This is a genomic window from Winogradskyella sp. 3972H.M.0a.05, from assembly GCF_040493455.1.
Lineage (GTDB): Bacteria > Bacteroidota > Bacteroidia > Flavobacteriales > Flavobacteriaceae > Microcosmobacter.
Window position 1 is genome coordinate 115344 of sequence record NZ_JANFDA010000002.1, and the last position, 57671, is coordinate 173014.

The 57671-nt window shown below is 35.8% G+C and carries 52 protein-coding genes (2 of these 52 cut by a window edge); 19 read left to right on the forward strand and 33 right to left on the reverse strand.

Translation table 11 applies throughout. From position 1 onward, the window contains the following. The 4 genes in view from NCE97_RS03970 to fabG are tightly spaced (at most 22 nt apart) and all read right to left on the reverse strand, a layout consistent with a single transcriptional unit that may run on beyond the window. On the reverse strand, nt 1-38 hold the 5' end (the start) of the coding sequence (locus NCE97_RS03970) for a prohibitin family protein (protein WP_353777594.1). 778 nt of this gene lie to the left of the window's left edge; the window shows 38 of its 816 coding nt (coding positions 1-38); it begins with the start codon at nt 36-38; the stop codon falls past the left edge of the window. Nucleotides 39-60: 22 nt separating this feature from the next. Continuing rightward, a complete protein-coding gene (locus tag NCE97_RS03975; RefSeq protein ID WP_353777595.1) occupies nt 61-2094 on the reverse strand; it encodes a VWA domain-containing protein in 2034 nt (677 codons plus the stop codon). Nucleotide 2095: 1 nt separating this feature from the next. Then, complete coding sequence (locus tag NCE97_RS03980) at nt 2096-2653, reverse strand: hypothetical protein (RefSeq protein ID WP_353777596.1); 558 nt, start codon at nt 2651-2653, stop codon at nt 2096-2098. 6 nt (nt 2654-2659) lie between these two features. Beyond that, entirely contained in the window at nt 2660-3406 is a 747-nt protein-coding gene (gene fabG / locus NCE97_RS03985; RefSeq protein WP_353777597.1) for a 3-oxoacyl-[acyl-carrier-protein] reductase, read from the reverse strand. Between the two features lie 267 nt (nt 3407-3673). Between fabG and NCE97_RS03990 the strand changes: the two genes are divergently transcribed. The 3 genes from NCE97_RS03990 to NCE97_RS04000 are packed head-to-tail and all read left to right on the forward strand — an operon-like array spanning nt 3674 to nt 6049. Continuing rightward, nucleotides 3674-4300 (forward strand): ABC transporter ATP-binding protein, encoded by a 627-nt coding sequence (locus tag NCE97_RS03990; protein ID WP_353777598.1) that lies wholly within the window; start codon nt 3674-3676, stop codon nt 4298-4300. Continuing rightward, nucleotides 4297-5610 (forward strand): ABC transporter permease, encoded by a 1314-nt coding sequence (locus NCE97_RS03995; protein WP_353777599.1) that lies wholly within the window; start codon nt 4297-4299, stop codon nt 5608-5610. The genes NCE97_RS03990 and NCE97_RS03995 overlap by 4 nt, the downstream gene beginning before the upstream one ends. Further along, nucleotides 5603-6049, forward strand: coding sequence for a hypothetical protein (locus NCE97_RS04000; RefSeq protein WP_353777600.1), 447 nt, complete (start codon nt 5603-5605; stop codon nt 6047-6049). Before NCE97_RS03995 ends, NCE97_RS04000 begins: the two co-directional genes overlap by 8 nt. A gap of 17 nt (nt 6050-6066) precedes the next feature. Here NCE97_RS04000 and sucD read toward each other — a convergent pair whose 3' ends face one another. The 8 genes from sucD to NCE97_RS04040 all read right to left on the reverse strand — a co-directional run bounded on the left by sucD (nt 6067) and on the right by NCE97_RS04040 (nt 13458). Further along, nucleotides 6067-6939 (reverse strand): succinate--CoA ligase subunit alpha, encoded by an 873-nt coding sequence (gene sucD, locus NCE97_RS04005; protein WP_353777601.1) that lies wholly within the window; start codon nt 6937-6939, stop codon nt 6067-6069. A gap of 84 nt (nt 6940-7023) precedes the next feature. Continuing rightward, nucleotides 7024-7431, reverse strand: a complete 408-nt coding sequence (locus tag NCE97_RS04010; protein WP_353777602.1) for a nuclear transport factor 2 family protein — start codon at nt 7429-7431, stop codon at nt 7024-7026. Further along, nucleotides 7432-8373 carry a UDP-3-O-(3-hydroxymyristoyl)glucosamine N-acyltransferase gene (locus NCE97_RS04015; RefSeq protein ID WP_353777603.1) on the reverse strand — a complete coding sequence of 314 codons (942 nt, stop codon included), beginning with the start codon at nt 8371-8373 and terminating at the stop codon, nt 7432-7434. A gap of 24 nt (nt 8374-8397) precedes the next feature. Further along, complete coding sequence (efp, locus tag NCE97_RS04020) at nt 8398-8964, reverse strand: elongation factor P (RefSeq protein WP_353777604.1); 567 nt, start codon at nt 8962-8964, stop codon at nt 8398-8400. Between the two features lie 15 nt (nt 8965-8979). Further along, a complete protein-coding gene (gene lpxA / locus NCE97_RS04025) occupies nt 8980-9765 on the reverse strand; it encodes an acyl-ACP--UDP-N-acetylglucosamine O-acyltransferase (protein WP_353777605.1) in 786 nt (261 codons plus the stop codon). Nucleotides 9766-9767: 2 nt separating this feature from the next. Continuing rightward, nucleotides 9768-11174: a bifunctional UDP-3-O-[3-hydroxymyristoyl] N-acetylglucosamine deacetylase/3-hydroxyacyl-ACP dehydratase gene (locus NCE97_RS04030; RefSeq protein WP_353777606.1), complete on the reverse strand. Its 1407-nt coding sequence runs from the start codon at nt 11172-11174 to the stop codon at nt 9768-9770. Then, on the reverse strand, nt 11161-12189 hold the full coding sequence (gene lpxD, locus NCE97_RS04035; protein ID WP_353777607.1) for a UDP-3-O-(3-hydroxymyristoyl)glucosamine N-acyltransferase: 1029 nt from the start codon (nt 12187-12189) through the stop codon (nt 11161-11163). Before lpxD ends, NCE97_RS04030 begins: the two co-directional genes overlap by 14 nt. A gap of 39 nt (nt 12190-12228) precedes the next feature. Next, nucleotides 12229-13458, reverse strand: coding sequence for an HD domain-containing protein (locus NCE97_RS04040; protein ID WP_353778259.1), 1230 nt, complete (start codon nt 13456-13458; stop codon nt 12229-12231). Between the two features lie 35 nt (nt 13459-13493). Between NCE97_RS04040 and porX the strand changes: the two genes are divergently transcribed. The 3 genes from porX to NCE97_RS04055 all read left to right on the forward strand — a co-directional run bounded on the left by porX (nt 13494) and on the right by NCE97_RS04055 (nt 16403). Next, nucleotides 13494-15047 (forward strand): T9SS response regulator signal transducer PorX, encoded by a 1554-nt coding sequence (gene porX, locus NCE97_RS04045; protein ID WP_353777608.1) that lies wholly within the window; start codon nt 13494-13496, stop codon nt 15045-15047. A gap of 107 nt (nt 15048-15154) precedes the next feature. Further along, nucleotides 15155-15610 carry a tRNA (adenosine(37)-N6)-threonylcarbamoyltransferase complex ATPase subunit type 1 TsaE gene (tsaE, locus tag NCE97_RS04050; RefSeq protein WP_353777609.1) on the forward strand — a complete coding sequence of 152 codons (456 nt, stop codon included), beginning with the start codon at nt 15155-15157 and terminating at the stop codon, nt 15608-15610. Between the two features lie 238 nt (nt 15611-15848). Continuing rightward, nucleotides 15849-16403: a hypothetical protein gene (locus NCE97_RS04055; protein WP_353777610.1), complete on the forward strand. Its 555-nt coding sequence runs from the start codon at nt 15849-15851 to the stop codon at nt 16401-16403. A gap of 80 nt (nt 16404-16483) precedes the next feature. Here NCE97_RS04055 and NCE97_RS04060 read toward each other — a convergent pair whose 3' ends face one another. From NCE97_RS04060 to NCE97_RS04085, 6 genes are all read right to left on the reverse strand, one after another. After that, on the reverse strand, nt 16484-17785 hold the full coding sequence (locus NCE97_RS04060) for an MFS transporter (protein ID WP_353777611.1): 1302 nt from the start codon (nt 17783-17785) through the stop codon (nt 16484-16486). Nucleotides 17786-17848: 63 nt separating this feature from the next. After that, a complete protein-coding gene (locus tag NCE97_RS04065) occupies nt 17849-18673 on the reverse strand; it encodes a M48 family metallopeptidase (protein WP_353777612.1) in 825 nt (274 codons plus the stop codon). Between the two features lie 115 nt (nt 18674-18788). Then, the gene (locus tag NCE97_RS04070) at nt 18789-21194 is read right to left on the reverse strand and encodes a glycoside hydrolase family 31 protein (RefSeq protein ID WP_353777613.1); all 2406 of its coding nucleotides are present in this window, start codon (nt 21192-21194) and stop codon (nt 18789-18791) included. 123 nt (nt 21195-21317) lie between these two features. Then, nucleotides 21318-23228, reverse strand: coding sequence for a 1,4-alpha-glucan branching protein GlgB (gene glgB, locus NCE97_RS04075; protein ID WP_353777614.1), 1911 nt, complete (start codon nt 23226-23228; stop codon nt 21318-21320). Nucleotides 23229-23230: 2 nt separating this feature from the next. Next, complete coding sequence (locus tag NCE97_RS04080; protein WP_353777615.1) at nt 23231-24862, reverse strand: trehalose synthase; 1632 nt, start codon at nt 24860-24862, stop codon at nt 23231-23233. Between the two features lie 2 nt (nt 24863-24864). After that, nucleotides 24865-26802, reverse strand: coding sequence for an alpha-1,4-glucan--maltose-1-phosphate maltosyltransferase (locus tag NCE97_RS04085; RefSeq protein WP_353777616.1), 1938 nt, complete (start codon nt 26800-26802; stop codon nt 24865-24867). 250 nt (nt 26803-27052) lie between these two features. Here NCE97_RS04085 and msrB point away from each other — a divergent pair, with 250 nt between their 5' ends. The 3 genes from msrB (at nt 27053) to NCE97_RS04100 (ending at nt 28623) form a co-directional block, all read left to right on the forward strand. Beyond that, nucleotides 27053-27538 (forward strand): peptide-methionine (R)-S-oxide reductase MsrB, encoded by a 486-nt coding sequence (gene msrB, locus NCE97_RS04090; RefSeq protein WP_353777617.1) that lies wholly within the window; start codon nt 27053-27055, stop codon nt 27536-27538. Nucleotides 27539-27617: 79 nt separating this feature from the next. After that, on the forward strand, nt 27618-28172 hold the full coding sequence (locus NCE97_RS04095; protein WP_353777618.1) for a DUF1572 family protein: 555 nt from the start codon (nt 27618-27620) through the stop codon (nt 28170-28172). 22 nt (nt 28173-28194) lie between these two features. Continuing rightward, nucleotides 28195-28623, forward strand: a complete 429-nt coding sequence (locus tag NCE97_RS04100) for a DUF4268 domain-containing protein (RefSeq protein ID WP_353777619.1) — start codon at nt 28195-28197, stop codon at nt 28621-28623. Here the strand turns inward: NCE97_RS04100 and NCE97_RS04105 are convergent. From NCE97_RS04105 to NCE97_RS04115, 3 genes are read right to left on the reverse strand one after another with little or no spacing between them, the layout of a single operon-like run. Continuing rightward, a complete protein-coding gene (locus tag NCE97_RS04105; RefSeq protein ID WP_353777620.1) occupies nt 28613-29104 on the reverse strand; it encodes a GNAT family N-acetyltransferase in 492 nt (163 codons plus the stop codon). The two genes, NCE97_RS04100 and NCE97_RS04105, sit on opposite strands and share 11 nt — an antisense overlap. Before the next feature lie 9 nt (nt 29105-29113). Further along, entirely contained in the window at nt 29114-29740 is a 627-nt protein-coding gene (trhA, locus tag NCE97_RS04110; RefSeq protein WP_353777621.1) for a PAQR family membrane homeostasis protein TrhA, read from the reverse strand. Continuing rightward, nucleotides 29724-30416, reverse strand: coding sequence for a DUF4294 domain-containing protein (locus NCE97_RS04115; protein WP_353777622.1), 693 nt, complete (start codon nt 30414-30416; stop codon nt 29724-29726). The genes trhA and NCE97_RS04115 overlap by 17 nt, the downstream gene beginning before the upstream one ends. A 147-nt stretch (nt 30417-30563) precedes the next feature. On the opposite strand from NCE97_RS04115, the gene NCE97_RS04120 reads away from it, so the two are divergent. The 9 genes from NCE97_RS04120 to NCE97_RS04160 all read left to right on the forward strand — a co-directional run bounded on the left by NCE97_RS04120 (nt 30564) and on the right by NCE97_RS04160 (nt 39503). Continuing rightward, nucleotides 30564-31652 carry a M42 family metallopeptidase gene (locus NCE97_RS04120; RefSeq protein ID WP_353777623.1) on the forward strand — a complete coding sequence of 363 codons (1089 nt, stop codon included), beginning with the start codon at nt 30564-30566 and terminating at the stop codon, nt 31650-31652. Nucleotides 31653-31654: 2 nt separating this feature from the next. Next, nucleotides 31655-32818 (forward strand): aminotransferase class V-fold PLP-dependent enzyme, encoded by a 1164-nt coding sequence (locus NCE97_RS04125; RefSeq protein WP_353777624.1) that lies wholly within the window; start codon nt 31655-31657, stop codon nt 32816-32818. Nucleotides 32819-32822: 4 nt separating this feature from the next. After that, the gene (locus NCE97_RS04130; RefSeq protein ID WP_353777625.1) at nt 32823-33377 is read left to right on the forward strand and encodes an NUDIX hydrolase; all 555 of its coding nucleotides are present in this window, start codon (nt 32823-32825) and stop codon (nt 33375-33377) included. A gap of 11 nt (nt 33378-33388) precedes the next feature. Then, nucleotides 33389-34063, forward strand: a complete 675-nt coding sequence (locus tag NCE97_RS04135) for a PrsW family intramembrane metalloprotease (protein WP_353778260.1) — start codon at nt 33389-33391, stop codon at nt 34061-34063. A gap of 38 nt (nt 34064-34101) precedes the next feature. Further along, nucleotides 34102-34587, forward strand: a complete 486-nt coding sequence (locus NCE97_RS04140; protein ID WP_353777626.1) for an acyl-CoA carboxylase biotin carboxyl carrier protein subunit — start codon at nt 34102-34104, stop codon at nt 34585-34587. Nucleotides 34588-34670: 83 nt separating this feature from the next. Then, nucleotides 34671-36110, forward strand: coding sequence for an acetyl-CoA carboxylase biotin carboxylase subunit (gene accC, locus NCE97_RS04145; RefSeq protein ID WP_353777627.1), 1440 nt, complete (start codon nt 34671-34673; stop codon nt 36108-36110). Between the two features lie 107 nt (nt 36111-36217). Further along, nucleotides 36218-37759, forward strand: coding sequence for an acyl-CoA carboxylase subunit beta (locus tag NCE97_RS04150; protein ID WP_353778261.1), 1542 nt, complete (start codon nt 36218-36220; stop codon nt 37757-37759). A 378-nt stretch (nt 37760-38137) separates the two neighbouring features. Continuing rightward, a complete protein-coding gene (locus tag NCE97_RS04155; RefSeq protein WP_353777628.1) occupies nt 38138-38875 on the forward strand; it encodes a L,D-transpeptidase family protein in 738 nt (245 codons plus the stop codon). 88 nt (nt 38876-38963) lie between these two features. Then, complete coding sequence (locus tag NCE97_RS04160) at nt 38964-39503, forward strand: hypothetical protein (RefSeq protein WP_353777629.1); 540 nt, start codon at nt 38964-38966, stop codon at nt 39501-39503. A 23-nt stretch (nt 39504-39526) separates the two neighbouring features. On the opposite strand, the gene NCE97_RS04165 is transcribed toward NCE97_RS04160, so the two are convergent. The 5 genes from NCE97_RS04165 to NCE97_RS04185 are packed head-to-tail and all read right to left on the reverse strand — an operon-like array spanning nt 39527 to nt 42875. Beyond that, the gene (locus tag NCE97_RS04165) at nt 39527-39997 is read right to left on the reverse strand and encodes a hypothetical protein (protein ID WP_353777630.1); all 471 of its coding nucleotides are present in this window, start codon (nt 39995-39997) and stop codon (nt 39527-39529) included. Between the two features lie 10 nt (nt 39998-40007). After that, on the reverse strand, nt 40008-40541 hold the full coding sequence (locus NCE97_RS04170; RefSeq protein WP_353777632.1) for a GNAT family N-acetyltransferase: 534 nt from the start codon (nt 40539-40541) through the stop codon (nt 40008-40010). A gap of 14 nt (nt 40542-40555) precedes the next feature. Continuing rightward, nucleotides 40556-41977: a formylglycine-generating enzyme family protein gene (locus NCE97_RS04175; RefSeq protein ID WP_353777633.1), complete on the reverse strand. Its 1422-nt coding sequence runs from the start codon at nt 41975-41977 to the stop codon at nt 40556-40558. 24 nt (nt 41978-42001) lie between these two features. Then, nucleotides 42002-42445, reverse strand: a complete 444-nt coding sequence (locus NCE97_RS04180) for a DinB family protein (RefSeq protein WP_353777634.1) — start codon at nt 42443-42445, stop codon at nt 42002-42004. 16 nt (nt 42446-42461) lie between these two features. After that, the gene (locus NCE97_RS04185) at nt 42462-42875 is read right to left on the reverse strand and encodes a hypothetical protein (protein ID WP_353777635.1); all 414 of its coding nucleotides are present in this window, start codon (nt 42873-42875) and stop codon (nt 42462-42464) included. 38 nt (nt 42876-42913) lie between these two features. On the opposite strand from NCE97_RS04185, the gene NCE97_RS04190 reads away from it, so the two are divergent. After that, nucleotides 42914-44107 (forward strand): multidrug effflux MFS transporter, encoded by a 1194-nt coding sequence (locus tag NCE97_RS04190; RefSeq protein WP_353777636.1) that lies wholly within the window; start codon nt 42914-42916, stop codon nt 44105-44107. 25 nt (nt 44108-44132) lie between these two features. On the opposite strand, the gene NCE97_RS04195 is transcribed toward NCE97_RS04190, so the two are convergent. From NCE97_RS04195 to NCE97_RS04225, 7 genes are all read right to left on the reverse strand, one after another. Beyond that, on the reverse strand, nt 44133-45788 hold the full coding sequence (locus tag NCE97_RS04195) for a virginiamycin B lyase family protein (protein WP_353777637.1): 1656 nt from the start codon (nt 45786-45788) through the stop codon (nt 44133-44135). Nucleotides 45789-45821: 33 nt separating this feature from the next. Further along, nucleotides 45822-48431 carry a T9SS type A sorting domain-containing protein gene (locus NCE97_RS04200; RefSeq protein ID WP_353777638.1) on the reverse strand — a complete coding sequence of 870 codons (2610 nt, stop codon included), beginning with the start codon at nt 48429-48431 and terminating at the stop codon, nt 45822-45824. A gap of 97 nt (nt 48432-48528) precedes the next feature. Then, nucleotides 48529-49350 carry a helix-turn-helix domain-containing protein gene (locus NCE97_RS04205; protein WP_353777639.1) on the reverse strand — a complete coding sequence of 274 codons (822 nt, stop codon included), beginning with the start codon at nt 49348-49350 and terminating at the stop codon, nt 48529-48531. Nucleotides 49351-49428: 78 nt separating this feature from the next. Then, nucleotides 49429-50490: a proline iminopeptidase-family hydrolase gene (locus tag NCE97_RS04210; RefSeq protein WP_353777640.1), complete on the reverse strand. Its 1062-nt coding sequence runs from the start codon at nt 50488-50490 to the stop codon at nt 49429-49431. A gap of 967 nt (nt 50491-51457) precedes the next feature. Beyond that, nucleotides 51458-53470, reverse strand: coding sequence for a tetratricopeptide repeat-containing sensor histidine kinase (locus tag NCE97_RS04215; RefSeq protein WP_353777641.1), 2013 nt, complete (start codon nt 53468-53470; stop codon nt 51458-51460). Between the two features lie 180 nt (nt 53471-53650). Continuing rightward, nucleotides 53651-54484: a T9SS type A sorting domain-containing protein gene (locus NCE97_RS04220; RefSeq protein WP_353777642.1), complete on the reverse strand. Its 834-nt coding sequence runs from the start codon at nt 54482-54484 to the stop codon at nt 53651-53653. A gap of 20 nt (nt 54485-54504) precedes the next feature. After that, nucleotides 54505-57671, reverse strand: the 3' end of a protein-coding gene (locus NCE97_RS04225; RefSeq protein WP_353777643.1) for a BspA family leucine-rich repeat surface protein. It continues 3727 nt past the right edge of the window; only the last 3167 of its 6894 coding nucleotides appear in the window; its start codon lies off the right edge, out of view; the stop codon is at nt 54505-54507.

Below are 57671 nucleotides of genomic sequence, written 5' to 3' on the forward strand. Positions count from 1 at the left end.
ACTATGATTGGTAGTCCAATTTTTGGTAATTTTTCCATTATGTATAAGTTTAGTTTTGTATTAAATAAGTCCGTTATACTTTCTCATAAACCATTCTAGAGCTAAGCTAATAGCTATCAAGGCTAACAAGTATTTGAAATCGATTAAAGGTACGATATTTTTATTGCTTTTTTGTATGATCGAGAATCGCTTATCGCTTAATAAATCATTAGCTAATTGACTGGTATTATCAATGAAATATGACTGACCATCGCTATTAGTAGCTACTCGCCTTAGTTTTGTTACATTGGCGTTGAGGAATTGTTGTTCTACATTATAATCAAGGATATTGATAGAACCTGATCTGGAAATATTTTCATCATTAACGCTTACCGTAAAGCTATATTCTCCTGATGAAATTCCGCTCAAATCTACTTCGTAGCTATTATTCTTTAAGATGAAAGGAATCGTAGATGTAGCATTATCAGCCTTGTTCTTGAGAGTTATATTGAGGTTTTTGCCACTATCAAATTCATAGTTCTTATTGAAATATTGCGCACTAATAATAACGTTATCATTACCATTATAGAATGATTCATAATCAACATTTAATCGGCTACGCTTTTGATCTGAGCCTAAATATTGAATCAGCTTCCCTAGGAAATCATCAAAATCTTCAAATGAATTATTGTTTATATAATCTTGTGCTCTCCATTTCCAAATACCTTCCCCGAATAAAATAGCTTCTCGCTTTTGATTAGATTCAAACGTTGCTAATAGCGGTTCGTTTGTATTATTTCCATTAATAGTTTTATACAGTATCGTTTCAAAAGGGATTGAAAATCTTAATTCTCCAAATTCTGAATCTAATGGTGGATAGTCATCAAATCCTAAATCTTCAACAATAAATGTTGAGTAATTAATATTTAAAGTTGGCTGAAAACTCTCTGACTGCGAGGTGATTTCTTGCAAATAGTTAGACTGAATTCCATTTATTAACGACCAGTTTGTTTTTGTTCCTGTGATTATAAAGCTATTTAACTTCAACTGGTCTATAACATCAAAGACTTGTCTGAATGCATTATTGGGTTGATACAAAATCACCATCTGATAATTGTCTGCACTTCTAAGAAAATCGTTAGGCTTTATAATATCTGCCTGCCGCTGCTCATTGTGCTCTATAGACTTTTTTAAAGCACCTAGGTCTGGGTGACTAATATCTGAAACCACAGCAACATTTGTCTTTTGATCAATAACTTCTACAGCAAAATTCTTAGCATTATTAATCTTGTTTTTTTCATTCTGTAAAGGCACCAATTCTGCAACATAAGTTCTTACTCCTACACGATTAGCAGGTAGATTGGCAGTTATGATTTGTGATGTATTATCCTTATTGAATTGTAAGTTCTTTGAAAACACAGTTGCTGAACCACTACGAATCCTGAACTCAGTAGTTATAGGTTCTTCTCCATTGTAAACTGCTATAACTTCGGTCGGAAATTTATTCTTAAGGTAGGCATACTTGTTGACATTTAGCTGCTGAATTTTTAAATCTGCATACTGAACAGTATCTCCGAGAACTACAGGATAGATTGGATCTTTGTAACGCTTTGCAGCAAATTCATAATCATTGCCATAGGTTTGGTTACCATCGGTTATGAACAACACTGGAGAAATGGAACCTTCATAAACTTCTGACAAGCGATTGAACGTCGTTGATAGATTAGATTGAGACTCATTGAATGATAGTGAATCACTTTGATTCATTTCATTTCCAAAGCTATAATACTCAATATTGAAACGCTCGCTTAACGTTTCATTTGATCTAAGTCCATTTAATAAGTCATCGACTTTACTTTCTTGATTTAAATACGAAACAGATTCAGAATTATCAACCGCTACAATAAGGTTTGGCTTTTCATTATAAAAAGATGTTTGTTCAAACTTTGGGTTGATGAGTAGCAGCAGAATTGCAAAAATGCTTAGGAATCTAAAAAAAGCTAGTATAATATATAATCGACTTGTTTTTTTGGTCTTATATATATACTGAAAAAGCGCTAGTGAAAGCGCTATTATTCCTGCTATTATAATATATAATAAAGTGTCTGTAGCCAAATTAGTTTTTAACTTTTATCAACTCAAACGAATCGCGAAATCGTTTAGCATTTGTATTATCTGATTTATCTTTCAAGGCAATTGTTTGAATCATATATAACTTATAATCTACCAAAATAGACCACATAGATAACACGTACAAATCTCCCTGGTCTACCTCTATTTTGTAAAAGCGTCCAGGATATCCATTAAATACAATTGATTCTTTACTCAACAGCGTACCCTTTACATTAGTCACAGCCCCATTTATAGAGTTTTCCAGTAGTGTGTTCTGTACTTCTGGTGAGTCTAGCCCTTCAGGAAAAAAACTTAATGGATACTGCGTAAAAGAACTCATGTACATAAGGTTACTATCGCTAGAAGTGGCTGTGCATGTATAAGTATGCATGACCACATTTCCTTTGGCAGTAGGTATATCTGTTGAGGCTTTTTCAGCATATGCTGGAAAATCAACACGATACCCAAAATCAGTATTCTTTACTGTATTCCAGTCTTGAGCTCCTATCAAAGAACTGAAAGAAACTGTAATAAAAAGGACTATGTATACGAGACGTTTCATCATTTATTAAGTTAACATACCTCCATCAACGTTGAGTGTTTGCCCAGTTACATAAGCAGACATGTCACTGGCAAGAAAAACACAAGCATTTGCAATATCTTCTGGAGTACCTCCACGCTTTAATGGTATTGCAGCTCTCCAACCATCGACAGTAGCTTCATCTAATTTAGCTGTCATTTCTGTTTCTATAAAACCAGGAGCAATCACATTACTTCTAATATTACGAGATCCTAGCTCTAAAGCTACTGACTTAGAGAATCCTATAATTCCTGCCTTAGACGCTGCATAGTTGGTTTGTCCAGCATTTCCTTTCACACCAACTACAGAACTCATATTAATGATCGATCCTTTACGCTGCTTTAGCATTGTTCTCTGTACCGCTTTAGTCATATTGAAGACCGACTTCAGGTTTACTTCTATTACCTTATCAAAGTCTTCTTCAGAAATACGCATAAGCAAATTATCTTTAGTAATTCCTGCATTATTGATCAACACATCAATACTACCAAATTCTTTTACAACTTCGGCAGCTAAGTCTTGAGCTTCGTCAAAACTTGCAGCATTGCTCTGATATCCTTTAGCTTTTACTCCTAAAGCATTGAGTTCATCCTCGAGTGCTTTGGCTGCATCGACAGAAGAACTATATGTAAATGCCACATTAGCACCTTGCTCTGCAAAAACTCTGGCAATTCCTTTACCTATTCCTCTACTTGCACCAGTGATTATAGCAGTTTTTCCTTCTAGTAATTTCATTATTTATAATTGGATTAGTTGTTACCAAATATAGCAAATACAAGTTGCATCAAATAAAAAAATCTCACAATTTATACCTAAAATTATTTTAAGACTTTAACACATTTTTTATAGCTAACGTTAAAACAAATAGCCTATTTTTTTTGTTGTTCTTTTCCTATTATTGCAAAACTCATAAGTATAATCGAGAATATAGTTTCAACATAATTTTAACAAATGCAACTATGTTGCACTTATATTTGTGTGTATTTTAGCAAAAATGAAAGTATGGTACAAACCTCAGACCTTACATACACATATAAAAATGGTGAGCAATTTAAGTTCCCGGATATAAACCTTAATGCTGGAGAGCATTTGGTTATTTTAGGTCCTTCTGGAATAGGAAAGACTACACTACTATATTTAATGGCTGGTCTTTTGCAACCCATTGAAGGTACTGTATCAATTTCAGGAACTGAGCTAAACTCATTATCGAGACGCAAAATTGATAGCTTCAGAGGTGAGAACATTGGGCTTATTTTTCAACAATATCATTTTATTAAATCTCTCAATGTTGCTGAAAACTTACGCTTGCGGCAAAGTTTTCCAATAGACTCCAATGATAAGAAAAGACGATTTGAACTTGCTGAAAGATTAGGGTTAACGGAGCACTTGGGTAAAAAGGTATCAACATTAAGCCAAGGACAGCAACAGCGACTATCGATAGCTTTAGGACTTATCCATAAGCCAAAAATCATTTTTGCAGATGAACCGACTTCAAATTTAGACGATGTAAATTGTGATAAAGTAATTCAATTACTAAAAGAAGAAGCCGAAATTTGTAAGAGTAGCTTAGTAATTATCACACACGATTCGCGTTTAAAACCTCACTTCCAAAACCAAATAATACTATGAAAATAATTTATTTGGCATATAAGAATATGGTTTCTAAACCGCTCAATCTAATGTTGAGCCTTATGTTGTTAATGCTGAGTGTATCGTTAGTCACTTTTGTTTTGCAACTGAGTCAACAATTGGGTGGGCAATTAAACAAGAACATTGCTCCTTTTGATATGGTGGTTGGTGCCAAAGGTAGTCCTTTGCAGTTGGTTTTATCTTCTGTACTTCATGTGGATGCGCCTACGGGTAACATTAAATTAAAGGAAGCTGAATTCATAGAAAATCATCCTTTCGTGAAAACTGCTATTCCTGTTTCGTATGGTGATAGCTACAAGGGTTTTCGAATATTAGGAACAGAATCAGAATACCTTAGTCTTTATAATGCCAAATTAGCTGATGGTGAGCTATTTAAAACATCTTTTGAAGTGGTGGTGGGCAGTAATGTTGCTGAGCGCTTACAATTAAAAATTGGTGATAGCTTTATAGGAACGCATGGACTTATTGATTCGGGTGACGATGCTCATGATGAACATCCTTATGTTGTCACCGGAATTATAGAACAGACAGGTACTGTCGTCGATCAATTACTAATCACTACACTAGAAAGTATTTGGGAAAGTCACAATCATGAGGATGAAGATCACCATGATGAAGAGCAAGATGAAAGCCATGACCATGATGAGGAGCATCATGATGATCACGATCATGATCACGAATCAGATGAATATCATCACGACGATGAAACTTCTGAACATAGTGATGAACACGAACATGATGAAGAGAGAGAAATCACTTCATTATTAGTGAAGTTCAAAAACCCTCTTGGAATGGTTCAACTTCCTAGGTTTATAAATGAAAATACTAATACTCAGGCTGCCTTACCAGGTTATGAAATACAACGATTAACGAACCTGTTTGGATCTGGTGTAAAAACCATAAATGGTATCGCATTAGCCATATTATTGGTTTCTGCATTAAGTATTTTTATCAGTCTGCTAAAAACTATACGTGAAAGAAAGAAGGAACTTGCTTTATTGAGAACTTATGGACTTAGTACCAATCAAATTCTTTTATTGGTATTTTCTGAAGGTATATTCTTAGCACTCATAGGCTTCATACTCGGATGGGTACTAGGTCGATTAGGCATCTGGGGTGTTTCTCAATATTTACAAGTTTCAAATGGATATCATCTACAAATATTAGGTCCTGACTTAACCGAGCTATTGTTCTTAGGCATTATATTTGTTATAACTATAATAGCCACTTTATTGGCTTCTATTTCAATTTTTAAATTAAACGTAGCTAAAACCCTATCTGATGCTTAATAAACAATTAATCTTACTCTTATCTTTTGTAGTGTTAACGACCACTTATTCAACAGCTCAAGAAGAAGTAACTTGGAAAGATTTGGCTAATGTTGAATTTAATAGAGTGTATAATGAAGACTATGGAATTTTCTTTTTAACACCTGATTTTGGGGATGGCGTAAGATTATATGAAGGCAAAGAGATTAGTATAAAAGGTTATTTCCTGGACATAGCCGGAAATGGTGAAATCGTTTTACTTTCAAAACAGCCAATGGCATTATGTTTTTTTTGTGGTGGTGCAGGACCAGAAACTATAATAGAGCTGCATTTCAAAGAAAAACCTTCCTTTAAAACAGATCAAGTTATTATAGTTAATGGAATACTAGAGCTTAATGCAGACAATGTAGATCGCTGCAATTATATCCTTAATAACGTTACAGGTCGATTAGCAGATTAAATTCTGCTAAGTAGTTTTTAACCTAAAACTTCTGCTACTCTTTTTCCGATTTCTGCAGGCGAATCCACAACATGAATACCGCATTCTCTCATGATACGCTTTTTAGCTTGAGCAGTATCATCACTACCTCCAACGATTGCTCCTGCATGACCCATTGTACGACCAGCTGGTGCTGTTTCTCCTGCGATAAACCCTACTACTGGTTTCTTACTTCCGCTAGCTTCATACCATTTAGCAGCATCTGCTTCTAATTGACCTCCAATTTCACCAATCATTACTACACATTCTGTCTCTGGATCATTGATTAATAACTCAACAGCTTCTTTAGTAGTTGTTCCAATAATTGGATCACCACCAATTCCAATAGCTGTAGTAATCCCAAGACCTTGCTTTACAACTTGGTCAGCAGCTTCGTAAGTTAACGTACCCGATTTTGATACAATCCCAACTTTACCTTTTTTGAAAACAAAACCAGGCATGATACCTACTTTTGCTTCTTCTGGAGTAATTACTCCTGGACAATTAGGACCAACTAATCGGCAATCTTTATCTTTAATATAATCTGCAGCTTTAATCATATCTGCTACAGGAATACCTTCTGTAATAGTAATAATAACTTTAATCCCAGCATCTGCTGATTCCATAATGGCATCGGCAGCGAAAGCTGGTGGTACAAAGATGATAGAAGTATCTGCTCCTACTTTTTCTACAGCTTCTGCAACTGTATTGAATACTGGCTTGTCTAAATGTGTTTGACCTCCTTTTCCTGGTGTAACACCTCCTACTACATTGGTTCCATATTCAATCATTTGACTCGCGTGAAACGTTCCTTCACTACCTGTAAACCCTTGTACGATTATTTTTGAATCTTTATTTACTAATACACTCATGGTATCTAAATTATTTTAATGATTTTATGCAGCGCAAAAATAACAAGTTTGTTGCTTTTGCTTGTGTTATTATTCAATTAAATTTTAAACTTTTTCTGTTGTGAAAGAATTAAGGCTAGATGTACCAACATCTGCTAGTTGGCTTATCTCATATCCTTTGTATAATTTACCGTCTTTTACCTCCCATATGGTTATAAAATGTGCCATTGGCTCTTCATTATCAGGATCTTCAATCGTTCTAACCATCATGGTGTAACGCGTCGTAACGAAATCACCATCTTGGAGCATATGGCTTATATGCATTCTTATGGATTCATACGATCTATGAATATCAGTAAATAGTTCGTTTACTTTATTAAAATCGAATTGGTGATATCCTTTACTACTGTGCCAGTTTAATTGGCATTCTGGGTGAAGATAAGTTGCTAATGCTTCTGTGTTGTTAGCCAAGTCCGATTCGTAAAACCCACGGACGACATCTTTTGGTTCCATCTACTTTTCTTTTTCTTTTAGTAATCTTAAAATTTCTGGGATTTGTTTAATGTTAGCAATTTCTTTGTACTTGGTTCTAAAATCTTCAGCAGGGATTCCAAAATAGTGTTTATGTCCTTCTAGAGATTTACTAACTCCAGCTTTAGCAGAGATAACAGTTTTATCACCAATAGTAATACCGCTTGTAATTCCCACTTGTCCCCAAATAGTAACTTCATTACCAATAACCACACATCCTGCTATTCCTACTTGAGAGGCAATCAAACATTTTTTACCAATTACTGTATCGTGTCCAACCTGAATTTGATTATCTAACATAGAGCCTTCTCCTATGGTCGTATCGGCAGTCACACCTTTATCTATAGTACAGCAAGCTCCAATATGCACATTGTCTTTAATGACAACGCGGCCTCCAGATAGTAATTGGTCAAAGCCTTCTGGTCTATTCTTATAATAAAAAGCACTTCCACCAAGAACTGTTCCTGCATGTATGACTACATTGTCTCCAATGATAGCATCATCGTATATACTTACATTAGAATGAATAATACAATTATCACCAATAACAACATTATTCCCTATAAAGCAATTTGGTTGAATTATAGTGTTCTTCCCAATCTTAGCCGATGGTGCAATTGATGCACTTGAAGGCTGGAATGGTTTGAAGTGATTGGTCAACTTATTGAAGTCTCTAAACGGATCATCACTTATCAAAAGTGCTTTGCCTTCTGGGCACTCTACTTCTTTATTGATAAGGACAATAGTGGCAGCCGAATTCAGTGCCTTGTCATAATACTTTGGATGATCTACAAATACAATGTCTCCTGGCTCTACAACATGAATTTCATTCATCCCCAAAACAGGAAAATCTTCAGGACCTACAAAATCACTATTAATAATATGAGCAATCTCTCTTAATGTTTGTTGTTGTGGAAATTTCATTGCAGACGCTCTTCTTTATTAACGTTATTCTTTGACTCTTTCTTTGTAAGTACCTTTTTCAGTTTCAACTTTTATCTTATCACCTTCATTAATAAATAAAGGTACATTGACAGTAGCTCCAGTTTCAACTGTTGCAGGTTTTGTAGCATTTGTAGCTGTATTACCTTTTACGCCAGGCTCTGTATGTGTTACTTCTAAGATAACACTTGCAGGCATTTCAACAGATAATGGCATATCGTCCTCTGTATTAATCAAAACGGTAACAACCTCACCTTCTTTCATCAATCCTGGTGCATCTAAAGCACTTTCTTGAAGTTGAATCTGGGAATAATCATCAGTATTCATAAAATGATAAGCTTCACCATCATTATATAAATATTGAAACTTATGCGTTTCTACTCGAACATCATCAATCTTGTGACCTGCTGAAAACGTATTATCTACTACCTTACCTGTAGTAACGCTTTTTAATTTGGTTCTCACAAACGCTGGTCCTTTTCCAGGCTTCACATGAAGAAATTCAATTATTTTATAAATGTCATGATTATATCTTATGCATAATCCGTTTCTAATGTCTGATGTACTTGCCATTCTTAATTATATATTTTAGTTTGATTTGAAGTAACCCTTCATGATACCACGATGAGAGTTCTTGATAAATTGAAGAATTTCATCTCGTTCTGGGGTTGCTTCCATTTCGGCTTCAATAATTTCTGATGCCTGTGTATTGTTATAATTCTTTTGATAAAGAATTCTATATATATTCTGTATTTCTCTAATCTTTTCAGTCGTAAAACCTCTTCGTCTTAATCCTACTGAGTTTATACCAACATAGGATAACGGTTCACGAGCTGCTTTTACGAAAGGTGGTACATCTTTTCTTACTAATGAACCTCCAGTTACAAAGGCATGATTTCCAACGGAAACAAATTGATGTACTGCAGTCATCCCAGCCAATACAACATAATCACCTACAGTAATATGTCCAGCAAGTGTGCTGTTGTTTGAGAAAATACAATTATCTCCAACAATACAGTCGTGTGCAACATGGCAATAAGCCATAATCAAGCAGTTGTTACCAATCACTGTTTTCATTCGATCTGCCGTACCTCTATTTATAGTAACGCATTCTCTTATAGTTACGTTATCTCCTATCTCAGCAGTTGTATCTTCATCGTTATATTTAAGGTCTTGTGGTACAGCAGAAATCACTGCTCCTGGAAAGATATTACAGTTTTTACCGATTCTTGCTCCTTCCATAATCGTTACATTGCTTCCTATCCATGTTCCTTCTCCAATGACCACATTATTGTGTATTGTTGCAAAAGGTTCTATAACGACATTTTTAGCAATTTTTGCTCCTGGATGTACGTAGGCTAACGGTTGATTCATACTTACTTAACTTTTGAAATTTGTGCCATTAACTCGGCTTCTGCACATAGTTTTCCATTGGCATAAGCGTATCCTTGCATATGGCATATTCCACGACGGATAGGCGTAATAAGATCACATTTAAATATCAATGTATCTCCAGGAACTACTTTTTGTTTGAATTTTACTTTATCAATTTTCATGAAAAACGTGAGATAGTTTTCTGGATCTGGGACTGTACTCAATACTAAGATACCTCCCGTTTGCGCCATAGCTTCAACTATCAATACTCCTGGCATAACTGGTGCTCCTGGGAAGTGACCTGCGAAAAATGGCTCGTTCATCGTCACATTCTTAGTACCAATTACGTGTGATTCGGACAACTCAAATATCTTATCAATTAACAAAAATGGTTGTCTATGTGGTAACATATTCATGATTTGATTTACATCCATTAGAGGTTGTGCATTCAAATCTATGACTGGAACATTATTACGTCTTTCATTCTTAATAATCTTAGACATCTTCTTTGCAAACTGAGTGTTTACAAAGTGTCCCGGCTTGTTAGCAATAACTTTACCCTTAATACGAGTACCTATTAGCGCTAAATCTCCAAGTACATCTAGTAACTTATGTCTAGCTGCTTCATTTGGGTAATGCAGCGTAAGATTATCTAGTATTCCGTTTGGCTTTACAGCAATGCTATCTTTCTTGAAAGCTACTTTGAGTTTCTCTATAGTTTCAGGAGATATTTTCTTATCGACATAAACTATCGCATTATTAAGATCTCCTCCTTTAATAAGTCCATGCTCAAGTAACATTTCGAGTTCATGAAGAAAACTGAATGTTCTTGAGTCTGCTATTTCAGATTTAAACTCAGATATATTATTTAATGTAGCATTTTGGGTTCCTAGAACTTTAGTTCCAAAATCTACCATAGTTGTCACTTTGTAATCACTTGAAGGCATGATAAGAATTTCACTGCCTGTTTCTTCATCTGTATAAGAGATTACATCGGTAACTACGTACTCTTCTCTATTGGCTTCTTGCTCAACGATCCCTGCCTTTTCAAGGGCTTCAACAAAAAACTTAGAAGAACCATCCATGATAGGAGGCTCAGAAGCATTTAATTCTATTTCGGCATTATCTATATCTAAACCAACCAAAGCTGCTAAAACGTGCTCACACGTTTGAATCGTAACACCATTTTTCTCGAGCATTGTCCCTCTCTGAGTATTGGTAACGTAATTTGCATCTGCTTCTATTAACGGGTTGCCTTCTAAGTCTATTCGTTTAAATGCAAACCCATGGTTTGCTGCTGCCGGTCTAAAGGTTAATGTCACATCTTTTCCTGTATGTAACCCTACGCCTTGAAGAGAAACCTCATTAGCAATGGTTCGTTGTTTTTGTTCAGTATTAACTATCGCCATTTACTTTTTTTTCAATTTCATTAATATCTTTTACAATCTTTGGAAGGTTTTTGAAGTACACATAGGACTTGTTATAATCGCCATATGCTAGAGCTGGTGACCCTTGAAGTACTTCATTGTCTTTTACATTTCTACCAATTCCAGATTGTGCTTGTATTCTAACATTATTACCTATAGTAATGTGACCAACAATTCCAACTTGCCCTCCTATTTGGCAATTCTCTCCGATTTTAGTTGATCCTGCAATTCCTGTTTGAGCAGCAATAACAGTATTCTTTCCTATTTCTACATTGTGTGCTATCTGAATCTGATTATCTAGCTTTACACCTCTGCGAATTACTGTAGATCCAAGAGTGGCTCTATCTATTGTAGTACCTGCTCCTATATCTACATAATCTTCTAAAATCACATTCCCAGTTTGTGGTACTTTGGTGTATTCACCTTTTTCATTCGGTGCAAAACCAAAACCATCTGCTCCGATAATTGCTCCAGAATTAATGACACAGTTATTTCCAATAACACATTCAGAATAAATCTTAGCTCCCGAAAATATTATGGTATTATCTCCAATAGTAACATTATCTCCTAGATAGGAATTTGGAAAGATCTTAACATTGTCTCCTATAACTACATTTTCACCTATATATGTAAATGCACCTATATATATATTGTCACCCTTTTTTACAGTATCAGAAATGAAACAAGGTGATTCTATTCCAGATTTATTGAATTTTACCTGATTGTAATATTCCAATAATTTGGAAAAAGACTTATAGGCATCTTCTACTTTTATAAGTGTCGTTGAGATTTCGCTTTCTGTTTCAAAATCCTTATCAACAATAGTTATCGACGCTTCTGTAGAATATATATAAGGTTTGTATTTAGGATTAGCTAAGAACGTTAATGATCCTTTAGTACCTTCTTCTATTTTGGCAAGTTTGGAAACTTCAACATCAGGATCCCCAACGATATCTCCTTCTAAAATGCCAGCAATTTGTTGTGCTGTAAACTTCACACGAATTTGTTTGATATCCGCAAAAATAGAAAAAATGTATTACATTTTATTCTTAGGATAGCATATATAATATTTGGTTACTGGCTTTGATAAAGCTTTAAGGTTCAATTGGTCAGAAGCCTTAACGATATCTTCTATTTTACCGGTTTTGTGTAAGATGTTAATGCCCTGCTTTTTGGCTTGATATGCTTGATTGGATATTTCGCCCAAAAAGACAAAATATTCTGCTTCTTCTTTTGTGATATTATATTTTTCAATCAGGTTGCTTGTATGCTCAAAAAGATGCTTGGCTTTTATTGGTTTGTTCTTTAGTTTGATTTTCAATAAATCTCTATTAATAATCATATCCGAAAGGTTACGCAACACAAAATCTTCATGATATTGCCATACCTTCATAGCAGATACGATATCGTAATCATCTAACTTCGAAAATATATTAATGACTTCTCTATCAAAGTTTTCTAGCGAGATATCATTCTTTAAGAAAAACTGTAATGCTTCAGAGCCTTCCAATTCAACACCAGATTCAACTAGTTCTTTAGCACGCTTCAATACACGCATTAACAGCTCTTCGGCTACCAATCCTGTTTTGTGTAGATAAACCTGCCAATACATCAAACGTCTCGCCACCAAAAACTTTTCAGCACTATAAATGCCTTTCTCTTCAATTACTAATTGGTCGTCCATTACATTAAGCATTGTAATGAGGCGTTCGCTATTAATATTACCTTCAGCTACTCCAGTATAGAAACTATCGCGTTTCAAATAATCTGCGCGATCCATATCGATTTGGCCAGAGATTAATTGGTTCATGAATGCTCTATGGTATTCGCCTTTAAAAATTTCAATAGCTAAAGACAATTGACCATTGAACTCTTCGTTTAGAGCTTCCATGAACAATAATGAGATTGATTCATGAGGTACATCGTTTACTAGACTATGTTCCATAGCATGTGAAAAGGGACCATGGCCAATATCGTGCAAAAGAATTGCAACATACAATCCATTTTCTTCATCATCCGAAATATCTACACCTTTAAATCTAAGGACGTTTACAGCCTTTTGCATGAGATGCATACATCCCAATGCATGATGAAATCTTGTATGATGCGCTCCTGGGTATACCAAATATGAAAGACCCATTTGTGTAATACGCCTTAATCGCTGAAAATAACGATGTTCAATAAGATCGAAAATTAAGGCATTAGGAATTGTAATAAAACCGTAAATTGGGTCGTTAAATATTTTAAGTTTGTTTTTCGTTCTCAAACTTGAATTCACATTAAAATTTTAAACAAATATACATGAACCCTATAAATATACTCTGGGTCGATGATGAAATAGACCTACTAAAACCTCATATTCTTTTTCTTGAACAAAAACAGTACACCGTTACGACTTGCCAAAGTGGTACTGAAGCGTTGGAAGCTATCGATGATTCTAACTTTGATATTGTGTTTTTGGACGAAAATATGCCTGGCCTTACTGGCTTAGAGACGCTCAATGAAATCAAGGAAAAGCGCGCTAACCTTCCTGTAGTGATGATTACCAAGAGTGAGGAGGAGTATATTATGGAAGAAGCTATTGGTAGTAAGATTGCGGATTACTTGATAAAGCCTGTAAACCCTAATCAGATTTTATTGAGTTTGAAAAAGAATCTTGATCATTCACGTCTGGTATCCGAAAAGACAACTTCTAACTATCAGCAAGAATTTAGAAAGATTGCGATGGACTTGTCTATGGTAAACTCTTATGAAGAATGGGCAGATCTGTATCAAAAGCTTATTTATTGGGAACTACAACTTGAAGATATTGAAGATGTAGGTATGACTGAGATTTTAGAATCTCAAAAAACCGAAGCTAATCTTCAGTTTGGAAAGTTTATTGAAAAGGAATACAAATCCTGGTTCGATCATACCAATGATGCGCCGATAATGTCTCATACACTCTTTAAGGATAAGGTAGTTCCTGAATTGAGTAGCGACCAACCTACCCTTCTCGTAGTGATTGATAATCTTCGTTATGATCAATGGCGTGCTTTTGAACCAGTAGTCAATAATTATTATAAGAAGAGTTCTGAAGTTCCTTTTTATAGTATCCTGCCTACTGCAACACAATATGCAAGGAATGCAATATTCTCTGGTTTAATGCCTAGTGATATGGAGAAACTATATCCAAAGTACTGGAAGAATGATACAGATGAAGGTGGTAAAAACCAATATGAAGCTGAATTCTTAGAAGCACAATTAAAACGTTTAGGGTTGAATCACCTGAAACATGAGTATCATAAAATTACCAACCTTAGATCTGGTAAAAAACTGGTAGACAACTTTAAATCACTAAAGAATAATGATTTATCTGTCGTAGTGTACAACTTTGTAGATATGCTATCACACTCTAAAACCGAAATGGAGGTTATTAAGGAGTTAGCTTCTAATGATAAAGCATATCGATCTCTGACGCTAAGTTGGTTTAAGAACTCTCCTTTATTAGAGATGATTCAGCAAGCACAGCAAATGGGCTTTAAACTGATATTGACTACTGATCATGGCACTATCAATGTTAAAGCACCTTCTAAAGTTATTGGTGATAGAGACACAAGCTTGAACCTGCGTTACAAAACTGGTCGTAGCCTAACGTATCAAGATAAAGATGTATTAGCTGCAAAAGATCCGAAAGCGATTCACTTACCATCTATGAGTATGAATAGCTCTTTCATCTTTGCAAAAGGTGATTTGTTCTTGGCATATCCAAATAACTTTAACCATTACGTAAGCTATTACAGAAATACTTACCAACATGGTGGTATTTCTTTAGAAGAAATGATCATCCCGTTTGTGGTATTAGATCCGAAATAGAATCTATGTAATGCAAAAAAATCCGATGAAATACACTTTTTCCTAGGTTTTTTCAAAAATAATTCCTATAATTGCTTGTTTCTTTTATTGAGACAAGTCCTATAATCATGGAATTGACCTACATACTACAAGATATAGACAGCGCTGCAAAGACTGTTCTAGAGGCGATTACCTCCAAAACACTGTTGTTTAATGGTGAAATGGGATCTGGTAAAACAACCTTTATTAAAGCCTTGGTTAAGGCTTTAGGCAGTGAAGACACTGTAAGCAGCCCGACGTTCTCAATAGTAAATGAGTATCAAACGCAAGAAGATTCTATTTATCATTTCGACCTTTATCGTATAGAGTCAACAGACGAATTATACCAAATAGGCATCGAAGATTATTTGGCTACAAATAGCTGGAAAATGATAGAGTGGCCAGACCGTTTAGGTGAAATTGACCTTGATGCTACGAATATTCTTACTTTTTATACTGAAAAAACAGGCGAAAGACGCCTGAAATTAGATATAAACGAACGTATAACCCCAAATTCGCCTATGTACAACGAAAATTTAACATAAATTTTTGGCAATTTGCCACCACGTTATTGCTAAATACTACGGAAAAACCGTAACGCTTAGCCCCCGTCATTACTGGGTTTTAACATTTATTTAACAGAAATAAATTAGCCTCAAAACTAACTTTGAAGTGTTAATTAATTAAATCCCTTAGAAATGAAAGCTAAAAGATTAATCCTAGCAATTGCGATTTTCGGTGGTATGTTGTTCACTGTACAGGCGACAAACATTATAGACTTAAATGAGCAATCAACAACTCAAATCAAAAAGAAGAGTAAAACTATTAAACATTCCAACGGATAATAGTAACAAAAAATCTTTGATATTAGGGAGTATCATAGCTACATTTATAGCTATTACTCCCTATTTATTTTATTTATATCAGCATGTTCCTGAAACAAGAGTTTGGGAAAATTGGCTCTTCACCTATGATAGTAAAAGCTGGGATGATGCTAACTTTGCTATTTGGGTATTTACCAACAAGATAATTCCTTTCTTTTTTATTTTGATATGGTTCTTTACCTGCCGTCACTGGTGGTATCACGTCCTATTGGTTCCTATTGCGATGTATATCTACCAGACTATTGGAATATTCAATGAAAATATTACTCATATAGATAGATTTGAATTAATACACCTTATACCTGTTATGGCTATAGTTATTCCTTCAATTTATTTAATAAGAGCTAGAATGTTTAATAAACTTAATACTGCTAATAAATCTTTAGAAGAGTTAGAGGAAGAATTTATGCTTAAGCCTAAAGGACTTATAGGTAAGTTTAAGCAGTATTTCTAAATATAGATATATTATAATCAAAAACTAAAAGAAGCGCCAAACTTGAGTTTGGCGCTTCTCTTTTATATTATTCTTCAATCTTAATTCAGTTTTCCTAATCTTGGTACTCTAAACAATAATATAATACCTACCAAGAAGAATATAAACAAGAACACAATAGCATTGCGCATGCTTCCTGTTACTTGGTCTATAGAACCATAGATCACCATTCCTATGACAATACCTATCTTTTCAGCAACATCATAAAAACTAAAGTATGAGGTAGTATCCTCCGTTTCTGGCAAAAACTTGGAATATGTAGAACGCGCTAAGGCTTGCACACCTCCCATTACTAAGCCAACAAATCCAGCCGTAATGTAGAAATGTACAGGTGTGACCACAAAATAGGCGGCAAAACATAATAACATCCAAATGGCATTTACTGCTATCAATGTTCTTATGTTTCCAAACTTAGCAGAGGCTCTAGAAGTTAATACTGCTCCCAAAATAGCCACGATTTGGATTACAAGAATGCTTATAATCAATCCCATGGTTTTTTCATCTGCATCTGCCCATGCTATTTCCTCTTCTCCAAAATAAACCGCTACCAGCATTATGGTTTGTACTGCCATACTAAACACAAAAAAGGCAGCTAAATAACGCTTTAACCTCAGATTTTGCTTGAGCTGCTGCCAAACTTGTTTCAATTCTTTAAAACCATTGAATATGACATCTTTAGTCACTTTATGACCTTTTGAAGCGCCTTTTGGCAATACATAAAATGTATATTGACTGAATAGTATCCACCACAATCCAACAGTAATAAATGAATAGCGCATCATATCCATCTTTGCTGCTCCTTCATCTTGACTCATCACCATAACGAGGTTTATAATCAATAAAAGAACACTTCCTATATATCCTAAAGAAAATCCTTTGGCACTGATACTATCTTGTTGTTCTTCATAAGCAATATCTGGTAAATATGAATTATAGAACACCAAACTTCCCCAATAGCCTATGAGTCCCATAAAATAGAACAATAGACTTAAATGGATTCTATCCAGACTAAACCAATACAAACCGATACAACCCAATCCTCCTACATAGCAGAAAAACTTCATGAAGCTCTTCTTATTCCCCACATAATCTGCAATACCAGAAAGCAGTGGAGACAAAAATGCAACGACCAAAAAGGTAAATGCAGTGACAAATGTTATCAATGCAGTACTCTTAAATTCGAAGCCAAAGGCTTCAATTGTCTTGATCTCTGATAAAAATAATGCTGAATAAAATATTGGGAAAATAGACGATGCTATAGTTAGTGTATACACTGAGTTAGCCCAATCGTAAAACGCCCAAGCGTTTAGAAGTTTTTTACTTCCTTTTTCAAATGTTGCCATAAATAAAAAGCTGTTCGTTGGTTGAACAGCTTCTAAAGTAAAACTTTTATTTTAAACTGAAAGTTAATTTATTGGTCTGAAATCTGTAACTCCAAATTTGCGTGCTTCTGCCTTTGCCTCAGGAGCCCATTTGGTTAAATTCGCTATACGCGTATCATTAGATGGGTGCGTACTCAAAAATTGAGGTGGCGCTTGTCCTCCACTGTTGGCTTTCATACGCTTCCATAGTTCTGCAGCTTCGTCAGGGTTATAACCTGCTAGAGCCATTAACCTCAAACCTATACGATCTGATTCTGTTTCATGGCTTCTACTAAAAGGTAACATAAAGCCAACATTTGAACCAATACCATAAGATTGGTTAAAGATATTTCTGGTCTGATCATCTTTGATAAGCACATTTCCTGCAATTCCAATTCCAGCTTGGATATAAGCAGCACTCATTCTTTGCTGACCATGATTTGCTAATGCATGCGCAACCTCGTGTCCCATAATTGCTGCTACTCCTGTTTCATTTTGTGCTATTGGTAAAATCCCAGTGTAGAATACAATCTTCCCTCCTGGCATACACCAAGCATTTACAGTTTTGTCATCCACAAGGTTATACTCCCACTTGTAATCCTTTAAATAACCTTGTTGTCCATTGGCATTTAACCAACGTTCAGCAGCGACGGCTATACGTTGCCCAACACGTTTTATCATATCTGCATCTTTAGTACCTGTAACGACTTTATTTTCGCTCAAAAACTGACTATATTGAGAAAAAGCCGTCGGAAAAAGTGTAGAATTAGGTACAAATGCTAAGGTTTTCTTTCCTGTAAAAGGATTGGTTGCACATGAAAAAAACAGCACAACCGTGAAAATAGCTACTATATTATTTTTGAACTTCATTGAAAAAGTATTTGATGTTAATCTTAGAGTGTTAATTGAACTATAAAAATACAAAAATCGTTCCTATCTTTTATGACACAGGAACGATTTATAAGTCACTTTTCAATGAGAAAAATTATTTTCCTATAATATGCAATTCTCCAAAATTCTTATCAATTACCATTGCATGAGTACCATTCATTTTGACATGTTTTAAAGGAATTATCTCATTATCCAATTGAATTTCTTTGATATCGAATGGCAAGCCATGAATGTTTAGTTTGAAGGTTTCATAAGAAGTCATGTACTTACCCTCTTTATGCTGCTGTATGATTAACTCATTCTCCTTTCCTGTCAGTTTGAAGGTCCTCAGGCTATAACGTCCTTTGGTATAATCATAACCATCATGTGCATCGTCAAACAATTGTGACTTCTCCTTCCCTTTCTTGTAATATACTTCTAAGGTAACTTCGTCTATTTCTTTTTCGCCTACATACTGTTGCACAGGATATTTAGGGATAATTGCACCTTCTTTCACAAAGATTGGCATACTATCTATATCTGCATCAACCCACATCTCTTTTCCTCCTTTGACCAACTTATCGTCCCAATAATTATACCAATTGCCTCTAGGCACATACATACGTCTTCCTTTTGCATTGGGCTCTAGAATTGGACAAACCAGAATCTGCTCACCAAATACAAATTCGTCTGTTCTATAGTGCGTATGCACATCATCTTGATCATACAGTACTAAAGACTTCAACAATGGTGTGCCATGGTCTACATAGTTCCAGAATGCTGTATATAGATATGGTAATAATTGGTATCGTAACTCAATAAACTTGCGTACATAATCTGTAACATCTTCATCGAAAGCCCAAGGTTCTTGATCTCCATGATCTCCTGAAGAATGCACTCTACAAAACGGATGAAATATTCCTAATTGAATCCAACGCGTAAACAATTCTCCTTGTGGTTGTTCTGCAAATCCGCCTATGTCACTCCCAACAAACCCAAATCCGGACATTGACATTCGCTGCGCTTGAATATTGGCTATCCAAAGATGTTCCCAATTTGCGACATTATCTCCTGTCCATGAAGACGTATAACGTTGAGTGCCAGAGTATGCTGCTCTTGTAATAACAAAAGGGCGTTTTGGATAAGCAAATTTTTTCAAACCTTGATATGTAGCTCTCGCCATTTGCATTCCGTAAACGTTATGTGCTTTTCTATGGCTGCAATGGTTGCCGTCATAGTTATGTCTTACATCATCTGGAAAGGTTTTGTTTGGCACTTCCATAACTGCAGGTTCATTCATGTCGTTCCAAACTCCTTTAATGCCTATATCCTCAATTAATTCTTTGAATAATCCAGACCACCAGTCTCTCACTTCCGGATTTGTAAAATCGGGGAAATAACATTCTCCTGGCCAAACTTTTCCTTTCATATAGGGACCATCTGCTCGTTTACAGAAATAATCTTTTTCTAAGGCTTCTTTGAACACAGAATAGTCTTTGTCTATTTTAATTCCAGGGTCAATGATAGCTACAGTCTTAAACCCATCATCAGCTAGTTCTTTGACCATACGCTTTGGGTCTGGGAAATGATTATTATCCCATGTAAAACAGCGAAATCCATCCATATAATCAATATCTAGATAGATGGCATCACATGGTATTTTTAGTTTTCTAAATGTCGATGTTACTTCTTTGACTTTGCTTTCTGGATAATAACTCCACTTACATTGATGGTAACCCAAAGCCCATAGAGGTGGCAATTGATGTGGCTTTCCTGTGAGGTCTGTATAACTTTCTACAACATCTGTCATTTTTGGCCCATAGAAAAAGTAGTAGTTCATCTCTCCTCCCATAGCCCAAAAGCTAGTTACGTTACGTCTTTCTTGAGCAAAATCAAAAAAACTTCTGAACGTATTATCAAAGAAAATTCCGTAGGCTTTCTTATGATGCAATCCTGTATAGAAAGGGATAGCCTTGTAGATAGGATCGGTATCCTTTCCGTAAGCATAGGAATCTGTAACCCAGTTTTGATAACGCTTGCCTTTCAGGCTTAAATGGTTTGGCTTGTCTCCCAGTCCATAATAGCTTTCTCCGTCATTAGAAGCTTTGCTCATCTTTACGATGTTGCCTCCATGTTCATAGCTTTCTTCCCAGTGGAATCCTATTTCATCCTTATTGATAAGTACATTATCCTTAGCATCATATAAGGCTACGCGAAGGTTCTCTTTAGAAATATGGCAAATCAATTTAGATGTCTCAACAATGTACTTGTCATCCTCTTCTTTAATGTCTAAATGATTATATCCTGTACTTGCATATTTGGTAATTGCATAGGAAAAATCATTCCCAAAAGTTCCTGTTGTTGTATATCGAAATCGCAGTACACTATCTCTGATAACCCTTAATTGCAAAATGACATCATTATCCGTATAAAAATATAATGTGTCTACATCTTTTTTGAAATCTACTATCCTTGAAGGGAACATGTTTCCCTTATGCTCTAACTCAGTATTTACAATCATTAATCGGTCTTTAAAGTATGTAAAAGAAAAGAAAACTTATCACTTATAAAAGGCTGTATCACTGCTTTTATTAACTCAAACGTTGTAGTTTATTATATCTTTTTAAATTAAGTCTAATAAGTCTTATTTTGTGTATTTAAAAGCCACCATTCCTAATGGTGGAATTATTATTTCTGCTGAAAAATTTCTAAACTGCCATTCCAAGTTTTCTATAGAAATTGATTTGTTTTTGTAGTCACCAGTGCCTGCATATTTTTTGAGATCACTATTGAAAACTTCTTTCAATTTTCCTTCTTGTGGTAAACCAATTCTATAATTATCTCTCGGTATTGGTGTCATATTACAAGCCACAATGATATCTTCTTCTGGTTTCTTCCCTTTTCGTATGTACACCAACACAGAATTTTCAGCATCATTGTAGTCAATCCATTCAAAACCATCTGCCGAGAATTGCTTTTCATATAGTGCTGGTTCTGTTTTATATAATTTGTTCAAGTCTCTAATCAAAGCTTGAACGCCTTTATGAACATCGTACTCTAGCAAATGCCAATCTAAACTATTTTGAAAATCCCATTCTTCACTCTGACCAAATTCTGCGCCTTGGAATAACAAATTAGTTCCTGGGTGTGTGAACATATAGCTATATAACAATCTAAGATTAGCAAAGCCTTGCCATTCATCTCCAGGCATTCTTCCTAGAATTGAATGCTTTCCATAGACCACCTCATCATGGCTTAATGGTAGCATGAAGTTTTCGGTAAACGCATACGTCATACTAAACGTAAGATCGTTTTGGTGGTGCTTTCTGTAGATTGGTTCTTTTGCAAAATATTGAAGTGTATCGTGCATCCAGCCCATCATCCATTTCATACCAAAGCCCAATCCTCCTAAGTAAGTTGGTTTGGAAACCATTGGGAATGATGTCGATTCTTCTGCTATGGTCTGTACATCGGGGAAATTACTATAAACTGCTTCATTCATCTCTTTCATAAATGCTATAGCTTCCAGGTTTTCTCTACCTCCAAATTGATTTGGTTCCCATTCACCATCATCTCGTGAATAATCTAAAAACAACATCGATGCTACAGCATCTACACGCAGACCGTCTACATGGTATTGATCGAGCCAAAAAATAGCATTGCTAATAAGGAAAGACTTCACTTCGTTTCTTCCATAATTGAATATAAGGCTCTTCCAGTCTGGATGGTATCCTTTACGCTTATCAGGGTGTTCATATAAATGAGACCCATCAAAGAAACCTAGTCCATGCGCATCTTCTGGAAAGTGTGATGGGACCCAATCCAAAATAACGCCAATACCATTTTGATGAAAGGCATCTACTAAGAGTTTAAATTCTTCAGGATAACCAAAACGTGAAGTTGGTGCAAAATATCCTGTCAATTGATAGCCCCAACTTGGATCATAAGGGTATTCCATGACTGGCATAAACTCCACATGTGTAAAGTTCATATCCTTCACATAGTTCACCAATTCATCTGCCATTTCTTCGTAAGATAGGAAGCGCCCTTCTTCGACATGCTTTTTCCAAGAACCTAAATGCACTTCGTAAACTGAAAATGGTGCATCGATAGCATTATGCTTTTTTCGTGAAGTCATCCATTTAGAGTCTTTCCAATTGTGATTGGAGTCCCATACAATGGATGCTGTCTTTGGTGGATGCTCACAACGTCTAGCATATGGATCTGCTTTTTCAGTCTTTATATCATTATGATGACTTTGAATCTTGTATTTATATATACTGCCTTTACCAACATTTGGGATAAATCCTTCCCAAATTCCACTTTCGTCCCAGCGTACATTCAATGGGTGTTCTCCTTCAATCCAATAATTGAAATCTCCAATAACTGAAACTGCTTTTGCACTTGGTGCCCAAACAGCGAAGTAGGTACCTTCTACACCATCTACAGTGAGTATATGAGATCCGAACTTTTCGTATAGTTTATAATGCTTTCCTCCTTTGAATAAGTCTATATCGAAATCTGTGAATAAGCTATGCGGAATAACTTTTGCCATAATTAACCATTAATAATATTTGAGATTCCCTTTAACGGAATAACTGCCCAGCGTGGACGTGAATTGAGTTCATAGCCCAACTCGTAAACTGCTTTTTCTAGCATTGAATATTGTAGTATGAAAATGCGCTCTTGCCTGTAACCAATATTGAGATTGGCCGTTTTAATCTCTTCAACGTAAACGCCCATGAACACCCCTATAAAGTACTTGTACAACAACTCTCCTGCTTCAAAAAGATCTTCTTGAGCTTGCGGATAGGATTCGCTATTGTTGAAGATAGTAGCATAGATCGCATAATGAAAACTCCTGAACAAACCTGCTACGTCTTTTAATGGTGGCTGTTTCACTTTTCTATCTCTAATGGTGCTTTCGGGTTCACCTTCAAAATCTAGTATAAAAAAGTCATCATTCTGAACTAAAATCTGTCCTAAATGATAATCACCATGTACACGGATACGCTCTCCTTTTAGCTTGGTCCAATCAAAGTTTACAAAATGTTTTCGTATTGCATTTTTCTTCTCCAAAAATTCTTTGGCTAAATCTAATGCCAAGCCATCAAGCTTATGAAGATTGTTTTCAATAGCATTGAGCCTATTCTGAAATTGATGCAAGAGCCTATTCTTCAACCAAACTGTATAATCGTCATTAAATCTTGTTGGCTCAAAAGCAGTTTCTTCGAATTCTGATCCTAGCGCTGTGTGCATTTCTGCTGTTCGTTTTGCAAGTTGCTGAATCTTCAGAAAAACATTTAACCCTACCCAATCTATTAGTTGTGGTGGAACATCACTTATTTGTAGTCTACTATATAGGTTTGTATCTGGAAGTGATTTAATCTTTATTTTCTTAGCACTTAGGTTTAAAAACACTTTGTGCAATTCTTTCAACATATAATCCCATGCATCGCCTTCATTATCAATCATCTCTTGCATCAATGCAATTGTAATGTATCTGCTATCGGAATCTACAATGTTAATACTACCTAAGTATGCTGGTGTATTTTTGAACTGCTTCTTCTCTGACAAAAAGCGACTCATTTCATAATCTGGATTCTTGTTGCTGTAAATTCTTCTAAAGAACTTGAGTACATACTTTTCATTATAGACAATCGAAGTATTACTTTGTTCTAATCCCATAAACCTAGAAGATTCATATGAAGCATCTCCAAGCAATTCGCTTTTGTGGTACTGAACCTTGGTTCTGTCTACTAGCATAGCTGTAGAAATACGATCGAAAACCAACTTTCTGAAAGCTTCTAAATTAATGGCATCTATTATGAAGCCTTCTTGTCCTTTGATACTTATAGGAAGGATTCTATCTTTTTTTGCAAAATTGGGATCAGATACAAATGCAATTGGTAAGAAATAATGCTGGTAAAACGCTTCTACGAAATTGACTTCTAGAATGAGTCCATAGTACACTTCTCCATCTCGCTGTATCCTGAAATATTCCGCAAGCTCAATATACTTGAGTTTACTAGACTTACCTCCATACCAACGCTGCTGAATAATGTAATCTTCCAAAACATCTGATAAAAACACCTTAACGAACTCCTCGTTATCTAGTAGAGCTTCCCATTCAGTGTCAAAATTGAATGGTATTTGCTTTAGTGATGTTTTATTGGCTTTGCTAGACATGGCTATTTATTTATTTTGAAAATATGGAACGGTAAAGCTGGATGCAGCTCCACAAAATTCCACTCATCGTACCAATTATAGCTACTTCCTGTAATAAGGTCGTGGACTTCTACTTTGTGTCCATGAGCAATACCTAAATCATGTAAAGGTAGCTGTACAGTGCCTTGTTGTGGATAATAAGAATCTAGACTAACTATAACTAAAACCTCGTTGCTTCGATCTTGATTCCACTTATAAAAAGCTATAAGATTATCATTCTCTATATGGCAAAACTTGATATTGTTGGTTTGCTGTAAGGCTTCATGTTCATGTCTTATCTTATTGATTCTTGAGATAATCGTAGTAATCTTATTTTCCTTGAACCAATCGTAATGACATAGTTGAAACTTCTCAGACATGTAATATTCCTCTTTCCCTGGAATCGCATCACTAATCATCTGCTCAAACACTGGTCCATAAATACCAATATTGGAACTCAACGTTGCCGCAAGCACATAACGTTCTAAATATTTGGCTTCATTGGCACCTTGCAGGTGATACGGGTTTATATCTGGAGTATTTGGCCAAAAATTTGGTCTCATGTATTCGCGCTGATCGGTTTGCGTGAGCTCAGTCATATACTCGATTAATTCGTGCTTAGAGTTTCTCCATGTAAAATACGTATAGGACTGTGTATAGCCTTGTTTGGCAAGCTGCTGCATAACTTTTGGCTTAGTAAATGCTTCTGCCAAAAAGATAATGTCCGGATGTTTTTTCTTTACTTCTGAAATGATCCAATTCCAAAAATAGTATGGCTTGGTATGGGGATTATCAACCCTGAAGACTTTAATCCCGCAATCAATCCAATGCATTAAAATGTCTAAGCACTCCTTCCATAAATTTTTATAGTCTTTACTTTCCCAATAAATCGGAAGAATATCCTGATACTTCTTTGGAGGGTTCTCAGCATATTGCACGGTACCATCTGGTCGCCATTTGAACCAATCTGGATGTTCCGTTACCCAAGGATGATCAGGAGCAGCTTGTAACGCATAGTCCATGGCGATTTCTATACCAAGTTCTTTTGCTGCCTCAACTAATTCTTTAAAATCTTTTTCGCTACCAAGTTGTGGATGAATGTCTTTGTGTCCGCCTTCCTTAGAACCTATTCCCCAAGCAGAACCTACATCACCTTCAAAAGCTTCTGTAGTATTGTTTTTTCCTTTTCTATTGACTTCCCCAATAGGATGTACTGGTGGAAAATATAGTGTATCAAAACCCATTTCTGCTATACGTGGCAATAGTCTGTGGCAATCTTTAAAGGTTCCGTGTTGTCCTTCTATTTCTGAAGATGAGCGAGGAAAGAATTCATACCAAGTACTAAATCTAGCCTTTAATCTATCGACATAAACTTGAAAGTCTTGAGTGCTATTTGATAAGTGCTTTTCAGGATACTTAGTAAATATTTCTTTTAGCTTACTGTTCTTTGCTTCAAAGATGGCTTCGTCATATCTAGATTCATCTCCAAAAGCATCAATACAGTTTTGCAAATAATCTATTTCTGTCTTGTTAGCATTCTTTAAGAGTGGTTTTAAATACTCTATACCTTCAAGTAGTTCAGAAACAACATGTTGATTATCGTCAATTTTACGCTCAATACCATGCTGCCAATTGAGCGCATAGTCTACCCATCCTTCTACTTTATAAGTATAAAAACCTTGTTTCTCAACAACAAAAGATGCTTGCCATTCATCATTGCCCAAATGTTGCATACGCATCTCTTTCCAAGTACGTTCATTTTCATGTTTATATAATACCGAAGCTGCAATAACATCATGACCATCTACAAGGACATGTGCATTTATATTTATGATTTCACCTACAACTCGCTTTATAAAAAACTCACCATTATTAATCTGTGGCGACACGAAATCGATGACGATTCTTCTCTGATTTTGCATTAGTTAGCTAATTTTATGAAGTAAAATTAACAAAATATGGGCTGCGAAATTTGAATACCAATCAGATATGAAAACTACATCGTTTGAGTGTTGATAAGTTCTTGATTTTTACCTTTTGGAGATAGCTTTTTTGGTCACTTTTTCTAATAATCTCATCTTTTTGAAGATTGATTAGCATGAAATTTTAATTTCAAATATTGTAATTTAGAAATATTAGTTTCGACTAGATTTAAAGTAATTGAATTTTAAGATGAAAAAGATATTTTTAATAAGCATTTTAGCCTTGTGTTTCAGTTGCAATTCATCTGCGCAGAAGAAACAAGAAAAAGAGCAGAAAGTATATCCTGTTACCAAAACAGATGCAGAATGGAAAGCGCAATTGAGTTATGCTGCTTATGATGTGCTTAGGAAAGCAGGAACAGAACGTCCTTTCTCTAGCCCTTTAAACAAAAACTACAAAAAAGGCACCTATGTTTGTGCTGGTTGTGATACGCCTTTATTCAAAAGTGAACATAAGTTCGATTCTGGTACAGGTTGGCCAAGTTTTGACAGAGAGATTAAAGGTAACGTAGAATATGACACGGACTATAAAATTGGTTATGCGAGAACTGAAGAGCATTGCGCTACTTGTGGTGGTCATTTAGGTCATGTATTCAATGATGGACCAAGAGATACTACCGGAAAACGTCATTGTATTAATGGTGTTGCATTAAAGTTTGTACCTGCCGAAGACTGATATACTCCTTAAATATAACTATAAGAAATAGGAATCATTGGTTCCTATTTTTTATGCTCTTTTGTTTTAGTTTTATGATATGGAATATTCATACTTACCAAGCGTTATAAAACAATTCGAATATTACAAATCCCTAGGCGATAAAACTATCGCGCAACTCACCGATGAGCAATTGCATTGGCAGCAAAATGAGGATTCTAATAGCATAGCTATTATTGTAAAGCATATTGCTGGAAATATGCTGAGTCGCTGGACAAACTTCTTAACTGAAGATGGTGAAAAAGAATGGCGCAACAGAGATGACGAGTTTATAGACTCCTTCAACTATAGAGAGGATTTAATTAACTATTGGAATAAAGGCTGGAATTGTCTCTTTGATGCTATAAAACCTTTAAACGAAAACGATTTGGGTCGCATCATTTACATACGAAACCATGGTCACACCGTAACCGAAGCTGTAAATAGACAGATGATGCATTATGCTTATCACATTGGGCAAATTGTTTTCGTTGGTAAACTCATAAAAGGCAGGTCTTGGCAAACACTATCTATTGCCAAAGGACAATCTACCACTTACAATTCTGATAAGTTTTCAAAAGATAAAAGAAGAACACATTTTACAGACGACCTTTAATTTTCTTTTCTATTTTTGAAGCGTGTTTAGTAAAGAGGAAAGCCGATTATTACGAGAAGAATTTTGGACAAGTTTTGGAAAGTCATTTCCAAGAAAGTGGATTCTATATAATACCAAAATAAAAGGCTTATCCTTCAAATTCTATTTTGACACTAAGAAAGCTTTAGTAGCTCTAGATCTTGAGGATGATTTGGAAAACCGAATCAACTCTTGGGAGAAATTAGTAGCGTTAAAATCTATCCTCACTACAGATTTTTTACCTGAAGCTTTTTACGAAGAAGAATATTTTCTAGATAACGGAAAGGAAATTTCACGTATTTATGTGCCTTTGGAAGCCAAAGTATCTATCCATAATAAGAATTCTTGGAGAGATGTTATGGAGTTCTTTAATGAAACTATGAGCTTGTTTGAAGCCTTTTTTGAAGAGTATAAAGATGTGATTAAAGGTTGAGTGATTTCCTCATTCTATAATCATCCATAATATAACCGCTTCCTATATCAAAAATCACATCTTCTACGGTTTCAAAACCCATTTTATGGTAAGCACCTATTGTTTTAGAATTGTACTTGTTCACGGTTAACTCGATAGCGTCGCACTCTAATTCTAAAGCTCTATTATTGATGAACTCTAAAGCAAATTTTCCGTATCCTTTACCTCTTTCGCTAGCGAGCACATAGAACTTACTTAGAAAAAGTGCTTCGTCTCGTTTCTGAATACTTAGATAGCCAACTGAGGTATCATCATTAATAAGATAGTACTCATATCCTTCTTCAATCTGGTTTTCTATAGCATTTTTGGACTGGAACTTTTCTAGCATATAAGCGACCTGAGCTTCACCGATTATGGGTGTGTAATGAAGTTCCCATATTACTTTTCCTAAACGTTCAACTTCAAAAATTTGAGAACTGGTTGTAACACGCTCTATTTGCATAACACCGTATTAAATTACGTAGTTAAAGATCATAAAAAAATGGAAAATAGCACCTGCCAAAACAAATAAATGCCAAATCACATGGTTGTATGGGATCTTCTCAATGGCATAAAAGACTATCCCTACTGTGTAAGCCAAACCGCCTACAATTAAAAACACCAAGCCAGTAGGATCTAAACGCTCTACTAATGTAGAAAAATCAAACACAATAAGCCATCCCATGACCAAATAGAGCAACGTAGAGAACAATTCGAATTTACCTGTAAAGAATATTTTTAGTATTATTCCAAATGCAGCAATAAGCCATACAGTCCAAAAGAGCATCCAACCCTTACTATCAGGCAACATTATCAATAACACTGGTGTATACGTTCCTGCAATGAGAAGATATATACTAATGTGATCTATAATTCTGAAATAGTGCTTGCGCCTTGGTCCAGTCACAGCATGATAAAATGTTGATGCCAAAAACAAAACAATGATAGAAATACCGTAAACGATAACACTAAAAAGACTGTAAGGTGTATCACTATTACTAAACACAATAAGCAATACCAAACCAGCAATTCCTAGTGCAGCACCAATACCATGACTCCATGCATTGAGCTGTTCTTCTAGCTTAGTCTGTGCTCGCATTTTTGGTAGTTTTGTCGTTTAGCCATTTATCAGTAAGATCGTAGAAGTCTATTTCAAAAGCTGGTTTTTGGCGATCTAGTCGTCCATTCTGGAATGCGCGCTCCAAGATATCCTCGATTAAGAAATCTTCTTTGACATCTATGGGCTTAAACTCTTCCTTCAGAGATATATCAAAGAGTTTTGCTGTATTCTGAAACCAGAATGCGCGCCATCCACTCCTAAGCTCTTTAATAAGCTTGAATGCTGTTTTACCTGTTTGTCTATGAATCAGCTTAATTAATATCTGACCTTCAGTACGTGTAAGCTTTTTGAGTTCCGCAGAAAATTCATTTTCGATATACTTCTGAATCATCTTCGCATAACGTTTCTTTTTTCGCTTAGAATCCAGCTTTTCTAATCGTTCGTTCAAAGCGAGTAAACGCTCAGCAGCTAATTTAGCATATGGGTAAACCTTAATGGTTTTGCGTTTCAAAATAAGATATCTAATACGATCGTCTTTAGTATCGAATTTTAGTTTATGTAAAACGATAACTTCATCGAGATCAATAACAGTTTTTGGTATAGAATCGCCTTCAATAATATAGTATTCTACCTCAGTAGAATCCTGAGGAATCGGCTCTATTTGAGCCATTCCTAACCAAGGTAGTAACAGAATAAGACTTATAATTTGTTTCATCATTATTATATAGACGCTAAAACCATTCCAAATGCTACATCAAACCTATTTAAAAAAATAGAAATTGATGGAGTAAAATTAAGAATTTAGCTATTCTTAAACCTTAAAATCCTATTAATATTGTTATTTTAGACCAAAATTATAAGTATGGCAAAAAAGAGCATTCTCAATAAAAAATCAATAGATTTTCTTACTAAATATTTAAATAATGCTGCTCCAACCGGTTATGAGTGGGAAGGGCAAAAATTGTGGATGGATTACCTGAAACCTTATGTGGATGAATTCATCACAGATACTTACGGTACAGCTGTTGGTGTCATTAACCCAGAAGCTAAGTATAAGGTCGTGATTGAAGGACATGCCGATGAAATCTCGTGGTATGTAAATTACATATCGGATAAAGGCTTGATATATGTTGTTAGAAATGGAGGAAGCGATCATCAAATTGCACCGAGTAAAGTTGTAAATATTCATACCAAAAAAGGCATTGTTAAAGGTGTATTTGGCTGGCCAGCAATTCATACAAGAAGTAGAGTTAAAGAAGAGCCTCCAAAGCCAGACAATATCTGTATCGATATAGGCGCAAAAGATAAAGCTGAAGTCGAAAAAATGGGTGTCCATGTTGGATGCGTAATTACGTATCCTGATGAGTTTCATATTCTAAACAAAAACAAATTTGTTTGTAGAGCTTTAGATAATAGGATGGGTGGCTTTATGATAGCTGAAGTTGCGCGTCTACTACACGAGAATAAAAAGAAGTTACCTTTTGGACTTTACATTACCAATTCTGTACAAGAAGAGATTGGTCTAAGAGGTGCAGAAATGATTACTGAAACCATCCAGCCAAACGTAGCCATAGTTACTGACGTTACTCACGATACTACAACACCGATGATCGACATGAAAAAACAAGGTCATGCGGAGATTGGCAAAGGTCCTGTTGTAGCTTATGCTCCTGCTGTACAACAAAGATTAAGAGATCTTATTACGGATACAGCGGAAGAGAAGAAAATTCCTTTCCAGCGCGCTGCATTATCCAGAGCAACAGGAACAGATACAGATGCCTTTGCATACAGTAATGGTGGTGTAGCTTCTGCGTTAATTTCATTACCGCTTCGCTATATGCACACTACAGTAGAAATGGTTCATAGAGACGATGTAGAAAATGTAATCAGATTGATTTACGAATCTCTCTTAAAGATTAAGGACGGCGAAACATTTAGTTATTTTGATTGATAATGACTGTTCAGCATCAAAAACATCTTTTCGATCTTCCAGATGATGTTATATATCTAAATATTGCTAGCCAATCCCCTTCTTTCAAAACGGTGACAGAAGCTGGATTGGAAGGGATTCGACAGAAGAGTCTTCCCTACACGATAACTATCTCGGATTACTTTGACCCTGTAATTGAGCTTCGGAAATTATTCGCACAACTTATTGATGTTGATGAGTACAATAGAATAGCCAATATTCCTTCCGTGTCTTATGGCATGGCCAGTATAGCTAATAATATCACGCTTAAAGAAGGTGATGAAATTATCCTTATTGAAGAGCAATTCCCAAGTAATTATTACATCTGGGAACGATTGGCAAAAACATATAACGCCACGTTAAAAACTATAGCTCAACCTAAAGACACTGCAAATAATGTAGCGAAATGGAATGAAGATATTCTAAACGCAATTTCAGATAAAACGGCCTTGGTCACCATGGGAAATATCCATTGGTCCAATGGCTCGTTATTCAATCTAAAAGCCATAAGAGAAAAAACCAGAACACATAATTCACTTTTGGTTATTGATGGTAGTCAATCTATTGGTGCATATCCGTTTTCCGTAAAAGATATTGAACCAGATGCCTTGGTGAGTGCAGGTTATAAGTGGTTATTTGGACCTTACGGTTGTGCATATGCTTACTTTGGACCATATTTTGACAATGGCACACCTATCGAAGAAAATTGGTGCAATCGCTTGAATAGTGAAGACTTTACTGGATTGACATCCTATGAATCTCAATACAAACCTCTAGCAAGCAGATATGCAGCTGGCGAAGGTGGTAGCTTTATCTATGTAAGAATGCAAATAGCTGCACTAAAAAGTGTACTAGCTTGGCAGCCAGAAACGATACAAGACTATTGTAAAAGCATTACAAAGAAGATTGTATCTAAGTTGAAAGCTCTAGGATGTCATATTGAAGATGATGCGAATCGCACACATCACTTATTTGGTGTAAAACTTCCTGAAACAATCGATATAGATGCTTTAAAAGAAATGCTGAAAGCACAAAATATCTATATTTCATTCAGAGGGCAGTACATACGACTATCCTGTCATTTATTTAATACCGAGGAAGATTTTGATAAGCTTTACGATTGTATAGCTTCAACTATAAAAAGCTAGTCTCATGGTAGAACTCATTGATATCGTTACCAAAGACCAAAAACCTACTGCACAAGTAGCTTCTAAGTCTGAAGTGCATGCTCAAGGGTTATATCACAATACAGCGCATATTTGGTTTTATACCAAAACTAATGAAGTGCTTTTAGCACAACGTTCAGCCTCAAAATTGATATGTCCGTTGCTTTGGGATGTTTCTGTAGCGGGTCATGTAGATGCTGGAGAAACCATAGAAGAAGCTGCAATACGAGAAACACAAGAAGAAATAGGCTTAATAATTCAAGAAACTGATTTAAAAAAGATTGGTGTGTTTGAGTGTTTTCAGGACTATGATAGTGGCTTTAAAGATTATGAGTTTCACAACACATATCTTTCAGAATTAAAAGTCGAGATACAAGATTTGAAATTTAACACAGAAGAAGTAGAAGCTATAAAGCTTGTTTCTTTCCCTTCTTTTGAAGAACTCTTAGAAGGAAGTGAAACCAATGGTCATTTTGTAGCGACTAATAGAGCCTACTACGAGTTCGTTTTAGAACAAATTAAATTACAATTAAGCGCGTGAGTCTATCTACTATAAATTTATTGCTTCTGGCTATTGCTCCAGTTTTTGTCATCATCGTATATGTTTATACGAGGGATAAATATGAAAAAGAGCCTGGCTCGTTTCTGTTCAAAAACTTTTTATTAGGTGCTATAGTCAGCATTGTAGTGACTACTATTATTTACGTAGTAATAGACCAGTTTTTGCCTCTTAATGATAAACAGAGTATTATTCAGCAATTCATAAAAGCCTTCTTTGTTGTCGGCCTTACTGAAGAATTTAGCAAATATATCATGGTGCGCTATTATGCGCAACCCAATAAAGAGTTCAATGAACCTTATGACGGTATCATATACGCCGTTATGGTGTCCATGGGGTTTGCAGCTACTGAGAACATTATCTATGTGCTTCAAGGTGGTGTGCATACTGCTTTAATCAGGGCATTTACTGCGGTTCCTGCACATGCAACTTTTGCGATACTAATGGGATACTTTATGGGAAAAGCCAAATTCTCTAAGAATAGAATAAGACTAAACCTTACAGGGCTTTTACTCGCAGCTTTATTTCATGGTGCCTACGACTTTTTCTTATTCATTGAGTTCATTCCTGGAATCTGGATAGGTGCATTTGTTTCACTAGGAATCGGTCTGGTTCTAGCAAGAAAAGCCATCAAAAGACATCAAAATAGTTCACACTTTAAAGAATAAAAAATACCTATCTTTAAAACCATTTAAAATTAAATTGAATGGATCATAAATTCAACGTAAAAGTTAACCAATCTCACACGTTTCAACTTTCAGAAGAAGACATAAATCATCTAGATATTTCAAAGCATCAAAGTGATTCTGCACATGTATTAAAGGATAATAAATCCTTTGAAACTAAAGTTGTTGAAACCAATCTTAATTCAAAAACTTACACAGTCGTTGTCAATGGTAGCGATTACAAGGTCACTATCGAAGATGAGTTGGATCAGCTCATTGCTAAAATGGGTTTTGCGGTTGGAAGTTCCAAAAAAGTAAACTCCGTAAAAGCACCAATGCCTGGATTGATTTTGGATATTGTAGTGAAAGAAGCGCAAGAAGTCAATGAGGGTGACAATTTAGTAATCCTCGAAGCCATGAAAATGGAAAACGTAATCACCTCACCTAGAGATGGCGTCATTAAAAGCATTTCAGTATCCAAGACAGAAACTGTAGAAAAGAATCAACTATTAATTGAATTTGAATAATTGTGAGCACTGAGCGGAGTCGAAGTGCAATAAAAGAATAAAACCTAAACTTCCACCAAGTGGAAATGAATTGAAATAGTTCAATGAAAAAAATACTTATAGCCAATAGAGGCGAAATTGCGATACGTGTTATGCGAACCGCGAAAAAGATGGGTATAAAAACGGTCGCTGTATATTCTGAAGTCGATCGTAACATGCCGCATGTTACTTATGCAGATGAAGCGGTTTGCATCGGAAAAGCACCATCATCAGAATCCTATTTACGAGGTGAAAAAATTATAGAAGTTTCCAAAGCGTTAAATGTCGATGCCATTCATCCAGGCTATGGCTTTTTGAGTGAGAATGCTGACTTTGCAGAGCTATGTGAAGCCAATGATATTATTTTCATTGGACCAAAATCCAAAGCCATTACCGTAATGGGTAGTAAGCTTGCTGCTAAAGAAACTGTAAAAGCCTACAATATCCCTATGGTTCCTGGAATCGATGAAGCCATTACTGATGTTGACAAAGCTAAAGCAATTGCAAAGGATATTGGTTTTCCTATTCTCATAAAAGCTTCTGCAGGAGGTGGTGGAAAAGGAATGCGCGTAGTGTCTGCTGAAGATGAACTAGAATCACAGATGAATAGAGCCATTAGTGAAGCCACATCTGCTTTTGGAGATGGTTCTGTATTTATAGAAAAGTATGTTGCCTCTCCTCGCCATATCGAAATACAAGTTATGGCGGATACACATGGAAATATTGTTCACCTTTTTGAGCGTGAATGTAGTATTCAACGTCGTCATCAAAAAGTTGTGGAAGAAGCACCATCAACAGTGTTGACACCAGAACTGAGAGCCGAAATGGGACAAGCAGCAATCGATGTTGCAAAATCTTGTGACTATGTTGGTGCAGGAACTGTAGAATTCTTACTAGACGAAAACAAGAATTTCTATTTCTTGGAAATGAATACCAGACTACAGGTAGAACATCCTGTGACCGAATTAATTTCTAACGTAGATTTAGTGGAGCTACAAATCAGAGTAGCGCGTGGTGAAGTATTACCTATCACTCAGGATGATTTAAAAATCAAAGGTCATGCCTTAGAACTTAGGGTGTATGCTGAAGATCCTCTGAATGATTTCCTACCTAGTGTCGGTACTCTAGAAACTTATAAGCTACCTGTAGGAGAAGGTATAAGAGTAGATAACGGTATCGGTGAAGGTATGGATGTCCCTATTTATTATGATCCTATGCTGTCCAAACTGATTACGTATGGCAAAACTCGTATGGAAGCAATACAACTCATGAAGAAAGCCATAGACAACTATAAAGTTGAAGGTATAGAAACTACATTACCATTCGGGAAATTTGTCTGTGACCATGATGCCTTCATTTCAGGTGATTTTGACACACATTTTGTTAAGACACATTATTCACCTGAAGCTATAGAAGCAGAATACAAAGAAGAAGCTGAAGTTGCAGCTATGGTGGCTTTGCAACAGTATTTAAAAGATCGTGAAACTTTAAGATTACCAAATTAACTTTTGTCAGTTAGGTTTCGACTACGCTCAACCTGACAAAGCTAATACATGAAATGTCTGATCGAGCACAGTCGAGATCTTATAAAAACAATGAAACTAATAATAGAATGAACTCTAAGATAGAAGCACTAAACGAAAAACTCCAACAAGCATATCTTGGTGGTGGACAAGCTAGAATAGACAAGCAGCACGAAAAGAAAAAGCTAACTGCCAGAGAACGTATTGAATACCTTCTCGATGAAAATTCTTTTGAAGAGATTGGTGCTTTGGTCACTCATCGTACCAAAGACTTTGGTATGGAAAACCAAAAATTCTATGGTGATGGTGTAGTAACGGGTTATGGTACTATTGATGGGCGCTTAGTTTATATTTTCGCACAAGATTTCACCGTATTTGGAGGCTCATTATCTGAAACACATGCTGAAAAGATTTGCAAAATTATGGATATGGCAGTCAATGTTGGTGCGCCTTTAATTGGTTTGAATGATTCTGGAGGTGCTCGTATACAAGAAGGTGTGCGCTCTTTGGGTGGTTATGCTGATATCTTCTATCGCAATGTTCAAGCATCTGGTGTCATTCCACAAATCTCAGCGATTATGGGACCCTGTGCTGGTGGTGCGGTATATTCTCCTGCTATGACTGATTTTACGATGATGGTTGAAGACACAAGTTACATGTTTGTTACTGGTCCAAATGTTGTGAAAACGGTTACAAATGAAGAAGTTACCAGCGAAGACCTTGGTGGTGCAAGTACACATTCTACAAAATCTGGTGTAGCGCATATTACCTCTGCCAATGATGTTGAATGTTTGGAAGATTTAAAGCGTCTCCTCTCCTACTTACCGCAAAACAATACTGAAAAACCAGCTAAGTTTGATGTTGAACTTGGTGAAGAAGTTAGAGATTCACTTTCCGAAATTATTCCAGATAATGCAAATCAGCCTTATGACATGCATCAAGTGATTGAAGGCGTTATCGATACAGATTCTTTCTATGAAATCCATAAGGATTATGCTGAAAACATTATTGTTGGTTTTGCACGATTAGGAGGTCGTAGCATTGGTATTGTTGCCAATCAGCCGATGTTTCTGGCTGGTGTCCTCGATGTAAATAGTTCTAAGAAAGCTGCACGTTTTGTACGTTTCTGTGACTGTTTCAATATTCCTTTATTGGTTTTTGAAGATGTTCCTGGATTCCTTCCTGGTACAGATCAAGAGTGGAATGGTATTATTGTTCACGGTGCCAAACTGTTATATGCCTTTAGTGAAGCGACAGTACCAAGAGTTACTGTGATTACTAGAAAAGCCTATGGAGGTGCTTATGATGTAATGAACTCTAAGCACATCGGCTCTGATATGAATTTCGCTTGGCCTAGTGCAGAAATTGCTGTTATGGGCGCGAAAGGCGCAGCAGAGATTATCTTTAAAAAGGATATAAAATCTGCGGATGACCCTGAAGCCATGTGGAAGGAAAAAGAAGCTGAATATGCCGAACTCTTTGCCAATCCATATAGTGCTGCTGAACGTGGTTTTATAGATGAAGTCATTTTGCCAAAGAATACCAGACGTAAGCTCATAAAAGCATTTGCAATGCTTGAACACAAGTCTGTTGACAAGCCTAAGCGCAAGCATGGGAATATTCCTTTGTAGATCAGATTACAGATTACAGATTACTTAGTTTGTTTTTTAAGTAGCTAATATGAATATTTCTGTTAGAAAAATAAGCTGGACTAAAAGTAGTGGGATTATACTAATAGTTATGTGTTTAAGTGCAATACTATTAAAATATCTAGTTGAACCATATCGAGGCACTTGGATTTATCAATATGGAAACATGATTTCACTTTATCTTTTTTATGGTGGAACCATATGCTCTTTGGTGAACTCAATCTTCTTAGTCTTAAAACATAAATCTGAAATAAGAAACAATCTGATTTGGATTCTTTTAAGTGCTATCCCCTTTTTGTACATAGCCATAATGATAAGTATAGCTGTATTGGCAGATTATGAATTAGAACGCAATTTTTAATGATGAAGCAACTTATTTTTGTTAGCATATTTCTACTGTTTGGTACTGGTTTGTTACTAGTAAATGACTTCAAGAGCGACCAATTAAAATTTCCTAGAGTAAAGCAAGCCTATTCTGAGAAAGAAAAGTGCATCAAGGATATGCTTCTAGAGCTCAGCATTAAAAAGGTTCATATTTACATTCGAGCGTTTAAGCAAGAAGAAAAGCTTGAGGTTTGGGGAAAGGATAAGGATGATCAAAGGTTTAAACTTATTACTTCATTCCCGTTTTGTTATTCGTCAGGGTATCTAGGTCCAAAAAGACGACAAGGAGATTATCAAATTCCAGAAGGGTTTTACGAAATAGATAGATTTAATCCTGAGAGTAATTTTCATCTTTCTTTGGGGATTGATTATCCCAACGAATCAGATAAAATACAGTCTAATGCGAGTAAATTGGGAGGCGATATATTTATTCATGGATCATGCTTTACAGTTGGATGCATACCAATTACTGACGATTGGATTGAAGAAGTGTATATTCTTGCCGTTGAGGCAAAACATAATGGTCAATTAGCCATTCCTGTACACATATTCCCATCAAAATTAAATGATGACAATTATGAGGAATTGATCAAAGTACATGCTAACTATAAAGAGTTTTGGTTAAACTTAAAAGAAGGTTACCATTATTTTGAAAGTACTCGGCTAATTCCAACCATTACTGTGAATGAGGATGGAAAATATCTGATAAACTAAAAACTGCCAAGCTCAATACTATTATTCACTAAATACTCAATTTTATAGAATTGATAGTATATTTATTAATCGTTGGAAAAATCTAAAGATGAAAAAAATTGTAATACTTTTTGCTTGTATATTATTACTTCATTGCAATTCTAAGAATAAAAAAAATTCCCAAAATACTACTCAAAACACCGAGATTAATTGCACAGACAAGTTATGCTTTGGTACTTACGAGGGTCCTGAATTTATAGGCAAATCTGATGTAGCGCATCAGTTTTCAAACAAGATGTCTGCAACTGTTGGTGACCAATTGAAGAAATTATATGCAAAGGAATTGTACAGTAAAGTAGATTTTCAAAATATAGAAATGTCTACTGAAGGTATGGGCTCAGGTGAAGTCGTTTATTATCTGGAAATTCCTTTTATATCTGTAGATGAGAAATGCGATGCATATACTTCATTTGATCATGTAGGTGGTTGGAATCATACGCCTTCACTAGAAAGGAGAAAGAAAGAATTAAGCGCAGTGCTTATGGAAGGACATCAGTTAGATATTAGTGATTTAAAAACTACTTCTGAAGGCTTACAAGAATATTGGATACAATGGAAAAACAAAAACACTCAAGCCGATTGCGAGTAAACATTAATCAAATTTAACAGACGTTATAAATCCTCAACCAATAATTTAAAGTCGTATTGCAAATCTTCATGTAGTTTACCAATAGCTTTCTTTGCCATTCGTAATTGGGTATCGTAGGTATTCACCAGCACTCTATTTCTTTTGAAAGAAGGTCTCATGTTAGCTAATGTTTTACAGAAATGGATCAGGATTTCGGCTTCTGTTTCAGGCTTTTTGGAATAGCGAATGTAACGCTTCACTTGTCTTAAAATCTTCCGGATACTTTTCTTGATATAGTGATAACTCGCAGTATTTATTGCTTCAAATTCAGCATCGATATAGGATTTCACGCCGTCAATGTAAGTGGATTCACTTTCAGACTCAAATACCAAATAGGTTAGCAACTCTTTGCTTTCTAACTTAAAGCGTGCCATAGCCAAGCAATACTCGTATAATTCTTCTTTACTACTATGTTTTAATTCTTTTCTAAGTTCTGAAATGGTTGCTACCTTCATGCAATTGGGGTTAAAATATCCTGCCGTAATAATTGAGGTCTACGATCTTACCTTTGGTTGTTTTATAATCTCTTCTGATAGTGCCCTCCAGCTCAAATTCATTTTTTAGTGCTACGCTAATACTACCAATATTATTGGACTCAGCTCTACACAATAACTTCTTGAACTTGTAAGTATTACTAATATGTTCTATAACATGCTTAACGGATTTGGAGATGATGCCTTTTCCTTCGTAATTATGATCAATAAAGTATCCAACTTCGGCTTTGGGAATCGACCAATCAATATTTTTGATATCGACCAAACCTATATAATCATTTGTCTTAGTATCAGAGATGATATAAGGTAAATATGATTTCTCTTTGATTCTTATATCGATGATCTTACAATAGGCCTCTGTATCGAGACGTGTTTTAGTTTTTGAAACGGTACCAGCAAAAAAGTCTTCTAATCGGCTTCTATTATTGTCAATAAGCATAAAGAAATCTTCACTACGTCTCGTATCTAAAAGCGATATCTCAAATTCGCCAACGGGTTTTACCATTCTATTCTTTTACATTAATTTGCTGAGCGTCCAGCTCTATATCCATATGCTATAGAACGTGGTCCACCAGACCAAGCTCCATAAAAACGATAGCCAATAGGAGAATGTGGATTAAAATCTCCATAAGCTGTACCTACTTTATAGTAGCCTCCACCTCTATAACCAAAGCCACCTATTTCATTATCACTTTTTGGCCAGTCATCATTAGTGGCACTACCGAATCTTAATTTACCATCACCATGAGTCCCAATAAAGGATCTTCCTAGTTGATTCCCAATGGTAATGACACGTTCCCAAAGACTTCCGCTCAAATCCATAACCCAATAATATGATGCTCCAAAGACAGGTCGGTTTGCATCAGTCAACTGACTCTCATCAATGCCATCAGAAAACACCAAATCGCCAGATTCGTGTACATAGCGTTCTAAATCATTGTAATTGTTAGTTCCCCAAACAAACTCCGCAGGTATGGGTTCCGAAGGGCCTCGAGCTGCCTTCTCATATTCCAATTCAGTGATTGGACGCAACGCAGCCCAATCTGTAAAAGCCAAAGCGTCTGAAAAACTAAAATAGTTCATCGGTCGTTGCGGATATTCTGCCACATATTTACCATCAATAAGTCTAATGCTCCCTCTTTCTTCATAATAAGTCCTACCTCCTATTGGCGAACGTTTATAGGTATCCGTTTCTGATAATGTATTCAGAAAGGCTGCATATTGTCCTTGATTGAGTTCATACTTCATAACATAAAACGCATCATAACCTTTTGGAAACTCCGCAGGTACTGGTCCTTGCTGATCTCCATTGTACAATGCTCTTTCGCTCCAATAGTATAGCGCATTGTCTTTTGCGCCTACTTCTATGGCATCTTCGGAAGTAATTGTAATTAAGCCTTTTGCTTTTCCATTGGCATCACTTTTATATAATGCAGCCTTCTTTTCTGCTGCTTCGTCTGGACTTCCTATTGTAAATTTTCCTTGTGGGATGTATACCATCTCTAGACCATGAACGGTAAGCCCTTGTAGTTTATCCCAACCGAGCTCATTGCCTTCTGAATCAATAAGAATTTGCAGTTTGAAGTTCATATCGCCTCTGTATGTTTTACTCGGATAAATTAGAAAGCCTAAGCGATCTTCTGAAATTTCGATGGTAGGTGACGATGCCGCTCCTGAACGATTCTTTAATATTAAATGGCCATCTGCTTTGAGTTTTACATGATTGTTCCAAGATCCGTTGTATTTTAAGAATACCCATACTGCATCATGGTTTTTAGCATTATTCCATGCGTTTTTCCATTCAATGTCAAAGATTACACTCAGTGGTGTATTGATCACTTCTGGTCTCTTGACGCTTCGTATATTATCTATTTTTAAATCTGAAGCATAGTTAAACTGAAATGATAGCATTCCAATTAAAAAGATTAGAAAAGGTTTCATGTTTATGATTGTTTTTGATTGATGTCACTCCAAAAGTCTTCTGTGGTAATTGATCTGTCCCAAATGATACGACAAATGCATGATGAGATGTACTAAAAAGTACTCTGTTGTCATATAGTCTTCAAACGGATTTCGTCTGTACTCCTCTTGCAGATCTGCTTCTGGTAATTTTTCTAATGCAGTAGTTACGTCTACAATAGTTTCATCTATTTGCTTCAAAATCTCTTGCCTAGGCACATCTTTCAGTGAAAACTCTAAATCTCGTTGTCTGATATATCCTGTATCGCCTAGTTGCGCTCCAATAAAATGCTTCAAATTTCCAACGATATGCAGTCCAAGGTTTCCAGCACAATTTGAAATCCCTTCAGGAACCAACCACATATTAGCTTCATCCTTGTAAGATTCAAGTTCAGTCTTGAGTTTATTTAAGTCTCTGGTAAATAGTTTTATTAACGTGTCTTTAATCATTGCTTTAATCTTATGTTTAATCAAAAGGTAACAAATCTGGCTCCAAAAAAGATGATTTAGCCATTTTAGAATTGAATAAATCTATGCCATAATGTTGTCCAAGTATGTCTTTGAAATTAGTTTTTAAGCGAGGAAACTCATCAATAAAATCTTTAAAATTATGTGATTTAGATTTTAGCGTGAAATGATATACAGCTCGCACTGCAGCAATAGTCACTGTCTCATTATACTTACTCACCGCTCCTAAATGATTTACATAATTAATCAATTGAGACTTCACCATGTCTACCGCCTGTTCTATACCATACGCTTTGACATAAATCCATGCTAGTCGTAAATGCGCCTCATGGCTAAATAATGAAGGTGGTAACGTTGCATTTTTGAACTCATTGGCAAATTCTTCGTCAGTAAAATGAAAGTGATTTGTCATAGTATAAAAATAGACAATAAATCCCTTAAATTTGCGCTGTGCAAAATCAACCTAAGCTAAAAGTAGAATTTGTGCTGTTAATGGCAGCATTGATGTCCTTAGTAGCCCTTTCTATAGATGCTATGCTTCCTGCATTACCAGACATTGGAAACTACTTGAGTGTCGAGGATCCTAATAAAAATCAGCTACTAATCACAATGATTTTCCTTGGTCTAGGAAGTGGTCAATTGATTTTAGGACCATTATCCGATAGCTTTGGCAGAAAGCCAATTGTCTATATCGGGTTTGTCATTTTTGGTATTGCGAGTTATATCTGTCTAAGCACAAAATCCTTCGAGATGATGATTATTGGTCGTGTGTTGCAAGGTGTTGGGCTTTCTGCTATGCGGACTGTAGCCATAGCTATGGTAAGGGATTTATATGAAGGTGATTATATGGCTAAGATTCTGTCTATAGTGGTAATGACCTTTATTTTGGTACCAGTGATTGCTCCGACTCTTGGACAATGGTTATTGGATTTATTCAATTGGCAATCGATATTTCTATTTAACCTCATCTATGGCGTCTTTATTTTATTGTGGTTCTCTAGAAGACAAAATGAAACTTTAAAGCCTCAGTACAAAATTCCGTTTACAGGACGTCTGTTTATTGATGGCACTATAGAATTCTTTAAGCATAAAGATGCTGTTGCTTACACATTAGTCTCAGGTTTTATTACTGGGTCTTTTATGGTTTGGTTAAGTACTTCTCAACAAATTTTCGAGCAGCAATATGACCTCAAGGCAGAGTTTCCATACATATTTGCTAGCATGGCTATTTCTGTTGGATTTTCAACATTTATGAATAGTAGAATTGTAGTGCGTTATGGTATGTGGAGAATCGCCTATTGGGCGATTATAGCTTATGTATTAGTTTCATTGTCTTATGTACTTTTACACTTAAATGGCAACAATCCAAGCTTGATTATTTTACTGATGTTCTTCTCGCTACAGTTTTTCTCAGTCGGCTTTATCTTTGGAAATATGCGAGCCTTAGCTATGCAACCTTTGGGTCACATAGCTGGTATAGGCTCTGCAATTAATGGATTCATTTCTACAGTAATGGCTGTTCCAATTGCCAATTACATTGGTAGTTTTGTAGAAACTTCAGTCTTACCTCTATTTATAGGATTTACCATATTTGGAGTCCTTTCTTTGCTGACCTTTCTTAGAATGAAAGCTTCAAAAACTTAATCCTTACCTAAGGTATACTGCCTGACTAATTCTCAGCATCCAAATGAATAACTCTTACACGCGATGGTGTAAGACCATTCCCTACGTTAGTCGCAACTTCATTGACATATAATTTTGTCCCATCTGGACTAACATCTAAATCATTAGGTAAGGATAAGTTTGAGTTCAAGGCAGCTCCATTAGTTCCGCCTCTAGTCCCATTTCCTGCAAGCAATGTTGCATTTCCATTCATATCAATTTCGTAAACACTGTTTGCCGATCTCGCAATAACATACAACCTATCATTTGCATAAATAATATGCCCATTGTTGTTTCCTGGAATCGTAGAAAAAGTGCTAGCGTTTCCATTACTATCAACTCTTATAACGCTTCCATTATTAAAGTTTGCAACAAATAAATTTCCACTAGCATCAAAGGTTATTCCATTTGGGCAAGATAAAAGACCGCTAGAAGCAAAAACAGATTGATTGCCTTGAGGTGTAATTCTTATGATGTTATTTCCACCACAATTGGCCACAAACAGATTACCCTGAGCATCTATAGCGATTCCTATAGGAACTGATAGAAAGCCTCCTGATGAAAAATTGGTCGTAACACCATTTGTATCTGTAACAGAAATTCTATTTCCGCCTTGGTGCGATTGATAAAAATTACCTTGAGCATCAAAATGGTTACCAGAAGCGCCATCTGCAAATCCTGAAATAAACGTAGACACATCTCCATTTGGTGTAACTCTAGCTACCTGAGTGCCATTATGCAATGGCAATGAGACGCCAAAATCAGCGACATAGACATTACCTGCTTGGTCTACCGAAACACCTCCAGTACCAATATTGATCGTTTGTACCAGCGTGCTCACCAAATTAGTCCTCTCTATAGTGAAAGATGAAGATGGATTTGATAATGCACTGAGGGTCTCATCTTCTTCATGAACGGATAAAACAAACAATTTATATATCTCTCCTTCAATGATATCGTCTCCATCAACATCTTTTAAATCACTAGGCAAAACAGCCTGACTTAAGGCTGAAGCTAATTCAGCATACCTACCTGATATAACGGTCAGCGCTGTTGCCAAATCTAGAGTGTTAGCATTTTTTACAACATAAATTCTGTACATGGACAATTGAGCAGAAAATGCTGCTGGTTGAAAACTTGTATCTATATCAGAAGCATTACCATTATTGGTATTGTCAACAATACTGATTGAAGATACAGGCTGTAAAGGCTGTGAACTTGGGTCAATCAATGAAAATACATTCGAGAATGATGATAAGGCACTTAGACTTTCATCAGAATCATGTATTGAAATTATTGCAACTTTATAATTGGTTTCTTCTTCAATAGTGTCACCATCTGTATCCCTTAAACTTGATGGTAAGGTCACTTCGTTAACACCAGCAGAAAATTGAAAGAAAGCATCATTAGGCAAATCCAGTGCTTCTGACAGTGTAATACTTGCTGCAGATTTCAGCACAATAGCTCTGTATGCTAATAAGCCCTCTTGGGTTGATGCTGTAAAGATTACGTTGATATCTGAAGCGTCGCCATTATTGGCTATGTCTGTCGCTATGATTGATGAAACGGCATTAAGTGGACTAGGTGGCGTTACCATAGTAGAATCATCACTACCGCCACAAGCGAATATCAGGAATAAAACGATTAATATATTATTCTTCATAATTAAAACCTTTAAATACGTTATACAATGATTCTAAAGCTTGATGAATCGCTTTACCACTGCTCTATTCCCTTTAGTTATTCTAATAAAATAAACTCCACTACTTTGATTAAAGTTTGAGAGCTTTACTGCATTGCCCTCTATTGATAGATCATCATCCTTGAATTCTATTAATTTCTGACCAAGAAAGTTCAGTACTTCAACTTTGAAGTTATTTTCAAATGATGAATTAGTAAATTGGATTGTAAGCTCATCTCCTTTAAGCGGGTTTGGATACACTGATACTTCATCCAAAATCGAGAAATCTTCAACACTTAATGTATCATATGCATCCGAAATCCATATACCTCGTCCGAAAGTGGCTATTCTAAGTTTTTGATCAGCAGAATTATATTCAATATCCTGAACAAAAGTGATAGGGAGATTGTGGTTAAACTCCGTCCAGTTTGCGCCTCCATTAATAGTAATAAACACGCCTAAGTCAGTGGCTGCATAGACAATATCATCATTGGTTAAGTCCACAGCAATCGCATTAACCTGAATATCTGGTAAATCCCCTTGAATTGATGACCAAGTATCTCCACCATCGACAGATTTGTATACATGCGGATTGTTTGGATTGATACTATTTCTACTTATAAATAATGTCTGTGAGTCTTGTCCACTAGTCTTTACATCTGTCATTCTCCAGCCGGGAGCACTATTGGTCAGTTGCCAGGTTTCACCAGTATCATTACTCCTGTAAACATTCCAAGCAACATTAGTCCATGCAGCTGCATAGCATACACTAGGATCCGCTGCACTAAATGCTAAATCTGTTACTATAGACGCCGTTAGTTTCTTTTGCCAAAGGTTCCCATTATTTGTAGTCTTGTAAAGCCCTTGTTGTGTAGAGCCAAACAAAATGCTGGAATTTGTCGGATGCATCTTGAGAGGTCCGAAATGACCTGTAGTATTTTCATTGAGGTTCATCCCATTGGTTATTTGGTTGGCCAATGTTGCTGTTCCGTTATCTGCTCTCCAATAGGTTCCATTAATCCAAGTTCCGTAAAATGTATTTGGATTCGTATGGTCAACAGCGACATCCACACCGTCGAAAAATCCCCATCGTTCCCAATTCAATCCGTTGGCAATATTAGCGCCTTGTAGACCATGATCCCATAGACCTCCAATGACAACATTTGGATTGCTCAATCCAGAAGCTACAGATAAAAACTGCGCATTGACTAAACCATTATTCACATTGGTCCAGCAACCTCCATTGTCTCCACTTTTTGCAACACCTCCATCACTAAAAGAGTACACCGTAAACGGGTCGAAAGGATCAAAGCCCAAATCGTGATGATCGGCATAGGTAGCACATACTGGCGTGTGTACACAGGTTGCACAAGCTGTTCGGTCTTTTTGATTCCATGTTACACCTCCATCTAAGCTTTGCCATAGTGTGATGCCTCCAAATATGACAATATTTGGATTTAAAGGTGATACAGCTATAGTGTTGTTAAACCAACCTTGGCAAAAAGTCCCCAATGAGTTTGTAATACAAAATGCATTAGGAGCACTATTCATTTTGGTCCAACTTGCGCCATTGTCCACAGTCTTATAGACACCTTCTAAGGCTGTGTCGCTCAACCGAGTGATACTCGCATACAGCACATTTGTATTTGAGCGACATTGGTCTAGGCTAATAAAGTTGATATTCATTGTTGGAAGTCCATTAGTCAATACATTAAAGGTATTACCACCATCTGTAGATTTGAATATCCCAACATTCTCTCGAGTAACAAATATGATATCTGGGTTATCGTTCTGAATTACAATATCATTGAATATGAAATTTTGATGATTAGTTCCGTCTCCCAGAACTAGTGACCAATTATCACCTGCATCTATACTTTTCCATAGACCATTACTCGCTGCCATCCAGAGAATGTTTGTGTTTGTAGGATGCCAAGCTAACTTCAATACAGAAACCCCTGCAGAGCTTGGAAATCCGAAATTTGTTGGTGTCCAGGTAAGACCTCTATCTGTAGATTTAAATACGCCTAAACCACCTTTTATAACAATACCTGGTGGTGAAAAACCTTCTCCTGTTCCAATAATCAATGTATTACTATCTGTTGGGTGCACTACAACTGCTCCCACTCCTGTCGATGGTATATTGTCTGTCATTGGAATCCAATTGTCTCCTCCATCTTCAGAGAGCCATAGACCTCCAGAAGCAGAGCCTCCCCAAACCACATCGGGTACATTTGGATCGAAGGCATGAGAAATCATTCTACCTCCATGACCATCCATATCGATCGGCCCTATGTTTTGCCAATTTGCAGTTGGTCCAGATCCGGAACGTTCTCCTAAGGAACGAGTGCTCTCGAATAGTTCCCAACGGTTATTGGCACTACTTATCCCTTCAAAATTTCGACGCTGTTCGTAAAAATGTCGTTCTCTAAAGTATGGCATGTATCCAGTACCCTTGAGACCAGTTAGATTATTCCCGTTATTTTCTAATAACGAATGGTAGTAAGCGTCTCTTTCAATAATAGCTTCTGGAATAAAACCTTGTGTGTCTGAGTTTGTTTCTTGAGCATTTACTTTAGAATAGAGTATACTCAGTAATGATAAAATTAGTAATGTTCGTTTCATAGCAATTTTTCTTATAGTTAAACATCATGCTTTTATAACAAAGGAAAATGTTACTACGAAATTGCTATTGTAAAAAAGCGAATAAAGCTACATGAAACTAAGAGTAATAATATTGCTGAATATAGTCTTCTGTATTCAATAATGACTTACTAAATACGGATTCATTATAGGCAAGTGGTGTACTACTTGTAAATGATGCAAAGTCTTTATAGAAATGACTTAAATCGTAATATCCTAAGGCTAAAGCCAAAGGTTCTATTTTTACGTTAATATTTTCAGCTAAAACCAGAGAAGCTTTCTTAATTCTAAGCAAGCGCTTATAGCGCATTGGACTCACTCCGATGTGTTCTCTGTATTGCATTTCGAAATATCTTGTACTACCTGTTTGTTTTTGTGGTGCTGATAAATTTTGGATTGAATTAAAGAGCTTAAAGATATCTAGCTTTAACGCTGGTGTGGCCTCTCGATGTGTGTTGAGAAGGCGCGATAGTTTTTCATTGATTACCCTAGAGATTACTTTATCTATGTCATAGAAGCTGGATGAATCTATATAGGATGGAAAAAAGTTATAGCCTATATCTTCTAAAGAAACTACTTGGTTTTTTATCAAATAAGCTTGATCTCCCAATACATTTGATGTAATCCAAGGCATCATTTTGAATGATAAAATAACCGTATCTGAGCCAAGTTCTAAATATGCATGTTTATCGACAAGACCAATTAAGGCGTCCTTTTTGACACTAAACTTTTCAGAGTCAACAACAATGTTTAGCTTACCTTTTAGTAGAAATAAAATTTCGGGAAATCCATCAGCAATTAAGGGCAACCGACAAGAACTTTCATCGTTTACTAAAGCCCATATGCTTTGCAGCTCCTCTTTAAATGGGTGCTCTTTCTTATAATTATAAAACCTAACCACAATACGTATTTACTCAAAGTTACACATATTATCAATAGGCTAAAAAAAGATTCTGTTAAGATTTTTGGTGGTTAGATTTTAAAAACTTCCATCATCCACGTCTTTGATAAAATCTATAAGACCTTCAAAAAATACTTTTTGGTCATCGAATTGTGATAGATGACTACCATCTGGACAAAGGAGAAAACGTCCATTTTGAACTTCAGTGGAAATCCATTTCATATGCTCTGGATCCATAGTATCATGTGTAGCGCCTATTGTTAGTGTTGGCACCGTAATTTCTTTCAACCTGTCTTTCACATCCCAGTTGAGTAAGGTAGCATTTCCTTTGATACCGAATTCACTAGGTCCTTGCATGGTAACATATACATCTGGATTAACATGTTTAAAGGCTCTGTTTAAAGGTTCTGGCCACTCATCTACAGGCATCCTAATAACGTGCTTTGGATAATAGTTCTGTATGATTAAATCTAAATAGCGTTCGTTAGAATAGTCTTCGGCTGCTTCATACTTCAAGATTTCATCCAGAACTTCTTTTGGCAGTTTTGGTGCTAGCACTTCAGCCGAATATTTATTGTAATCGTCAATGGAAGCTACCATATTAGAAATCACCAAGCCTTTCAAATTATCTTGATACTTAAGTGCATATTGCATCCCTAAGATTCCTCCCCAAGATTGTCCGTACAAGTAAAAATTGTCTTTATTCAATCCGAGCGAAACTCTTACTTGCTCTACCTCTTCTACAAAACGGTCAAGATCCCATAGTGACAAATCTTTAGGCTGGTCGCTGTAATAAGATCCTAGCTGATCATAGTAGTAATACTCTATGCCTTCTTGAGGAAAAAACCCATCAAAACATTCATAGAGCTCGTGGGTCATTCCTGGTCCTCCATGTAGCAATAGAACTTTGATTTTTGGGTTATTCCCAACCCGCTTTGTCCAAACTTTGAATTCTCCTTTTGGAGTTTGAATCGGTATCATCTTAATTCCTCCAAGGAACCGATCTTCTTTACCTGAGTTGTCTAAATACTCAGTAACCGCAGTTTCATTTATTGAATCTTTTACCTCTTCTTGTTCATTTTCTTTACAACTAAATACCACTAAACACAAACAACTTACAAGCAATACTATTTTTTTCATCACTAGATATCTTTATGCTTTCTAAGTTACTAAAAATTAAAAAACCTCCCTGTAAAACAGCACAAGGAGGTCTGGTATGGCTGCAAAATTACCCCTTTAGTTTACTAAACAGCCAATAAACCAAATCTAAAACCTAAATGATAGCCCAATAGATATAGGTCCAGATTATATTAAGAGATAGCCTCCCACTAGTTGCAGGAGGCTTATCATAGCTATTAATTAATTATCCCTCTTAATAGCCTGGGGCCCAGTCCATAGCAATCTTTTCAATGAGCATACATTCATAACATCGTATACTATAAGGGGTTATCTAAAAGCATGGTTGCTGAAGGTTATCTACACTAATTAATCACAATACATATAGAACACCATGCTTTTTGAATAACCCAATCAAATAATTTCAAACATATAGTAAGCATCCATAATCTTTGGTTAAATCACAACTCAACACTTCTAGGTCTTTAAAACAACCCTGTCAATTGAACTTAAAATGTCATTGTGTGTTATGCAAAAATTAGAATATAGGGAGACAGGGGAAATCATAGGTTAAATGGTTGATGTAATATGTCTGCAAGTTATATAGCCTACTTCTCTCACAAAATAAGAGCAAACTCTTATTTTATAGGTGCTAACGCGTAGCCTATATTTGTAGATTACACATAAAAAAACCTCCTAATCATTACATTAGGAGGTTAAGCTTAGCTGCAAAAATTACCCCTTTAGTTTATTATAACAGCTAAAATTTATACAACCTTTTTATGAAGCATCAGTACACACATATTATGTATACTGATGCATCTGCTATTAATCCATTCTCTGGGAACGTCAATTTTTTCTTTTAGTAATTTTTGATTTAGTCAATGGTAACTATAATCAATTGCAATATAGAATCATAGTTACAAAGGAGAAATACGTGCAAACACTTAATTTATAAGAGTTAGTACTTAGCGAATAAAAATGTTAAGCATTATGTAATTGGTATCATTAACCTCATTGTAGTTCCTTTATTGGGCTTGCTATCTACAAATAATCTAGATCTCATTATTCTTGCTCGCTCCAGAAGTGTTTTCATACCCATGCTTGTAAGCATCGTAAGTCTTTCATTTATTTCAAAACCAATTCCATTGTCTTGTATAACAGCTTCAATATTTGCATCGTCTTTAGAAATATTTACAGCTACGGTTTTTGCTTTAGAATGTTTTACAATGTTATTTAGAGCTTCTTGAATACATCTATAAAGGTGAAGTGCATTTTCTTTGCTCAGGTCATTGTCAATATTATCTATATCTGTTGTAAAAAATATGTTTGTATTAGCATCTACCTGATTGATCAATGATTCTATTACTGCTGTAACACCAAGCCGTTCTATGGTAGCTGGATAAAGTCCTTTGGATATACTTCTTAACTCTTCCATTGTGTCTTTTGCTAGGTAATCGATGTCATCATCTTTGAAGGCTTTTATCTTTTTGATTAATAGCATGAGTTTTTGCCCTACACTATCATGAAGATCTCTTGCCACCTTAGTACGTTCTGTCTCTTGGGTTTTTATGAGTTCTTGAGAGAACTTAACCTGATTCTTTTTTTGTTTTCGTGTAAACTTTTGTGTGCGCACTAAGTAAATAATTACAAAGGCCAAAGCCAATCCTGTACCTCCAAAAAGCATCAGTTGGTCCTTAGCTTTATTTTTGATGTCGAGCATACCAATCTCAGCTTCCTGAGATTCTATCATTGCATCTCGCTTTTTGGTTTCGTAAAGCGTTTGATAATATGTCAGCGCCCTTGTATTTTCCAAATTATTGATACTGTCGGTCAATGATGCAAATTTTTTGAAATGATAGTAGGCTTTATCAGTATTGTTTATCTTTTCATAAGCATTGGCTAAAAAATTATGTACAGATTGTCGGTTAGTGATATTGATACTCGAATTGAAATCGATAAGTCCCTCCTGTATATAAATTGCTTTTCTTGTATTTCCTCTTGAAAACTCATAATGCGCCAATGCTGCATTGTAATTAAAGTTGTCATCAGCGATACTTAAGTAATCTGGAAGGTTGTGAATTTCTTCTAATATTGTCTTTGCCTTTTTTAGACTGTCTGTTTTGGCATATACACGAAATAAGGCGATTAATACCTTTGGTTTTTCATTAGGTCTATTTGCTTTATCAACATAATGATTAGCTTGTTTCAAATTATAAACCATGGATTCATAATCCTCCAAAGCTTCATTATCCACAGCTTTATTATAAAATGTTGATTGTAATAAATAATAATGCTTTCTATGTTTTGCAATCTTTATTAAATCATCTCTAACTGCATTGGCATCTTCTACAAAACCTATGCTTCCATACAGGTTCGCTCTATAGTTTTGTGCAATCATCAAGCTAGATGTATCTTTAGCTTTAGCAGAGATTTCTTCAGCTTCTGTAAGCAAAAGACCAGCTTCAGCAAACTTACCTATTCTGGTTAATGCTTCGGCTCCATAAACTTTGGCTTTACTCAGAATAGTAGAGTCTTTAGCTAAGACAGCATACTTTTCGGATTCGCTATAGATATCAATAGACTTTTCTACTTCTCCTGAGAAGAAATAACTATCGCCAGCATTCATATTTAGAACGGCGTTGGTTAATGGGTCAGAAATATCATAATGTTTTGATTTGAGCTCTTCAAAAATTCTTTTTGCTTCTTCTGGGTTTCTGGCTCTATTAGACAGGTAAAAAATTCGATCTGATGTATGCTTAACTGCTAATCTAAAAGAATCTATTTCTATAGCATAGTCAATAGTTTGTGTTACTATAGAATCATAGTTATACTTTTGTTCATAAAGCACTAGATTACAAAGGCTATCTAGTAATTTTATTTTTTTCTCTTTTGAAGAATATCTTATCTCTTCTTTTAACAGTTTTACATTTGAATCTAAAGGAACTTGTTGGCCATGAAGTTGCATGGCAACACCTAGAAGGAGGAAAATAAGTAGTCGCATTTTGCTTAAAGATATAGCAAAGGGGTATACTGTAAAGATAGCACTTTGTTTTGGATAAAACCTTGTTGCCAGAAGTTGCCTACCTCTTTATAAAAACCTCCTTGCAAAAACATACAAGGAGGTTGGCACAGCTGAAGGTTTTTAATTTTACCCCTTTAAACCATCTCAGCCTTCCCTAAATCATTGTTTGATGATTTGCTTTGAAACTGAACTATTTTCAGAATAAATTTTTAAAATATAGACACCACTATTCAGATGACTAAGTAAAATGTTTTGACTTTGCTTGGTTTCCAACACTTTTTTACCAATGGCATCATAGATTACAACACTATCGATAGGAAAAGACGCTTCAATATTTAAGTAATCCTTAATTGGGTTTGGATGAATTACAATTTTCACATCATTATCTTCAATCTCATTTATTGATAGCGATGAAAAGATAAAGTCGTTGTTAATAGGATCTGTATTGCCATAATAATCTTGTGTACCATTGCCATCATTGAGATCGGCATTGATAACATTATCTACTACAAAGCCAAAACCAGCCAGTGCTAATGCTATAGGATCGTTATTTTCCAAGATTTCTATTTCTCCGCTAGTCGGCGCATTATCTACAATGAATGAAAATATTGGTATAGCTACACCTGCATTATGTGATGTTGTAAGTTCTGAGGTTGGTACAGGTAGGGAGAATATCCACAAATCCTTAGTGCCATCTCCTATCCCAAAGTTATTTTGCAAAATGCTACCTGTTAGAGCAGTGTTTACCTGCCAACCAGAACCTAAAATTTCTGTAAAGCTACTAGCTTGTATTGCATTTCCAGATGTTATCGCTAAAGTGATCTGTATATCTGCCATATTGGGGTCTGCATTGGTAAAGTCTGGTGTAGCTACAAAAGTAAATTCATAGGGGTTATCTGTATTGTTGTAGTCACTAACTATACCGAATTGGTAGTTTTGACCTGTCAAAGACAAGCTTGTTATCAATAACAAGATGTGTAATAAACGTTTCATAATAATTTGGTTTAAAGGGGTTAATCGTTATTAATCTGTTGTTTGTTTTTCTGATTGATTTCAACATCAAATGCCATTCTCGATGTAGATACTGCAGCAGGCAATTGTTCCTGAATATTATATCCATAGAACTGTAATATGATGTTTATAGGATGATTAAGGACATTATCTCTTAATACATTAGCATCATTATTTGATCCTATAATATTTGCTCCTCCAGTAAGGTTAATATCTTCATTGTTGTATCCTGATACGCTGAAACCGTAAAATTGAATTATTTGGTTTACTGGGTCATTCAGTATTTTATCTCTGATTGCATTAGAATCGTTTGCTGCACCAATAATATTTACTTTTCCATCACCATTGGTATCACCTGCCCACATACCTAGCACTCCTGCTGGCATGCCCGAACTAGTTTGAGCACCTGTTCCGAAGGTTGGTATAGTTCCATCTGAAAAATCTATTGTTGTAACCGTATCGCTATCTAAAGCGATTGATGATGCACTCATTATACCTAAATGGTTGCGGTGCTTTACAGCGATATAATAGTTACCAACTGGTACATCAGCTTCAGTAACACCTTCTGTTGTACTTGTAATAAAGCCATCTCTACGAAGTAAAAATGAACCACTAAACACAACATTAGTATTATCTGCAGCATCTCTCAATTCTACCAGAATCCAGTCAATAATACCTTCTTCGTCGTCATTTGTAAATATACTTGGGTCACATGAAGTGATTCCATCGTATGGACTTACCGAAGGAAGGAATCCATTTGCTCTTAAATCATCTCTCATTAGGTTCAAACTTCCTCCAGATGCATTTAGAGAAGCGCCTTGCAGATAGACTTTAACTTGGAACTTAACTGGAGGGCAATCAAATCCATTATCATTTACGGCCCATCCGTGTGTATCAATTAAATTTTGTCTTTCCACTTCACTAGTGCAATAGGTGTTTTTTCCACCTCCAAAAACAATATTTTGAGGTATATCGTCAATCCCATCTCCATCTAAGCCACTACTATCTGTATTCCACCCTATTAGAGTCGCATCATAGTTTGCTACTGACATTTTAATTCCTCCAGGACCAGAACCAAACATTTCTTCCATACCATCTTGAAAACTTATGTCAACAATACTTCCAATATCCCATGAACCTAGATTTTGATCAAAATTGTCTGCATTCCTAAACATTCGGTACATATTGGTTACACTACTAACATTCCAGCCTGATATATCTTGATTAAACAGTTCTGCACCTTCAAACATCGAAGTCATGTCCTCCACCTTGCTTACATTCCAACTAGAAATATCTCGATTGAATAAATATGCACCGTCAAATAGGTCTTCCATGTCTTCTACATTACCAACATTCCATGTAGATATATCACCATTAAAAACCTCTGCAGCATCAAACATTTCATACATAGAAGTTACATTTGAGGTATTCCAATTATTAAGATCTTGATCAAAGGCTAAGGCTGAAGAAAACACGCCTTCCATATTGGTGACACTACTGGTGTTCCAATTGTTTAGTGGCTGATTAAAGGCTTCGGCTTCATAGAACATATAGGATAGACTCGTGGCGCTACTCATATTCCATCCATTTAAGGGTTGGTCAAATATGACACAGGTAGAGAACATTTCATCAAAAATCTCCACATTACTCACATCCCAATTATTCACATTAGCATTAAAGGACAAACAGTCATTAAACATAGTTCCCAAATTTGTCACATTTGAAAGATCTGGTGTATCTATGGTTGGATTAGTGATATTTAAATTTGCGCAATCATCAAATGCACCTTCCATAGAAGTCCACTGGATACTTCCCCATTGCTCAATAGTTAATATCTTCTCATTATCACCTCCATCGTCAAAATAGATTCTAGGGAATGTTCCGCTAATAGCCACAGTATAAGTTCCAGCCACACCATAATCGTGAGTTATATCTCCAGTAACATTAGCATCTTCAACATTGAAGGTGACACCGTCATAGCTCCAATCCACTTGATAGTTATATGATTCTCCAGGGAACGTTGGGATAGTAATTGAAGTTGCATTAGAATCTCCTACATTATCCGTTTGCCATGTAGTAATAAAGTAGTCGGTAGGATCACAATCTAAACCTCCATCACTAAAAGCCCAATTAAAATTGGTAATGATACCTTGCTTTGAAACGTCTCCAAGGCAGTAAGTAGCATCGGTACCAAAGTTAACATCATCCTGAAGGGTGAGCTGACCCCATTGTATTAATAAATCATCATAGTTTGTGGACGAAAACGCTGTTCCGACAAGCATCTGGTTTGCTAACTCCACATTAGACACATCCCAACTTCCAATAGGCTGATTGAATAATGTGGCTCCATTGAACATCCAGCCCATATCTGTCACTTGTCCTACATTCCATCCTGATATATCCTGATTAAAGTTTACAGCATTTTGGAACATGCCATACATAGTCGTTACCTGTGCGGGAATCCAGCTAGATATATTTCCATTAAAATTAGTAGCTCCTAAGAACATAAAGAACATATCCTCAACCTTACTCACATCCCAGCTATTAAGATCTTGATTAAAATCTTCAGCATTGTTGAACATCCAGCCCATATCTGTTACATTACCAACGTTCCAATTGTCTATAGGTTTGTTAAAGTCCGAAGCTCCTGTAAACATAAATCTCATAGTTTCTACCTGAGAAGTATTCCAGTTATTGATATCTTGGTTGAAGATTACGGCACTGTTAAACATACTGAGCATGTTGGTAACATTACCTACATTCCAATTATTTAAAGGCTGGTTGAAACTACTAGCGTTTCCAAACATGAGAAACATATTTTGAATTGAGCTAACATCCCAATCATTAATGGATGTATTTGCCACCATAGATTGACAGCCATCAAACATTCTTGATAGGTTAGTCACATTTGAAAGGTCTGGAATGTCTGTCGCCAGCATATCCATGTTTTCGCACTCTACAAAGCCATTCTCGAAAGAGGTCCACGGATTGGTTCCCCATTGATCAATGCTGATTAATTTTTCGGCATCGCCAAAGAAAGATCCAATAGCCATAAATCTTGGGAATGTACCCGTTATTCTTATCGTGTAAGTACCTACACTAGCATAAGTATGTGTAATGTTTCCATTGACATTTCTATCAACATTACCATCTCCCCAATCTATTGAAT

Coding starts and splice junctions, on each gene's coding strand:
- NCE97_RS03980 (WP_353777596.1), bottom strand. CDS start 2,653: ATGAAACGTCTCGTATACATAGTCCTTTTTATTACAGTTTCTTTCAGT.
- fabG (WP_353777597.1), bottom strand. CDS start 3,406: ATGAAATTACTAGAAGGAAAAACTGCTATAATCACTGGTGCAAGTAGA.
- NCE97_RS03990 (WP_353777598.1), top strand. CDS start 3,674: ATGGTACAAACCTCAGACCTTACATACACATATAAAAATGGTGAGCAA.
- NCE97_RS03995 (WP_353777599.1), top strand. CDS start 4,297: ATGAAAATAATTTATTTGGCATATAAGAATATGGTTTCTAAACCGCTC.
- NCE97_RS04000 (WP_353777600.1), top strand. CDS start 5,603: ATGCTTAATAAACAATTAATCTTACTCTTATCTTTTGTAGTGTTAACG.
- sucD (WP_353777601.1), bottom strand. CDS start 6,939: ATGAGTGTATTAGTAAATAAAGATTCAAAAATAATCGTACAAGGGTTT.
- NCE97_RS04010 (WP_353777602.1), bottom strand. CDS start 7,431: ATGGAACCAAAAGATGTCGTCCGTGGGTTTTACGAATCGGACTTGGCT.
- NCE97_RS04015 (WP_353777603.1), bottom strand. CDS start 8,373: ATGAAATTTCCACAACAACAAACATTAAGAGAGATTGCTCATATTATT.
- efp (WP_353777604.1), bottom strand. CDS start 8,964: ATGGCAAGTACATCAGACATTAGAAACGGATTATGCATAAGATATAAT.
- lpxA (WP_353777605.1), bottom strand. CDS start 9,765: ATGAATCAACCGTTAGCCTACGTACATCCAGGAGCAAAAATTGCTAAA.
- NCE97_RS04030 (WP_353777606.1), bottom strand. CDS start 11,174: ATGGCGATAGTTAATACTGAACAAAAACAACGAACCATTGCTAATGAG.
- porX (WP_353777608.1), top strand. CDS start 13,494: ATGAACCCTATAAATATACTCTGGGTCGATGATGAAATAGACCTACTA.
- tsaE (WP_353777609.1), top strand. CDS start 15,155: ATGGAATTGACCTACATACTACAAGATATAGACAGCGCTGCAAAGACT.
- NCE97_RS04055 (WP_353777610.1), top strand. CDS start 15,849: ATGAGCAATCAACAACTCAAATCAAAAAGAAGAGTAAAACTATTAAAC.
- NCE97_RS04060 (WP_353777611.1), bottom strand. CDS start 17,785: ATGGCAACATTTGAAAAAGGAAGTAAAAAACTTCTAAACGCTTGGGCG.
- NCE97_RS04065 (WP_353777612.1), bottom strand. CDS start 18,673: ATGAAGTTCAAAAATAATATAGTAGCTATTTTCACGGTTGTGCTGTTT.
- NCE97_RS04070 (WP_353777613.1), bottom strand. CDS start 21,194: ATGATTGTAAATACTGAGTTAGAGCATAAGGGAAACATGTTCCCTTCA.
- glgB (WP_353777614.1), bottom strand. CDS start 23,228: ATGGCAAAAGTTATTCCGCATAGCTTATTCACAGATTTCGATATAGAC.
- NCE97_RS04080 (WP_353777615.1), bottom strand. CDS start 24,862: ATGTCTAGCAAAGCCAATAAAACATCACTAAAGCAAATACCATTCAAT.
- NCE97_RS04085 (WP_353777616.1), bottom strand. CDS start 26,802: ATGCAAAATCAGAGAAGAATCGTCATCGATTTCGTGTCGCCACAGATT.
- msrB (WP_353777617.1), top strand. CDS start 27,053: ATGAAAAAGATATTTTTAATAAGCATTTTAGCCTTGTGTTTCAGTTGC.
- NCE97_RS04095 (WP_353777618.1), top strand. CDS start 27,618: ATGGAATATTCATACTTACCAAGCGTTATAAAACAATTCGAATATTAC.
- NCE97_RS04105 (WP_353777620.1), bottom strand. CDS start 29,104: ATGCAAATAGAGCGTGTTACAACCAGTTCTCAAATTTTTGAAGTTGAA.
- trhA (WP_353777621.1), bottom strand. CDS start 29,740: ATGCGAGCACAGACTAAGCTAGAAGAACAGCTCAATGCATGGAGTCAT.
- NCE97_RS04115 (WP_353777622.1), bottom strand. CDS start 30,416: ATGAAACAAATTATAAGTCTTATTCTGTTACTACCTTGGTTAGGAATG.
- NCE97_RS04120 (WP_353777623.1), top strand. CDS start 30,564: ATGGCAAAAAAGAGCATTCTCAATAAAAAATCAATAGATTTTCTTACT.
- NCE97_RS04125 (WP_353777624.1), top strand. CDS start 31,655: ATGACTGTTCAGCATCAAAAACATCTTTTCGATCTTCCAGATGATGTT.
- NCE97_RS04130 (WP_353777625.1), top strand. CDS start 32,823: ATGGTAGAACTCATTGATATCGTTACCAAAGACCAAAAACCTACTGCA.
- NCE97_RS04140 (WP_353777626.1), top strand. CDS start 34,102: ATGGATCATAAATTCAACGTAAAAGTTAACCAATCTCACACGTTTCAA.
- accC (WP_353777627.1), top strand. CDS start 34,671: ATGAAAAAAATACTTATAGCCAATAGAGGCGAAATTGCGATACGTGTT.
- NCE97_RS04150 (WP_353778261.1), top strand. CDS start 36,218: ATGAACTCTAAGATAGAAGCACTAAACGAAAAACTCCAACAAGCATAT.
- NCE97_RS04155 (WP_353777628.1), top strand. CDS start 38,138: ATGATGAAGCAACTTATTTTTGTTAGCATATTTCTACTGTTTGGTACT.
- NCE97_RS04160 (WP_353777629.1), top strand. CDS start 38,964: ATGAAAAAAATTGTAATACTTTTTGCTTGTATATTATTACTTCATTGC.
- NCE97_RS04165 (WP_353777630.1), bottom strand. CDS start 39,997: ATGAAGGTAGCAACCATTTCAGAACTTAGAAAAGAATTAAAACATAGT.
- NCE97_RS04170 (WP_353777632.1), bottom strand. CDS start 40,541: ATGGTAAAACCCGTTGGCGAATTTGAGATATCGCTTTTAGATACGAGA.
- NCE97_RS04175 (WP_353777633.1), bottom strand. CDS start 41,977: ATGAAACCTTTTCTAATCTTTTTAATTGGAATGCTATCATTTCAGTTT.
- NCE97_RS04180 (WP_353777634.1), bottom strand. CDS start 42,445: ATGATTAAAGACACGTTAATAAAACTATTTACCAGAGACTTAAATAAA.
- NCE97_RS04185 (WP_353777635.1), bottom strand. CDS start 42,875: ATGACAAATCACTTTCATTTTACTGACGAAGAATTTGCCAATGAGTTC.
- NCE97_RS04195 (WP_353777637.1), bottom strand. CDS start 45,788: ATGAAGAATAATATATTAATCGTTTTATTCCTGATATTCGCTTGTGGC.
- NCE97_RS04200 (WP_353777638.1), bottom strand. CDS start 48,431: ATGAAACGAACATTACTAATTTTATCATTACTGAGTATACTCTATTCT.
- NCE97_RS04210 (WP_353777640.1), bottom strand. CDS start 50,490: ATGAAAAAAATAGTATTGCTTGTAAGTTGTTTGTGTTTAGTGGTATTT.
- NCE97_RS04215 (WP_353777641.1), bottom strand. CDS start 53,470: ATGCGACTACTTATTTTCCTCCTTCTAGGTGTTGCCATGCAACTTCAT.
- NCE97_RS04220 (WP_353777642.1), bottom strand. CDS start 54,484: ATGAAACGTTTATTACACATCTTGTTATTGATAACAAGCTTGTCTTTG.